36 protein-coding genes are annotated in these 46,370 nt (G+C 70.9%); 16 read left to right on the top strand and 20 right to left on the bottom strand.

Annotation, left to right across the window (positions count from 1 at the left end):
- Positions 1-315: 315 nt before the first annotated feature.
- A complete protein-coding gene (locus ABZ906_RS45655; protein ID WP_361393210.1) occupies positions 316-1,323 on the bottom strand; it encodes a stage II sporulation protein M in 1,008 nt (335 codons plus the stop codon).
- Positions 1,324-1,412: 89 nt separating this feature from the next.
- Here ABZ906_RS45655 and ABZ906_RS45650 point away from each other — a divergent pair, with 89 nt between their 5' ends.
- A complete protein-coding gene (locus tag ABZ906_RS45650; RefSeq protein ID WP_361393208.1) occupies positions 1,413-2,372 on the top strand; it encodes an RDD family protein in 960 nt (319 codons plus the stop codon).
- Between the two features lie 34 nt (positions 2,373-2,406).
- On the opposite strand, the gene ABZ906_RS45645 is transcribed toward ABZ906_RS45650, so the two are convergent.
- Both ABZ906_RS45645 and ahcY read right to left on the bottom strand, forming a co-directional pair.
- A complete protein-coding gene (locus tag ABZ906_RS45645) occupies positions 2,407-3,021 on the bottom strand; it encodes a hypothetical protein (protein ID WP_361393206.1) in 615 nt (204 codons plus the stop codon).
- 206 nt (positions 3,022-3,227) lie between these two features.
- On the bottom strand, positions 3,228-4,685 hold the full coding sequence (gene ahcY, locus ABZ906_RS45640) for an adenosylhomocysteinase (RefSeq protein ID WP_361199364.1): 1,458 nt from the start codon (positions 4,683-4,685) through the stop codon (positions 3,228-3,230).
- A gap of 484 nt (positions 4,686-5,169) precedes the next feature.
- Here ahcY and ABZ906_RS45635 point away from each other — a divergent pair, with 484 nt between their 5' ends.
- Entirely contained in the window at positions 5,170-7,251 is a 2,082-nt protein-coding gene (locus ABZ906_RS45635) for a fructose-specific PTS transporter subunit EIIC (RefSeq protein ID WP_361393204.1), read from the top strand.
- Positions 7,252-7,372: 121 nt separating this feature from the next.
- Here ABZ906_RS45635 and ABZ906_RS45630 read toward each other — a convergent pair whose 3' ends face one another.
- The 7 genes from ABZ906_RS45630 to ABZ906_RS45600 form a co-directional block, all read right to left on the bottom strand.
- Positions 7,373-8,332 carry a cation transporter gene (locus ABZ906_RS45630; RefSeq protein WP_361199359.1) on the bottom strand — a complete coding sequence of 320 codons (960 nt, stop codon included), beginning with the start codon at positions 8,330-8,332 and terminating at the stop codon, positions 7,373-7,375.
- A 116-nt stretch (positions 8,333-8,448) separates the two neighbouring features.
- Positions 8,449-9,606: a mannose-6-phosphate isomerase, class I gene (gene manA, locus ABZ906_RS45625; protein ID WP_361393203.1), complete on the bottom strand. Its 1,158-nt coding sequence runs from the start codon at positions 9,604-9,606 to the stop codon at positions 8,449-8,451.
- A 93-nt stretch (positions 9,607-9,699) separates the two neighbouring features.
- Positions 9,700-10,896, bottom strand: coding sequence for an SIS domain-containing protein (locus ABZ906_RS45620; protein WP_361393201.1), 1,197 nt, complete (start codon positions 10,894-10,896; stop codon positions 9,700-9,702).
- Between the two features lie 62 nt (positions 10,897-10,958).
- The gene (locus tag ABZ906_RS45615; RefSeq protein ID WP_190083431.1) at positions 10,959-11,135 is read right to left on the bottom strand and encodes a Trm112 family protein; all 177 of its coding nucleotides are present in this window, start codon (positions 11,133-11,135) and stop codon (positions 10,959-10,961) included.
- Positions 11,136-11,428: 293 nt separating this feature from the next.
- On the bottom strand, positions 11,429-12,793 hold the full coding sequence (locus ABZ906_RS45610) for a phosphomannomutase/phosphoglucomutase (RefSeq protein WP_361393200.1): 1,365 nt from the start codon (positions 12,791-12,793) through the stop codon (positions 11,429-11,431).
- A 156-nt stretch (positions 12,794-12,949) separates the two neighbouring features.
- On the bottom strand, positions 12,950-14,566 hold the full coding sequence (locus ABZ906_RS45605; RefSeq protein ID WP_361393198.1) for a lactate permease LctP family transporter: 1,617 nt from the start codon (positions 14,564-14,566) through the stop codon (positions 12,950-12,952).
- A 167-nt stretch (positions 14,567-14,733) separates the two neighbouring features.
- Positions 14,734-15,108 (bottom strand): DUF3499 domain-containing protein, encoded by a 375-nt coding sequence (locus ABZ906_RS45600; RefSeq protein WP_361393196.1) that lies wholly within the window; start codon positions 15,106-15,108, stop codon positions 14,734-14,736.
- Between the two features lie 354 nt (positions 15,109-15,462).
- Between ABZ906_RS45600 and ABZ906_RS45595 the strand changes: the two genes are divergently transcribed.
- Positions 15,463-15,936 (top strand): metallopeptidase family protein, encoded by a 474-nt coding sequence (locus tag ABZ906_RS45595; RefSeq protein WP_361393194.1) that lies wholly within the window; start codon positions 15,463-15,465, stop codon positions 15,934-15,936.
- Between the two features lie 32 nt (positions 15,937-15,968).
- On the opposite strand, the gene ABZ906_RS45590 is transcribed toward ABZ906_RS45595, so the two are convergent.
- The 3 genes from ABZ906_RS45590 to ABZ906_RS45580 all read right to left on the bottom strand — a co-directional run bounded on the left by ABZ906_RS45590 (position 15,969) and on the right by ABZ906_RS45580 (position 21,657).
- Positions 15,969-17,471 (bottom strand): DUF5719 family protein, encoded by a 1,503-nt coding sequence (locus ABZ906_RS45590; RefSeq protein WP_361393192.1) that lies wholly within the window; start codon positions 17,469-17,471, stop codon positions 15,969-15,971.
- Complete coding sequence (locus ABZ906_RS45585) at positions 17,468-21,166, bottom strand: glycosyltransferase family 2 protein (RefSeq protein WP_361393190.1); 3,699 nt, start codon at positions 21,164-21,166, stop codon at positions 17,468-17,470. The genes ABZ906_RS45590 and ABZ906_RS45585 overlap by 4 nt, the downstream gene beginning before the upstream one ends.
- A gap of 227 nt (positions 21,167-21,393) precedes the next feature.
- Positions 21,394-21,657, bottom strand: coding sequence for a WhiB family transcriptional regulator (locus ABZ906_RS45580; RefSeq protein WP_016642094.1), 264 nt, complete (start codon positions 21,655-21,657; stop codon positions 21,394-21,396).
- A gap of 776 nt (positions 21,658-22,433) precedes the next feature.
- Here ABZ906_RS45580 and ABZ906_RS45575 point away from each other — a divergent pair.
- From ABZ906_RS45575 to ABZ906_RS45565, 3 genes are read left to right on the top strand one after another with little or no spacing between them, the layout of a single operon-like run.
- A complete protein-coding gene (locus ABZ906_RS45575; protein ID WP_361393188.1) occupies positions 22,434-22,949 on the top strand; it encodes a cysteine dioxygenase family protein in 516 nt (171 codons plus the stop codon).
- A 34-nt stretch (positions 22,950-22,983) separates the two neighbouring features.
- Complete coding sequence (gene cofD, locus ABZ906_RS45570; protein ID WP_361199328.1) at positions 22,984-23,940, top strand: 2-phospho-L-lactate transferase; 957 nt, start codon at positions 22,984-22,986, stop codon at positions 23,938-23,940.
- Entirely contained in the window at positions 23,937-25,262 is a 1,326-nt protein-coding gene (locus ABZ906_RS45565; protein ID WP_361393186.1) for a coenzyme F420-0:L-glutamate ligase, read from the top strand. The genes cofD and ABZ906_RS45565 overlap by 4 nt, the downstream gene beginning before the upstream one ends.
- Before the next feature lie 164 nt (positions 25,263-25,426).
- Here ABZ906_RS45565 and ABZ906_RS45560 read toward each other — a convergent pair whose 3' ends face one another.
- From ABZ906_RS45560 to ABZ906_RS45550, 3 genes are all read right to left on the bottom strand, one after another.
- Positions 25,427-26,437 (bottom strand): DNA-3-methyladenine glycosylase 2 family protein, encoded by a 1,011-nt coding sequence (locus ABZ906_RS45560; protein WP_361393184.1) that lies wholly within the window; start codon positions 26,435-26,437, stop codon positions 25,427-25,429.
- A gap of 152 nt (positions 26,438-26,589) precedes the next feature.
- Positions 26,590-27,672 (bottom strand): NDP-sugar synthase, encoded by a 1,083-nt coding sequence (locus ABZ906_RS45555; RefSeq protein ID WP_361199319.1) that lies wholly within the window; start codon positions 27,670-27,672, stop codon positions 26,590-26,592.
- 117 nt (positions 27,673-27,789) lie between these two features.
- The gene (locus ABZ906_RS45550) at positions 27,790-29,142 is read right to left on the bottom strand and encodes a peptidoglycan recognition protein (RefSeq protein WP_361393182.1); all 1,353 of its coding nucleotides are present in this window, start codon (positions 29,140-29,142) and stop codon (positions 27,790-27,792) included.
- 161 nt (positions 29,143-29,303) lie between these two features.
- On the opposite strand from ABZ906_RS45550, the gene ABZ906_RS45545 reads away from it, so the two are divergent.
- From ABZ906_RS45545 to ABZ906_RS45530, 4 genes are all read left to right on the top strand, one after another.
- Positions 29,304-30,059, top strand: a complete 756-nt coding sequence (locus tag ABZ906_RS45545) for a TIGR03089 family protein (protein ID WP_361393180.1) — start codon at positions 29,304-29,306, stop codon at positions 30,057-30,059.
- Between the two features lie 217 nt (positions 30,060-30,276).
- Complete coding sequence (locus ABZ906_RS45540) at positions 30,277-31,551, top strand: LCP family protein (protein WP_361393212.1); 1,275 nt, start codon at positions 30,277-30,279, stop codon at positions 31,549-31,551.
- 226 nt (positions 31,552-31,777) lie between these two features.
- Complete coding sequence (locus ABZ906_RS45535) at positions 31,778-33,535, top strand: LCP family protein (RefSeq protein ID WP_361393178.1); 1,758 nt, start codon at positions 31,778-31,780, stop codon at positions 33,533-33,535.
- A 92-nt stretch (positions 33,536-33,627) separates the two neighbouring features.
- Entirely contained in the window at positions 33,628-35,268 is a 1,641-nt protein-coding gene (locus ABZ906_RS45530) for an LCP family protein (RefSeq protein ID WP_361199304.1), read from the top strand.
- 54 nt (positions 35,269-35,322) lie between these two features.
- Here the strand turns inward: ABZ906_RS45530 and ABZ906_RS45525 are convergent, their stop codons facing one another.
- Positions 35,323-36,363: a glycosyltransferase family 2 protein gene (locus ABZ906_RS45525; protein ID WP_361393176.1), complete on the bottom strand. Its 1,041-nt coding sequence runs from the start codon at positions 36,361-36,363 to the stop codon at positions 35,323-35,325.
- 153 nt (positions 36,364-36,516) lie between these two features.
- On the opposite strand from ABZ906_RS45525, the gene ABZ906_RS45520 reads away from it, so the two are divergent.
- Positions 36,517-37,998, top strand: coding sequence for an LCP family protein (locus ABZ906_RS45520; protein ID WP_361199298.1), 1,482 nt, complete (start codon positions 36,517-36,519; stop codon positions 37,996-37,998).
- Between the two features lie 13 nt (positions 37,999-38,011).
- Here ABZ906_RS45520 and ABZ906_RS45515 read toward each other — a convergent pair whose 3' ends face one another.
- The gene (locus ABZ906_RS45515; protein ID WP_361199295.1) at positions 38,012-38,560 is read right to left on the bottom strand and encodes an acyl-CoA thioesterase; all 549 of its coding nucleotides are present in this window, start codon (positions 38,558-38,560) and stop codon (positions 38,012-38,014) included.
- Between the two features lie 130 nt (positions 38,561-38,690).
- Here ABZ906_RS45515 and ABZ906_RS45510 point away from each other — a divergent pair, with 130 nt between their 5' ends.
- From ABZ906_RS45510 to ABZ906_RS45500, 3 genes are all read left to right on the top strand, one after another.
- Positions 38,691-40,028 carry an LCP family protein gene (locus tag ABZ906_RS45510; protein WP_361199292.1) on the top strand — a complete coding sequence of 446 codons (1,338 nt, stop codon included), beginning with the start codon at positions 38,691-38,693 and terminating at the stop codon, positions 40,026-40,028.
- 177 nt (positions 40,029-40,205) lie between these two features.
- On the top strand, positions 40,206-41,390 hold the full coding sequence (locus tag ABZ906_RS45505; protein WP_361393174.1) for a dipeptidase: 1,185 nt from the start codon (positions 40,206-40,208) through the stop codon (positions 41,388-41,390).
- A 101-nt stretch (positions 41,391-41,491) separates the two neighbouring features.
- Entirely contained in the window at positions 41,492-42,010 is a 519-nt protein-coding gene (locus tag ABZ906_RS45500; RefSeq protein WP_361393172.1) for a CGNR zinc finger domain-containing protein, read from the top strand.
- Positions 42,011-42,339: 329 nt separating this feature from the next.
- On the opposite strand, the gene ABZ906_RS45495 is transcribed toward ABZ906_RS45500, so the two are convergent.
- Positions 42,340-43,683 carry a UDP-glucose/GDP-mannose dehydrogenase family protein gene (locus ABZ906_RS45495; RefSeq protein ID WP_361393170.1) on the bottom strand — a complete coding sequence of 448 codons (1,344 nt, stop codon included), beginning with the start codon at positions 43,681-43,683 and terminating at the stop codon, positions 42,340-42,342.
- A 211-nt stretch (positions 43,684-43,894) separates the two neighbouring features.
- On the opposite strand from ABZ906_RS45495, the gene ABZ906_RS45490 reads away from it, so the two are divergent.
- Positions 43,895-45,052: an acyl-CoA dehydrogenase family protein gene (locus ABZ906_RS45490; protein WP_361199280.1), complete on the top strand. Its 1,158-nt coding sequence runs from the start codon at positions 43,895-43,897 to the stop codon at positions 45,050-45,052.
- A 77-nt stretch (positions 45,053-45,129) separates the two neighbouring features.
- On the opposite strand, the gene ABZ906_RS45485 is transcribed toward ABZ906_RS45490, so the two are convergent.
- Positions 45,130-45,579: a MarR family transcriptional regulator gene (locus ABZ906_RS45485; protein ID WP_361393168.1), complete on the bottom strand. Its 450-nt coding sequence runs from the start codon at positions 45,577-45,579 to the stop codon at positions 45,130-45,132.
- A gap of 100 nt (positions 45,580-45,679) precedes the next feature.
- On the opposite strand from ABZ906_RS45485, the gene ABZ906_RS45480 reads away from it, so the two are divergent.
- Positions 45,680-46,237 (top strand): quercetin 2,3-dioxygenase, encoded by a 558-nt coding sequence (locus ABZ906_RS45480; RefSeq protein ID WP_361393166.1) that lies wholly within the window; start codon positions 45,680-45,682, stop codon positions 46,235-46,237.
- Positions 46,238-46,370: the final 133 nt, after the last annotated feature.

Below are 46,370 nucleotides of genomic sequence, written 5' to 3'. Positions count from 1 at the left end.
CTATCAGACTCTTTCGTGTCCGATTTCCTCGGTGCCTTTCCGGTTCCCGCTCCGGCCTTTCGGCTTTCGCGTTTCCCTTTCCGGCGGTTCCGACTTTATCAGAAGTTTTCGGCCGGTCTTACCGGCCTGATGTTTCCGATTTATCGGGAGTGGCTTCTTGGCTTATGAGAATCAAGAAGCAGGCAGATGTTAACTGCCACCACTGGACTTGTCCAGCTCTAGGCAACTGTTCGAATCTACCTCCCCGGTCCTTCCGTGTCAACGGTTTTTCCGGGGCGTCGAGGACACTAGCAGGTCAGCGGGGGCCGACGCACATCACGCTGCGGTGGGGACCGTGGCGCTGCGCTCCGCGGGGTCCAGGTCGCCCGTGGCGCCGGCGCGTGCTGCCCTGCCGCCCAGGACGTAGACGTAGGCGAGGAAGGCCAGTTCAGCGGCGATTCCGATGGTGATGCGGGCCCAGGTCGGGAGGCCGGAGGGGGTGACGAAGCCTTCGATGGCGCCGGAGATGAACAGGACCAGGGCGAGGCCCACCGCCATTCCCAGAGCCGCTCTCCCCTCCTCCGCGAGGGCTGTCCGGCGTGAGCGCGGGCCCGGATCGATGAGGGTCCAGCCGAGGCGCAGGCCCGTACCGGCAGCCACGAAGACCGCGGTCAGTTCGAGGAGGCCGTGCGGGAGGATCAGGCCGAGGAACGTGTCGAGGCGGTCGGCGGACGACATCAGGCCGATGCCCACGCCCACGTTCAGCATGTTCTGGAAGAGGATCCAGATGACGGGGAAGCAGAGGAAGGCGCCCAGGACCAGGCACATCGCCGCTGCCTGAGCGTTGTTCGTCCACACCTGGGCGGCGAACGATGCCGCCGGGTGGCTTGAGTAGTACGTCTCGTACTCGCCGCCGGGGCGGGTGAGTTCGCGCAGTTCGCCGGGGGCCGCGATGGAGGACTGGACCTCGGGGTGCGTGGCGATCCACCAGCCGATGATGACCGCGAGGAGCGTCGAGAGCAGGGCGGTGGGGACCCACCAGTGGCGGGAGCGGTAGACCGCTGCCGGGAAACCGTGGGTCAGGAAGTGCGTGGCGTCGCGCCAGGAAGCTCGGCGGGTGCCTGTCACCGCACTACGCGCGCGTGCCACGAGTCGGGTGAGACGGCCGGTGAGCTGCGGGTCCGGGGCGCTGGACTGGATCAGCGAGAGGTGGGTGGCCGTGCGCTGGTAGAGGGCGACGAGTTCGTCGGTCTCGGCTCCGTTGAGGCGGCGCTGGCGGCGCAGCAGGGCGTCGAGTCGGTCCCACTCGGCTCGGTGGGCGGAGACGAAGACGTCGAGGTCCATCAGGTGGCTGCTCCTCGTACTGCGGCGCGATGCTGCCTCAGCTTGGCAGACTGGCGGTTCCGACGGCAGGGCAGGGAAGGGCGGCTGGCGTGAGTGAGCTTGTGACGGGCGAGGCGGTGGCGCTCGAGCTGCGTCCGGCGAAGCTGCCGAGCCGGGGGCTGGCCGTACTGATCGACCTGGCGGTGATCTGGGCGGTCTACCTGGGGGTGACCATCGGGATCGTGGCCTCCACGTCCTCCTTGGACGACGCCGCGGCCGCTGCGGTGGCCGTCGCCAGCTTCGTGCTGATCCTGGTCGGTGGGCCGATCGCGGTGGAGACGCTCAGCCACGGAAGGTCGCTGGGCAAAATGGCGTGCGGGCTGCGGGTGGTGCGGGACGACGGGGGGCCGATTCGTTTCCGGCACGCGTTGGTGCGGGGTGCGGTGGGGGTCGTCGAGATTCTGCTGACGTTCGGGGTCGTCGCGTGCATCGCCTCGCTGGTGTCCGCGCGGGGGCGGCGGCTCGGGGATGTGTTCGCGGGGACGCTCGTCGTGCGGGAGCGGGTGCCCACCGGGCAGACGGCTTTCATTCCCCCGCCGCCGCCCTGGCTCGCGGGGCGGTTCTCCGGGCTCGATCTGTCCGGGGTGCCTGAGGGGCTCTGGCTGGCCATCCGGCAGTACCTGACGCGGATGGGGCAGTTGGATCCGCAGGTCGGCTGGGCGATGGCGGAGCGGCTTGCCGGGGATCTCGCGGAGCGTACGGGGGCGCCGGCTCCGCAGGGTGTGCCGCCCGCCGCGTATCTGGCGGCGGTCGTGCAGGAGCGGCAGGCTCGGGACGCTCGGCGGGCGTTCGGTGGTGGGCACGCGACGCCGCCCGTGAGGTATCCGGGCGGGGGTGTGCCTGCGGGGCCTGTCTCTTACCCGGCTCATCCGGCTCATCCGGCTCATCCGGCGGGGCCGGTTGCGCCGGCGGTCGGGCAGGAGCCGCGTGATGTGGCTCCGGTCGCCGGGCGGGACGGGGCTGGGTCTGGGTCCGGGTCTCCCGGCACCGGGTTCGTGCCGCCCGCGTAGGCCTCTGCGCCCGCGTAAGTCTGTGGGCCTTGGGTCAGGTGAAGGTCGACGGCGGGGATTCGAGGTTCTCGAGCTCGATGCCGGGGGCCGAGAGTACGACGTCGCCGGTGATGTGGATGGCGTGCTGCTCGCCGGTGTCCAGGGCTGTGACCTGGTATTCGTCCACGATCAGCGGGCCGTTGTCAGTGGCGTGTGCTTCGCTTTTCAGCAGGGCCCAGGACTGGTCGAGGGTGCGGGGGGCGAGGACCGGGTCGGTGAAGGCGACGAGGCGGACGCGGGTCGCGGGGGAAGCGGGGGTGAGGCGCAGCAGGCGTGTGGTCGCGACGAGGAATGCGGGGGATGTGCCGGTGAAGGCGTGGGCGGGGGCGTTGTCTTCTGTGGCATGGGTGCCGGTGGGGTCGGTGCGGACCCAGGTGACGCCGTCGATCGCGGCGGCGCGGATCTGCCAGTCCCCCGCGTGGAGTTCGAGGCGGATGGGTCGGCCGAGTTCGTCGAGGGCGAGGTCGACGGAGCCGGTGGGCTCGCCCGAGGGTGCGTTCCGCTGGGAGACGTAGCGCCAGCCGGAGGGGCCGGGGGCGCAGTGGAAGTGTTCCTCACCGAGGGGGGTGTGGTCGTGCGGGTCGTGAAGCGAATAGTGGCCGCGGGGCATGGGGGCTCGGTCCTTGTCGGGGGGCGGTTCTAGGCCGGGGTAGCAGAGTCGGCCTGGGTGGCAGGGTCGGCTGGGTGGCGGCGTCGGCTGGGGGCGGGATCGGTCGGTGTGGGTCCGGCGTATGGGCGCAGGCCCCCGCCCGTGTGGGCGAGGGCCTGCGGATGAGCCAGGGGCCGGGGCTGTGAGGACCGGCACCGCGGGGTCGGTCAGTAGCGGTAGTGGTCGGGCTTGTACGGGCCCTCTACCTCTACGCCGATGTACGCGGCCTGCTCGGGGCGGAGCGTCGTGAGCTTCACGCCGAGCGAGTCCAGGTGGAGGCGGGCGACCTTCTCGTCCAGGTGCTTGGGCAGGACGTAGACGTCGGTCGGGTACTCCTCCTGCTTGGTGAACAGCTCGATCTGGGCCAGGGTCTGGTCCGCGAAGGAGTTGGACATCACGAAGGACGGGTGGCCCGTCGCGTTGCCCAGGTTCAGCAGGCGGCCCTCGGAGAGGACGATGAGGACCTTGCCGTCGGGGAACGTCCACGTGTGGACCTGCGGCTTGACCTCGTCCTTGACGATGCCGGGGATCTTCGCGAGGCCGGCCATGTCGATCTCGTTGTCGAAGTGGCCGATGTTGCCGACGATCGCCTGGTGCTTCATCTTGGCCATGTCCGAGGCCATGATGATGTCCTTGTTGCCGGTCGTGGTCACGAAGATGTCGACCTTGTCGACGACCTCGTCGAGCGTCGTGACCTGGAAGCCGTCCATCGCAGCCTGGAGGGCGCAGATCGGGTCGACCTCGGTGATGATCACGCGCGCGCCCTGGCCGCGGAGCGACTCGGCACAGCCCTTGCCGACATCGCCGTAACCGCAGACGAGAGCGGTCTTGCCGCCGATCAGGACGTCCGTGGCGCGGTTGATGCCGTCGACGAGGGAGTGGCGGCAGCCGTACTTGTTGTCGAACTTCGACTTCGTCACGGCGTCGTTCACGTTGATCGCCGGGAAGAGGAGGGTGCCGTCGCGGTGCATCTCGTACAGGCGGTGGACACCGGTCGTGGTCTCCTCGGTCACGCCGCGGATCTCCGAGGCGAGCTGGGTCCACTTCTGCGAGCCCTCGGTGATGGTGCGGTTGAGGAGCTGCAGGATGACGCGGTGCTCGTCGGACTCGGCGGTGTCCTCGGAGGGGACCTTGCCGTCCTTCTCGTACTCGACGCCCTTGTGGACGAGGAGGGTGGCGTCGCCACCGTCGTCCAGGATCATGTTCGGGCCGCCGGTGGGGGTGTTCGGCCAGGTCAGCGCCTGCTCCGTGCACCACCAGTACTCCTCCAGGGTCTCGCCCTTCCAGGCGAAGACCGGGATGCCCTGCGGGTCGTCCGGGGTGCCGTTCGGGCCGACGGCGATGGCCGCGGCCGCGTGGTCCTGGGTGGAGAAGATGTTGCAGGAGACCCAGCGGACCTCGGCGCCCAGGGCGACCAGGGTCTCGATGAGGACGGCGGTCTGCACGGTCATGTGCAGCGAGCCCATGATGCGGGCGCCGGCCAGCGGCTGGGTGGCCGAGAACTCCTTGCGGATCGCCATCAGGCCGGGCATCTCGTGCTCGGCGAGGGTGATCTCCTTGCGGCCGAAGTCGGCGAGGGAGAGATCCGCGACCTTGAAGTCCTGGCCGTTGATGAGAGTCGACATTGGTGAGCTGCTCCTCGTGGGATTGATCGAGGGTGGGTGGACATGGCTGACCTGCGACGACGGTACGGAGAAGCACCGGCGCGCAGCAGCGCAGTCCGTCGGAGGCCCTCTCTCCCTCGGCCGGTACCCGTACAGGCACCGCCCGACCGCCATCAGCAGCGACGTCTGGCTCGGTCACAAAGCTACACCGATTGGCCCAGCGAGCCCCAGCCCGCCTCCCCGGGGGTGTCAGGACGAGCGGGGCGCCTACGGGTGGGACGCCCGCGGCCGGGAGGCAGCCGGGGACAGGGGGCAAGGAGGGAGCGGCCGAGGGCAGTCGGGGGCTGTCGCAGGGCACAGGCAGGGCACGGGCAGGGCCACGTACCTGCACATTCGGGACCTTTGCGCTTTGGAACATGCGCGCGCGTGTTGCAGGATGCCTTGAGATCGGGAACATTTGCGCGATCTTGTTTGACGAAGGCGTTGAAGGCGTTAGGAGATCCACGTGACCCGTCCGGCCGATCCCCCCATAGGCGGTGACGGCGGCGAGCAGCAGAAGAAGCTCAAGCTGCTCGCTGTGACCGCCTGTCCGACCGGTATCGCTCACACGTACATGGCGGCGGAGAAGCTCTCGCAGGCCGCGGAGAGCCTCGGCATCGACATGAAGGTGGAGACGCAGGGCTCCATCGGAGCCGAGAATGTCTTGACTGACAACGATGTCAGGGAGGCTGACGGCATCATCATCGCGGCCGACAAGGACGTCGACCGCGCCCGGTTCGCGGGCAAGCGCGTGCTGTCCGTCGGGGTGTCCGAAGGCATCAGCCACCCCGAGCAGCTGATCGAGCAGGTGCGGAGCGCGCCCGTGCACGGCGGCGGCAGCGGCGTCGACGGCGGTTCCGCGGCGACGACCTCCGGTGGCGGAGGCGGCAAGGAGCGGAGCCTCGCGTACAAGGCGCTGATGAACGGCGTCTCGTACATGATTCCGTTCGTCGTGGTCGGCGGGCTGCTGATCGCGATCTCGCTGTCGCTCGGCGGACACACGGACCCCAAGGGCGGGCTCGTCATCCCCGACGACTCGTTCTGGATGCACGTCAACCAGATCGGTGTCATCGGCTTCACGCTGATGGTGCCGATCCTCTCCGGCTATATCGCCTACGCGATCGGCGACCGGCCCGCGCTCGTGCCGGGCATGATCGGCGGCTGGATCGCCAACACCGGAGAGCTGTACGACTCCAAGGCGGGCGCGGGCTTCATCGGGGCCATCGTGACCGGCTTCCTCGCCGGTTATCTGGTGCTGTGGATCAAGAAGGTCAAGGTCCCGAAGTTCGCCCAGCCGATCATGCCGATCATCGTGATCCCCATCGTCGCGACGACGGCACTCGGCCTCTTCTTCATCTACGTCATCGGCAAGCCGATCTCGTGGATCTTCGAGCATCTGACCGACTGGCTCAGCGGTATGACCGGGACCAGCGCGATCCTGCTCGGCGCGATTCTCGGTCTGATGATCGCGTTCGACATGGGCGGCCCCGTCAACAAGACGGCGTTCCTGTTCGGCGCGGGGCTCATCGCGACCGGCAACCAGACCGTCATGGGCATGTGCGCCGCCGCGATCCCGGTCATGCCGCTCGGCCAGGGCCTCGCGACGCTGATCCGCAAGCGGCTCTACAACGAGCAGGAACGGGAAACCGGTCTGGCCGCGTTGTTCATGGGCTTCTTCGGCATCTCGGAGGGTGCGATCCCCTTCGCCGCGGCCCGGCCCGCGCAGGTCATTCCCGCGAACATGCTCGGTGGCGCCGTGGCCGGTGCCATCGCCGGTCAAGCGGGCGTCGAGGACGCGGTGCCGCACGGCGGGCCGATCGTGGCGGTCCTGGGTGCCGTCGGGGGCGTACCGATGTTCTTCGTCGCCGTTGCCATCGGCGCCGTCGTCACCGCCCTCACCACGGTCACCCTCGTCGACCTCAGCGAGCGCAAGCGGCGCGGGGCGCCGGTCGTCGACGTACCGGGCGGGCCCGAGCCGGTACTCGCGGGCGTGGGAGCGGGAGCAGGAGCAGGAGCCGTCGCCTCCGGGTCGTCCGCGACCCCGCCGAAGGCCGCTGCCGCAGCCGCCCCCTCCCCCGCGCAGGAGGAAGACGAAGTCCTCTCCGGCTATCTCACCGAGCAGACCGTCAAGGTCCGGTTGGACTCCGCCGACAAGGACTCCGCGATCCGCGAGATGGCGGGCCTCCTCGCCGCCACCGGCAAGGTGAACGACGTCGACGAGCTCGTGGCGACCGCTCTGCGCCGCGAGGCCCAGGGCACCACGGGCCTCGGCGAGGAGATCGCCATCCCGCACGCCAAGACCGATGCGGTGTCCTCGCCGGTCGTCGGGTTCGCGCGGTCGTCCGAGGGCATCGAGTGGGGTGCCATCGACGGTACGAAGGCCAAGCTGATCTTCATGATCTCCGTGCCGGAGTCGGCCGCGGGCGACGAGCACCTGCGGATTCTCGCGCTGCTCTCGCGCAAGCTGATGGACACCGGTTTCCGGGAGCGTCTTGAGGCCGCGCCCGACGAGGCGGCGATCCTCGAAGTACTGCGCGAGGTTCAGTAGCTTCGGCGGTTCAGTAACTTCAGCGGTTCCGTATACGTCGATGGGCCCCGCACCTGCACGGTGCGGGGCCCATCGACGTACGTACTCAGAAGATCGGTCTCAGAGAACCGGTCCCGGAAGGTCAGTGGCCGCCGGGCGACTTCGCCGGGTTCTTGCCCTCGGCTGCCGCCGTCTCGCTGTAGATGTCCGGCTCCAGGTAGATCACGCGGGCGATCGGGACCGCCGTGCGGATGCGCTCCTCGGCGGCGTTTATGGCGGCGGCCACCTCGGCTGCCGTGTCGTCGTGCTGGACGGCGACCTTGGCGGCGACGAGGAGCTCCTCGGGGCCGAGGTGCAGCGTGCGCATGTGGATGACGCGGGTGACGGTGTCGCCGTCGACCAGCGCCTTCTCGATCTTCTCGACCTCTTCGATGCCCGCGGCCTCACCCAGGAGCAGCGACTTGGTCTCCAGGGCGAGGACGATCGCGATCAGGATGAGCAGGATGCCGATGCAGAGCGTGCCGATGCCGTCCCAGACGCCGTCGCCCGTGCCGAGCGCGAGGCCGACGCCGATCAGGGCCAGGACCAGACCGACCAGGGCGCCCAGGTCCTCCAGGAGCACGACCGGCAGCTCGGGGGCCTTCGCACGGCGGACGAACTGGGTCCAGGTGAGCTTGCCGCGCGTCTGGTTCGATTCCTTTATGGCCGTACGGAAGGAGAAGGCCTCGGCGATGATCGCGAACACCAGAACGCCGACCGGCCAGTACCAGTGCTCGATCTCGTGCGGGTGCTTGATCTTCTCGTAGCCCTCGTAGATCGCGAACATGCCGCCGACCGAGAAGAGCACGATGGAGACCAGGAAGGCGTAGATGTAGCGCTCGCGGCCGTACCCGAAGGGGTGTTGGGGAGTCGCCTCGCGCTGTGCCTTCTTGCCGCCGAGGAGCAGCAGCCCCTGGTTGCCCGAGTCCGCGAGCGAGTGCACGCTCTCGGCGAGCATCGACGACGAGCCACTGAAGATGAACGCGACGAACTTCGCCACCGCGATCGCGAGGTTCGCGGCGAGTGCCGCGACAATCGCCTTTGTTCCGCCTGACGCGCTCATGTGTGCCCGTTGTCCCTTCGACTGCGTACGTTCCTCGTCCACCGCCGGGCGGCGCGCGCTGCTTTGCCCGCCCTTTGCGGTGGGTCATTGTTGCAGCACGAGGCGCTGGTGGTGCGTCAGGCCACCACAGTTGCACGGAAGACCGTGCCCACTCCGGACACTTCGGTCTTTTCGTCGGCGGGGACGAACACGGACTGTCCGGGCGTCAGTTCCCCGGCGTCGCCGACGCGGACCGAGCCCGCGACGCAGAGCAGGATCTGCGGCGTCGCGGCCGTGAGGTCGTGCGGTGCCGTCGCGCCCTCGGGCAGGACGAAGCGGGAGAGGCGGAACTCGTCGATCGGGGTTTCGTAGACCTCTTCGCCGTCGGGCGATGCCTCCGGGCGCAGGACGCCGGGGTCGGTCGGCTCGAAGCGGACGATGCGCAGGAGTTCGGGTACGTCGACGTGCTTGGGGGTCAGGCCGCAGCGCAGGACGTTGTCGGAGTTGGCCATGATCTCGACGCCGAGGCCGTCGAGGTAGGCGTGCGGGACTCCGGCGCCCAGGAACAGGGCCTCGCCGGGCTGCAGCCGGACGTGGTTGAGGAGCATCGCCGCGATGACGCCGGGGTCGCCGGGGTAGTGGCGCGCGATGCCCGCGTACGGGGCGTAGGCGCCGCCGATGCGTTCGGCGGCCTCGGTGACCTCGGTGACGGTGGCCGCCATCTCCTCGGGGTCCGCGGTCAGGACGGCCGTCAGGACCTCGCGCAGGGCGCCGTCCCCGGGCTTGGCGTGCAGGAGGTCGACGTACGGCTTCACGGTGTCGACGCCGAGGCCGGCAAGGAGGTCCGCGGCCTCGACGGGGTCGCGGAAGCCGCACAGGCCGTCGAACTCCGTCAGGGCGCAGATCAGTTCGGGCTTGTGGTTGGCGTCCTTGTAGTTGCGGTGCGGGGCGTCGACCGGGACGCCCCGGCTCTCCTCGTCCTCGTAACCTTCCCGCGCCTGCTCCAAGTCGGGGTGGACCTGGAGGGAGAGCGGGGCGCCCGCGGCGAGGAGCTTGAGGAGGAAGGGCAGGCGCGGGCCGAACTTGGCGACCGCGGCCCTGCCGAGCTCGCGCCCCGGGTCTTCGTCGATCACCTCGTCGAGCGGACCGCGCTCGGTGCGCGAGGGTGCGCCGGGGTGGGCGCCCATCCACATCTCGGCCTGCGGCTCACCGGTCGGCTCGACGCCGATGAGCTCGGCGATGGCGGTGGTGGAACCCCAGGCGTAGGGGCGGATGGTGTTGGTGAGGCGGTCCACGGAGGGGTTCTCCCTTACGTACGTGCGCGGTGCGGGGCGTTCGGTGGCGCGTGCCGGGTCATGGAGCTCGTGCCGTTCATGAACGGGCTGCGGTCATGATCCGTCCCTCGGGGCGAGCGCCAGGTAAACGGCGGCGAAATCCGTGACGGCGATCAGCTCCGCGAGGGTTTCCAGGTCGTCGCCGTCCTCCGGTTCGAGCTCGCTGATCGCGACGTCGTGGCTGTGGGCCAGCTCGCGGGCCGCGGGGGCGGCGCTGAGGCCTCCCGCGTCCGCCGGGCGGTCGCGGAGCAGGACGACGCGGGCCCGCAGGCGCTGGGGTTCCTCGACGCGGTCGCGGAAGAAGTCGTCGCCGTCGGCGCCGGGGGCGAGGTGGCCGGCGAGCAGGGCGCCGTGCGCGGGCAGCGCCTCGGGGAGCTCGCCCGCGACCGCCGGGTGTCCGGCGAGTTCGGCGAGCGTGGCGGCGAAGCGCCGGCCCACGGGGCCCGCGAGGCGGTCCTCGGTCCAGATGACCGGCAGGGCCTCGGCGAGTTCGGCGGCGAGCGTCTTGGCGGGGTTGCTGTGCATCGGGACGACCGGACCGCAGCGTTCCGCGAGGGTGTCGAGGCGGTCGGCGATCTTCTCCAGGGTCTCGACCGGAGCGGTGATCAGGCCGGTGCGGTCCAGGAGGACGAGCAGCGGGACGAGCAGGGCCCAGAGGGTGGCGGGGGCGGCTGCGGCGGCCTCGTCATCCAGGCGGCGCGCTTCGTACGACTCGGAGGCGCGCTCTCCGTCGTGCGGGGCTTCGTACTCCCCGTACGGGGAGGTGGCCATCGGGACCGTGAGGCCGTGCGAGCCTTCGACGCCCTCGGCGAGCGGTGTACGGGCGGGTGCCACCGCGACGACGGTGCAGCCACGGCGGTACGCCTGCTCGGCGAGGAGTTCGAGGCCCGGCTCCGTGCCGTCCGGGGTGGCGACGAGCAGCAGGTCCAGGGGGCCCGCCCAGCCGGGGAGCGCCCAGCGCAGGGCGCCTGCCGCGGGGGCGACGCCGGTGGGGGCGAGGCGGAGGACGGGGCAGCCCGCTCCGGCGAGGGTGCCGAGCAGGTCGGCCACGCAGGTGGCGGCGGTGCCGGGGCCCGCGATCAGGATGGCGCGGGGGCGGCCGTCCGGCTTGAGCTGCGTGAGGCCGGCCTCCGTGGCGTGCCGGACCGCGGTGCGGACGCGTGCTCCGGCCTCCGCTGCGCCGCGGAGGAGGCCGCGGCGGTCCGCCACGGCGAGGGCCTCGGGGGCGTCGAGCAGCGATTCGTCGAGCATGGGGTCGGGCCTCCGATTCGCCGGGCGGCGGGCGGGGCGCCGCCGGTCTCGCTGTGCGGGCTTCAGGCGGGGCGGCGGGCCTCGTCGACGAGGAGTACGGGGATGCCGTCGCGGACGGGGTAGGCCAGGCCGCAGTCCTTGCCTTCCGCCGTGCAGACCAGCTCCGTGTCCGCCTCCTTGAGGGGGGCGTGGCAGGCCGGGCAGGCGAGGATCTCCAGGAGGCCGGCTTCGAGCGGCATGGGGTGGGTCCCTTCGAGCGGGTCGGGGTGCGGATGTCGCCTGCTCAGCGTACCTCTGGCCCCTGGGCCTGGGGTTGCGTACTGCCGGGGCTTCGCCCCAGGCCCCCCTTGGGGTCACCCGTCGTTGCCTGCCTGCGGGCCGGTGGTGCGTTTGTGCCCACCCGTTCCGCCCTGCGGAACGCCTGCCCACAAACGCGGGAGCAGGGTGGGGGAGCCTTGCGGAACGCCTGCCCACAAACGCGGGAGCAGGGTGGGGGGCCTTGCGGAACGCCTGCCCACAAACGGGGCGGCTGCTAGTTCCTGATGATCTTTAGGGCCTCGTCCCGCGTCTTGCTCATCGTCGTCTCGTCCTTTGCTTCTACGTTCAGGCGCAGCAGTGGTTCCGTGTTGGAGGCTCGGACGTTGAACCACCAGTCCGTTGCCGTGACCGTGAGGCCGTCGAGTTCGTCGATGGTGACGCCGTCCTGGCCCTCGTACCTGGCCTTGATCGCGGCGAGGCGGGCGGTCTGGTCGTCGACCGTGGAGTTGATCTCGCCGGAGGCGGCGTACCGGTCGTACTGGGCGACGAGGGCCGACAGCGGGCCGTCCTGGCCGCCGAGGGCCGCGAGGACGTGGAGGGCGGCCAGCATGCCCGTGTCCGCGTTCCAGAAGTCGCGGAAGTAGTAGTGCGCGGAGTGCTCGCCGCCGAAGATGGCGCCCGTCTTGGCCATCTCCTCCTTGATGAAGGAGTGGCCCACCCGGGTGCGCACCGGCGTGCCGCCGTTCTCCCGGACGACCTCGGGCACCGACCAGGAGGTGATGAGGTTGTGGATGACCGTGCCCTTGCCGCCGTTGCGGGCGAGCTCGCGCGAGGCGACCAGGGCGGTGATCGCCGACGGGGAGACCGGGGCACCGTCCTGGTCGACGACGAAGCAGCGGTCCGCGTCGCCGTCGAAGGCGACGCCGAGGTCGGCGCCTTCCTGGCGCACCCGCTCCTGGAGGTCGACGATGTTCTTCGGGTCGAGGGGGTTGGCCTCGTGGTTCGGGAACGTGCCGTCCAGCTCGAAGTACATCGGTACGAGCGTCAGGGGCAGGCCCTCGAAGACCGTCGGGACGGTGTGCCCGCCCATGCCGTTGCCCGCGTCGACGACGACCTTGAGCGGGCGGATGGCGGTCAGGTCCACCAGGCCGCGCAGATGCGCGGCGTAGTCCCCCAGGGTGTCCCGCTGGGTGAGCGTGCCGGGGGTGGCCGCCGGCTCCGGGGCACCCGACTCCGACCAGCCCTCCACCAGGGCGCGGATCTCGGCGAGGCCGGTGTCCTGGCCGACCGGGGCGGCGCCCGCGCGGCACATCTTGATGCCGTTGTACTGCGCGGGGTTGTGCGAGGCCGTGAACATCGCGCCCGGCAGGTTCAGCGCACCCGACGCGTAGTAGAGCTGGTCCGTCGAGCACAGGCCGATCTCGGTGACGTCCACGCCCAGTGCCGCGGCGCCGCGCGCGAAGGCGCGGGCCAGGCCGGGCGACGACGGCCGCATGTCGTGCCCGGTGACGATCGCGTCCGCGCCCGTCACCTTCGCGAAGGCCGCACCGAACAGCTCGGCCAAGGTCTCGTCCCACTGGTCCGGGACCACCCCGCGCACGTCGTACGCCTTCACGATCTGGGACAGATCAGCAGTCACGGCCAACCCTCTCTGCAGGTTCTGCGAGTTCAGCGATTCCGGCGAGTTCTCGTCGGCCACCCCAAACTACCCGCAACAACCGACAACCAGCCGTGAACGTCATGAAGCCATGATCATTGCTGGTCGTCGGCGCGTCCGCCCGTCGTCAGGCCCTCGTCACGGCAGCATCCAGCCGAGCACCGCCGTGCTCTGCCCCACCACGATCAGGCACATCACCAGGAGCAGGCCGAGGCTCCAGGGCAGCACCTTGCGCAGCAGGTCGCCCTCCTTGCCCGCGAGCCCGACCGCCGCGCACGCGATCGTCAGGTTCTGCGGGGAGATCATCTTGCCGAGCACGCCGCCCGAACTGTTGGCGGCCGCGAGCAGTTCGGGCGAGAGCCCGGACTGCTGGGCCGCCGTCACCTGGAGCGCCCCGAAGAGCGCGTTGGCGGAGGTGTCCGAGCCGGAGACCGCGACGCCGAACCAGCCGAGCACCGGCGACAGGAAGGCGAGCCCCGCGCCCGCGGCCGCCACGAAGTGGCCGATGGTGGCGGCCTGTCCGGACAGGTTCATCACGTAGGCGAGGGCGAGCACGGAGGTCACCGTGAGGATCGCGAACCGCAGTTCGTGCACGGTCGCCGCCCATTCCCGTACCGCCACGCGCGCGTGCACCCCGATGACGGCCGCCGTGGCCACCCCGGCGATCAGCACGAGCGTCCCGCCCGTCGCCACGAGCGGCAGCGAGAAGAGATTGCCGCCGACCGGGTCGCCTCCGGGGTCGGCGACGTTCAGGAAGGGCCAGTCGAAGGTCTGTGTCGCCTTGGCCAACAGGTCCTTCACGGGCGGGATCTGGGCGACCGAGAAGATGGCGACGATGAGCGCGTACGGGGCGTAGGCGCGCAGGATCTCGGGGCGCGGGTCGTCGTGGTCCAGGTCTTCGCTGCGTACGCCGGTGAGGACCGCGACGCGTACGGGTTCCGATGCGGGCCTGCGCGCGCTCGGCACCGCCACGAGGGCGCCCGCGCCGGCCAACGCCGCCCCGATGTCGGCGAGCTGGGCGGAGACGTAGTTGGACGCGGCGAACTGCGCGGCTGCGAAGGCGAATCCGCAGGCCAGCGCGGGCAGCCAGGTCTCGCGCAGGCCGCGCCGCCCGTCCACGAGGCCGACCAGGAGCAGCGGCACGACGAGGGCGAGCAGCGGGGTCTGGCGGCCGACGACCGTGGCGACGGTGTCCAGCGGAAGCCCGGTGACCTGGGCGAGCGTCACCACGGGGGTGCCCATGGCGCCGAAGGCGACGGGCGCGGTGTTGGCCACGAGGGCGACGACCGCGGCCTTGACCGGGTCGAAGCCGAGCGCCACCAGCATCACCGCGGAGATGGCGACGGGCGCCCCGAAGCCGGCGAGCGCTTCCAGGAGCGCCCCGAAGCAGAAGGCCACGACGAGGGCCTGGATGCGCGGATCGTCGGAGAGCCGTCCGAAGGAGCGGCGCAGGATGTCGAAGTGCCGGGTGCGGACCGTCATCCGGTACACCCACAGGGCGTTGACGACGATCCACAGGATGGGGAAGAGCCCGAAGAGGGCGCCTTGCGCGGCGCCCGACGCCGTCTGGCCGAGCGGCATCCCGTAGACGAGCCAGGCGACGAGGGCGGCGACGCCGAGGCCGATGAGGCCCGCGCGGTGGGCCTTCATGCGGACGACGCCGAGCAGGACGAGGACGGTGAGGAGGGGCAGGGTCGCGATGAGGGCGGACAGGCCGAGCGAGTCGGCCACGGGCTCCAGCTGCTGCACGTACACGGACGGCTCCCCGGTTTCCGTGATGCGGAAAGTGATCTCTCACGAGTGGGGGAATGGTCACGTCGGCGCCATGTGCACGTCAATGGGTCGTACGGGAGAAGTTGTTCAGCGCTAAACGACAGGGGTCTACGAAGCGGGGCGTACGGGAAGGAAGAGCGCGGGCCCGCTCACGAATCCGGCGAACGCAGCACCCGCAGATGGCCGCGGCGCGCGACCTCCGTCGGGTCCGCCCTGCGGGCGCCGCCACCCGCCTCCGCCGCGCGCTCCTGCGGGCGGGCCGCCTCGCGCACCGCGTTGGCGAGCGCTTCGAGATCGTCACCGCTGGGACGGGCGGGACCGGAGGCGTCGGCGAGGCGGACGACCTCCCAGCCGCGGGGCGCGGTGAGGCGCTCGGAGTGCTCGGCGCACAGGTCGTAGCAGTGGGGTTCGGCGTAGGTGGCGAGGGGGCCGAGGACCGCGGTCGAGTCGGCGTAGACGTACGTCAGCGTCGCGACGGCGGGACGGCCGCAAGCGGTGCGCGAACAGCGACGTACAGGGCTCACGATGTTGGACGGTACCGCACTCTTGAGCGGGCCGCGACGACGCCCCGCGAGGTCACCCCACCGTGTCGTGCCGTCAACCGTGCCATGGCCCGTTCGTATGGCGCCTCTCTGACCTGCGGTGACACAAGAGGCCTGGGTGGTCAGTGGTGTTGAATCCGGTCACCACTTGGCGCAAAACACGTCATTCATCGCGAGATCGACTGCCTCCGGGAGAGACGGAATCGGGCCCAAGCCTGACCGGAATGGTCATCCGGCGACATGCGGCGCCTCGTACGGACGCCCCGCGGAAGACGTACGGAAGCCCGGTGGAAGCTGTACGGAAACAGCGATCTCGAGGACTACTCTTCGTCAGTGATGGACGACCCCGTACAGCCCCCCACCTCAGACCCGAGGCCCCGCCGTCGCGACCGCCACGGCAGGGGCATGCGCGGCCCTGTCGCGCCTCCCCAGGTGCCGCTGTCCGCGAGCCGCGCCGAGGTCTTCACGGACCTGGTGCAGGACTCCGTGGAGCGGCTCGAGCGGCGATGGCCCCAGCTGACCGAGATCGAGTTCCTGGTGCTTGAGGTGCCCGCCCCGGGACGGGCCCCTGGTGCGGGCGCCGGCCCGGGCGATGACGACTGGAGCGACGACATCGTGCCGCTCGGGGGCACGATCGAGGCCACCGAGGGGCGGCCCGCCCGCGTCGTGATCTACCGGCGCCCGGTGGAGATCCGCACCAAGGGACGTGAGGAACGGGCCGCGCTCGTCCACGAAGTGGTGGTCGAGCAGGTCGCCGAGCTCCTGGGCCTCTCGCCCGAATCGGTGGACCCCCGCTACGGCGAGGACTGACCGCTCCCCCGCCGCCCCGATCCGCCCGCGGCCTACTTCTGCAGCACTGTCAGATCCTGTTCGGCCTCCGGCACCGACACCGTCCCCTTGTCGTCCGGCAGGGTCTGGACGGTGAACATGGGGACGCCGTCCTCCGGGGACTCCAGCATGCGGGAGCCGTAGACCTCGCCCCCCGAGACCGGCTCCACCGTCAGTGCGTACGTGCCCTTGAGGCCGCTCGGGACCGGGGCCTTGATCCCCAGCGTCGTGCCGCCCTTGACCGAGTACGTCTTGCTCGTCGCCGAGCCGCCCTCGGAGCCCTCCGAAGCGGTGACCTTCACCCTGCCCGTCTTGCCGGGAGCCACGAGGGACAGCGTGGAACCCTTGGCCCGGTTGTCGGCCACCGACGCGCGCGTGCCGATCGCGTTCGTGGCCGGGATGAACGCCGTCTCCTGGTCGGCGCCCTTGCCCCGGGTGACGCGCAGGGCCGCCACCACCGGTGCCGCGTCCTCGGTCGGCGTCAGGATCAGCGAGCCCGCCTCGCCCTTGGTGACGTCACCCAGATCGACGGCGGTCGTCATGCCCGACTTGACGTGCAGGTTCGCGTGCCCGGCCGGGCTGATCGAGCCGGTGGGCGAGGCCAGTTGGACCTTCAGGTCGGCGTCGTCGGCGCCGGGCGCGAAGGCCACCAGACGTACCGAAGTGGCGTCCTTGGGGATGCCGGGCAGGACCACGCGGCTCGCGGGGTCCGCGGACGCGGGCAGCCAGTCGCCGCCGAGCTTGTCGTCCGAGGACTGCACGGCGGCCGCGACCCGGCCGCTGCGCGCGGTCACGTGCATCGTGAGGTTGGTCTGCTCCTTGGGCGAGAGCGTGGAGAGCAGGACCGGGACGCTGGAGTGCGGCTGGACCTGGATCGCCTCGCCCACCTCGGTCTTGAGGGCGCCGCCCTTGCCGTACAGCTCGATGTCGACGACGGCCGCCGAATCGTCCGGGTTGGTCAGGTGGACGTAGTCGCTGCGGTCCTTGTCGGTGCTCGCGCCGGGGAACCAGAAGTCCGTGTCGGGGGCCGTGCAGTTGGTGCCCTGGACGCCGCGGCCGCTGCCCACCGCGTACTTGGTGGTCTGCTGGACCGTCCAGCCGGGGGCCAGCTTGCCGTCGGCGGTGCCGAGCAGCGCGGGTGCGCTGCCCCCGGACTCCTCGCCGGTGACGGGCTTGCCCGGTGTCTTCGGCGTCAGGAACGGCTTGGCGGCCTTCTTCGCCTCCTTGTTGTCCCCGCCCTTCGGAGCGTCCGTCAATTCCCTGGTCGCGGGCAGCAGTTCCGCCTTGCCCGCCTCGCCGTCGCCCTCGCCCTTGGGCGTGAACGCCGTGTACGAGGTCTCGGCGAGGTCGGACGAACTGGGCACCGGGCAGAGCAGGCTGGAGCGCTCCACGGGCAGCCGCGCGGCCGCCTTCGCGCCGTCGTCGCCGCTGCCGTCGGGCGCGTTGGCCACCGCGAATCCGGTGACGGCGGCGAGCGCGGCCACCGCGGCGATCAGGGACTGGGTCGTGCGGTTCACTGCTGGCTCCCGTCGGGGCGCTCACTGTCGGTGCCGTGCGGCGGCTGCGGGGGCTGCGGCGGCACCGGAGGCTGCTGGTGCCCGTACACGGGGTCGTACGGCTGCCCGTACTGCTCGCCGCCGCCCTGCGCGCCTCCGTAGGCGTACGGGTCGTACTGGCCGCCCTGGTAGGGGTCCTGGTACGCGCTCTGGTCGTAGCCGCCCGCCTGATACTGCGCGTCCTGGTACTGCTGCTCGCCCTGGTACGTGCCGTAGTCGACACCCGCGTGCGCGGGGGCCTCCCACTCCTCGTACGACTGCTGCTGGGGCACCGCGGCGAAGGCGTCCTCCTCCGGAGCGGCGGGAGGGGCCGCGGGAGCGGGAGGGGGCGGCGGCGCACCGGCGTCGTCCTGTCCGGCGCCCGCCTGTGCCTGCGCCGCTTCCTGCTCGGCCTGGGCGGCCCGCAGCCTGCGTGCCCTGCGTCCCTCGCCCTCGACCGGCTGGGCCGGGATGACGGGCTCGTCGGGGAGGTCGTCGTCCACGTGCCTGCGGCGGCCGGGAAGGGCCATGACCACCAGGACCACGGCGAGCGCTCCCTGCGCCCACAGCCAGCCCGTGTGGCCCACCGGCGCGTCATGGGTGACGTCCAGGCGGCCGCCCGTCGCGGGCAGTTCGAAGCCCTGCGCCCAGCCGTCCAGCGTCGTCGCGGTCAGCGGGCGGCCGTCCAGGGTCGCCGTCCAGCCCTCGTCGACCGCGTCGGCGAGCCGCAGCGTGCGGCCCTCGTCACCGGCCGGGATGTTCGTGTGCAGCTCCACGGGGCCCGCGGCGACCGGCTGCGGGTCGCCGGATCCGGGCACGATCGCGGCGCGCGAGACCTGGCGGTCCACGCGCCACAGGGCGCTGCCGTCCTCCTGGCTGAGCCGGGTGAGGCCGGGCGTGGAGTCCAGGGTGCGGCTCATCTGGCGGGGCGCGCCGTCGCGTACGAGGACGTAGCGCACGGCGAAACCGCCGAGCTGGTCGGCCTGGTCGGCGCCGGAGCCCGCGAGGAGCCGGGCGACGATCTTGTCGAGGTGCTGGTTCGAGCCGCCTGCCTCGGCGAGCTCGGCGTCCCCGAGCCGGGCGCCCGATCCGCGGACCAGCGTGTACGAGACCCGGGCGGCCGACTCGCTGTCCAGGACGAGCGTGCGGGCCTGGTCCTGCGTGCCGCTCTCCTCGGCGACGAACGCGGGCACCTGCACGGGATCGCGCCGCTCCAGGGGGCCGTCGGCGCCGCGGATCATCCATCCGGCGGCGACGAGCAGCGGTCCCGCGGCGGCCGCGAAGGCGATGAGGACGGCCACCGGCTGACGCCAGCCGAAGCTCTGCTCGGCGACACGCGTGCGTGCCCCGTCGGCACCGAGCGCGGCGGCGGCGAGGAGCGCGATGCCGTACCCCAGGGTGGCGGGTCCCGCCCACGCCGAGCCGTTCGAGAGCGCCGCGAAGACCAGCGAGACCAGCGCGGCGAGCCAGGCGGTGCGGACGGCGGACTGCCGCTCGGTGCGCAGGAGCGCGGCGAGGGCGGCGAGGACGATGCCGATGAGCAGAAGGCCGTCCACGGTGCCGGGGCCGCCGGGGCTGCTGCCGAGCAGGTCGAGCCCGGTCGCGGAACCCGTGCCGAACTCCAGGCCCGCCTCGCCGAAGAAGCCGAAGGGCAGCAGTGAGAGCGACCAGGGCGCGAGGATCAGGAGCGGGGTGCCCAGGGCGGCGAGGAAGCGCAGGCCGTACGCCGTGATGTCGCCCCTGCGCACCACGAGGAGCGCGAGACCGAGCACCAGGGCGATCGGCCACACGACCGGCGTGAACGCGGTGGTGATCGTCAGGAGCAGCGCGAACGCCCATGAGGCGCGCCAGCTCCCACGGTTGCCCTCCGCCGAGGTCAGTCCGCTCGCCGCGATGCCCGCGCGCGCCATGAGCGGCAGCAGGATCGCGAGGACGGCGGTGCCGATGTGCCCGCCCGCGAGCGCTCCCGTGGCGGCCGGCAGGAAGGCGTACGCGACCGAGGCCCAGGCGCGCAGCAGACGCGACTCGACGAGCGGCCGTGAGGCGAAGTAGGCGGCGAATCCGGCCAGCGGCACCGAGCCGACGAGGAGCACCGTGACCGCGAGTCCGGTGGACCCGAACATCAGGGTGCTGAGCCCCGCGACGAGCGCGATGTAGGGCGGCGCGGACTGTGTGCCGCCGGTCCCCACGGGGTGCCAGGCGTCCAGATAGCGGGCCCAGAGGCCGGAGGAGTCGCCGGGTGCGGGAAGCAGCGCGCCGCCCGCGAGCGCACCGCTGCCGAGGAGTTCGCGGCAGGCGATGAGCGAGGCGAACAGGAGCACCACGAAGAGCATCGGGCCCGGCTTGCGGGCCAGGCGCTTGAGCCGTGCGAACTGCTCGACCTGGAGGAAGTCCGCGTCGTCGCCGCCGGGTCCGGATTCGACGGTTCCGTGGCGTCCGGCGCCGGTGACGGCCTCGGGGTCGGAGCGGCCGATGAGATTGCCGGCGACCTGTTCGACGGTGGCGCGCACGGTGGCGCCCGGCGGCGGGAAGAGCGGCCGCATCTCGGCGGGTTCGAGCGCCGATCTGCCGCGCTTCTTGCGGGCGGCGGCGATGCGTCCCGGCCGCAGCAGCGTCCCGAGGAGACCGGCGACCTCGTCGAGGGCCTGGCCGGGCACCTTGCCGACCAGATACGCGACGGTGCGCAGCAGGGTGCCCACCACGAGCCGGACGAGCACCCAGGGCAGCACGGCCGCGCGGGCGTTGACGAGCAGGGTGTAGGCGGCGCCCGCCTTGTCCACGCGGTGCGGCGACGTGGACGTACGGCCGACGCAGTCGACGGTGCGGCGCTCGCGGGACGAGGCCTCGGCGTGCCGCACGACGGCTTCGGGGGCGATCAGGACGCGGTGGCCCGCGTTCTGGGCGCGCCAGCACAGGTCGACGTCGTCGCGCATGAGCGGAAGGCGCCGGTCGAACCCGCCCAGTTCCTCGAAGACCTCACGCCGGATCAGCATGCCCGCGGTGGACACGGAGAGGACAGGCCGTACGTGGTCGTGCTGGCCCTGGTCCTGTTCGCGCCGGTCGATGCCGGTCCAGCGGCGGCCGCTGTTGGCGATGGAGACGCCGACTTCCAGGAGCTGGCGGCGGTCGTACCAGCCGCGCAGCTTGGGGCCGACGATCGCGACGTCCTTGCCGACCTCGCGTTCGTTCTCCACGACGCGGAGCAGTTCGGCGAGGGCGCCGGGCTCGGGCGCGCAGTCGTCGTGCAGCAGCCACAGCCACTGCTCGGGCTCGCCGTGCGGCAGATCGGGGAGGTCGTAGGCCTCGTCGCGCCAGGTCCGGCTGACCGGGTCCCAGCCGCTGGGGCGCTTCAGATACGGCAGCTCTTCCGGTGTCAGCACGCCGGCGGTGCGGTTCGCCTCGTCGACGGCGGTGCCGAAGCCGGAGCGCCGGGCCAGGTGCAGGACGCGGTCGGGGCCGAGTGCCTCGGTGACCAGGCGGGCGGAGTCGTCCGCGCTGCCGGTGTCCGCGGCCACGGCGTTCTGCACCGGGCGCTCCTGGCCGAGCAGGCCGGCCAGGGCGTCGGGCAGCCAGCGGGCGCCGTCGTGGGAGACGATCACGGCGGTGACGACGTGCCGCGGGAACTCAGGAGCGGCAGCGTCGTGGTGAGCGGCTGCCGAATGGCTGTGCACGGACATCGAGGTGAGGGCCCCGGTTCGATGGACTGCGGTGGACGCCTGCGCTTCATGGGGGCGCCGGGGCGTCTCGGACGGGGCCCCACACTAACGGCTGGCATCACAACAGCCCGCCGCCTGTGGACGACCCACGGGCGGCGGGCTGTTCGTTACGTAGGGGTGTGTGCCGATTGTTCGGGCGGAACAGGCTCTTGCTCGCGGTCTCCTGCCCGTTCCGAACTGGCTGGTATTCAGACGGCCGCCTTCTTCAGCCGACGGCGCTCGCGCTCGGAAAGACCGCCCCAGATTCCGAACCGCTCGTCGTTCGCCAGTGCGTACTCAAGGCATTCCGAGCGAACCTCGCAGGCGAGGCAGACCTTTTTGGCCTCTCGCGTGGAGCCGCCCTTCTCGGGGAAGAAGGACTCGGGGTCGGTCTGGGCGCACAGCGCGCGCTCCTGCCAGCCGAGTTCCTCGTCCGCGTCCTCGACCAGCAGTTCCTGAACCAGCTCGGTCATGTGCGCCCCTCGTCTGTCTGTGCGTCCCCGCGGTGCTTGCCGTTACCGATTTCGGCTGAACGACACGAGTGAAATTACAAGTGTGCCGATCCGGGCCAGTCAAGCCGAGATCTGCTATTGGGCCCCTTATTCACCCTGCGGAACCAAGGTAATGCGGAAAGTGTTCAAATCGGCATAAACCCTGACAGCCGTCAGCGGTCCGTTCCGAGTGCCCTGCGACCGTCCTCACCGACCACCCTCACCAGGGAAGGACGCCACGGAGATCGATCCCGTTGCGAACCGTCCGCCGAAGCGAAGCGGATCACATTCGGGTCACGGGATCGCGACGGGGTTTACGTGCCGGTCGCGCCGGTTGAAGCGCAACGTGTCCCCTGGGTGTCCCGTGCACCCGGTGCACAAACCTTTCACCTCGAAGAACAACCGGAAGAGGTGAAACATGTCTCACATAACGGACATAGAGTTGACAGGGAAGGTGTGACCCGGTCTCCTAGTGGGCATGCTCGCGAACTTGGCTCTCTCGACGACCCGCACCAGCGGGCTCCTCGGTGCTGTCCACGCGCGCTGTCGCTGTTCCTGTTCCAGCTGTTGAGGCCACCCGCTTCCAGCTGTTGAGCCCGCTCCGGCGTTCCCTCGCTCGAGCCTCCCTGAAGTGAAGTCCGCCAAGCTCGTCGAGCCGAGCCTCTGAGCTTCTCCCGCTTCTCCTTCTTTGAGCCGCTTCTCCGCTCCACCTTCCGTCGCGACACCCCAGCACTCTCACGTTGAGGAACCACCGCACCATGAACAGCGACAGCGACCTCCAGATCGCCGGCGACATCCTCGAAGTCACGCACCTCCTGCAGCCCGCCCGCGAGCACCCCGCCACCGTGGCCGAGTTCGTCGGCATGGCCCGCGCCATCGCGGCCGACCGCGCACAGTGGGCCCACCTCGTCGAGTACGACGCGACGAGCCGCTGGTACCACCGCCTGCGCACCGGTCCCGGCTACGAGGTCTGGCTGCTCTCCTGGGTGCCCGGACAGGGCAGCGGCCCGCACGACCACGGCCTCTCCTCCGGCGTACTGACGGTCCTTGAGGGCGAACTGACGGAGCGTACGGAACGCGGGCAGCGCACGCTCGACGCCGGGTCCCAGCGCGTGTTCGCGCCCGGATACGTCCACGACGTCGTCAACGACTCCCTGGAACCCGCCGTCAGCCTGCACGTCTACTACCCCGGCCTGACCGACATGCCGATGCACGCGGCGCGGTGCGGCGTACGGGACACCGCTCACGCGGCCGGAGATGTCGTAACCGCCTGACGCGCTGTCGTACCTGCCTGACATGCTTGGGCCCATGCGCATTGTGGTCCTGGCCGGCGGTATCGGCGGCGCCCGTTTCCTCCGCGGGCTCAAGAAAGCCGCGCCTGACGCGGACATCACCGTCATCGGCAACACCGGTGACGACATCCACCTGTTCGGCCTCAAGGTCTGCCCCGACCTCGACACCGTGATGTACACCCTCGGCGGCGGCATCAACGAAGAGCAGGGCTGGGGGCGTACGGACGAGACGTTCAAGGTCAAGGAAGAACTCGCGGCCTATGGAGTGGGGCCCGAGTGGTTCGGGCTCGGCGACCGGGACTTCGCCACGCACATCGTGCGGACCCAGATGATGGCCGCCGGATTCCCGCTCAGCGCGGTGACGGAAGCGCTGTGCGAGCGCTGGCAGCCCGGCGTGCGGCTCATCCCGATGTCGGACGACCGCGTCGAGACGCATGTCGCCGTCACGGTCGACGGCGAGCAGAAGGCCGTGCACTTCCAGGAGTACTGGGTGCGCCTGCGGGCGTCCGTGGACGCGCACGCCGTCGTGCCGGTCGGCGCCGACCAGGCCAAGCCCGCGCCCGGCGTCCTGGAGGCGATCGCCGAGGCGGACATCGTGCTCTTCCCGCCGTCCAACCCCGTGGTGAGCGTCGGCACGATCCTCGCCGTGCCGGGGATCCGCGAGGCCATCGCCGACGCGGGCGTGCCCGTCGTCGGGCTCTCCCCCATCGTCGGGGACGCGCCCGTGCGGGGCATGGCCGACAAGGTGCTCGCCGCGGTGGGCGTGGAGTCCACGGCCGCCGCGGTCGCCGAGCACTACGGAAGCGGGCTGCTCGACGGGTGGCTCGTCGACACGGTGGACGCCGGGGTCGTGGAGCGCGTCGAGTCGGCGGGGATCCGGTGCCGGGCGATTCCGCTGATGATGAGCGACGTCGACGCGACCGCCGAGATGGCGCGCGCGGCGCTCGCCCTCGCAGAGGAGGTACGGGCGTGACGTCCTCGGCAGCGGGGGGCTCCCCGTCGTTTCGTGTGTGGGCCGTGCCCGGTCTTCCCGAGGTGCGGCAGGGGGACGATCTCGCCAAGCTGATCGCCGCCGCCGAGCCGACGCTCGCCGACGGTGACGTGCTCCTGGTCACCTCGAAGATCGTCAGCAAGGCCGAGGGGCGGATCGTCGAGGCGGGCGACCGCGAGGCGGCCATCGACGCGGAGACGGTACGGGTCGTGGCGCGGCGCGGGACCCTGCGCATCGTCGAGAACCGGCAGGGCCTGGTGATGGCCGCCGCCGGTGTCGACGCGTCGAACACGGCTTCCGGGACCGTCCTCTTGCTGCCCGAGGACCCCGACGCCTCGGCGCGCGCGGTGCGGGACGGGCTGCGGGACGCCCTTGGCGTGGACGTCGGCGTCGTCGTCACGGACACCTTCGGGCGGCCCTGGCGCAACGGCCTCACCGATGTCGCCATCGGCGCGGCGGGCGTGCGGGTCCTCGACGACCTGCGCGGCGGCGTGGACGCGTACGGCAATCCGCTGAGCGCGACGGTGGTCGCCACCGCGGACGAGCTCGCCGCCGCCGGGGATCTCGTCAAGGGGAAGGCCGAGGGGCTGCCGGTCGCGGTGGTCCGGGGTCTTTCGCACGTCGTGGGCGGGGCCGGGGCGTCCGACGAGGGGGCTCGCGTCATGGTGCGCGGCTCCCGCGACGACATGTTCCGGCTCGGCACGTCCGAGGCCGTACGTGAGGCCGTGACGCAGCGGCGGACCGTCCGGGAGTTCACGGACGAGCCGGTGGACCCCGGAGCCGTCAGGCGGGCCGTGGCGGCTGCGGTGACCGCGCCCGCCCCGCATCACACGACGCCGTGGCGGTTCGTCCTGCTCGAATCCGAGGACGCGCGGGTGCGGCTGCTCGACGCGATGCGGGACGCGTGGGTCGCGGACCTTCGGCGGGACGGGAAGTCTCCGGAGTCCATCGAGAAGCGGGTGCGGCGCGGGGACGTCCTGCGCAGGGCGCCCTACCTGGTGGTGCCCTGCCTCGTCATGGACGGCTCCCACACGTACGGGGACGAGCGGCGGGACGCGGCCGAGCGGGAGATGTTCGTGGTCGCCGCCGGGGCCGGGGTGCAGAACTTCCTCGTCGCGCTGGCCGGGGAGCGGCTCGGGTCCGCGTGGGTCTCGTCGACGATGTTCTGCCGGGACGTCGTACGGGACGTTCTCGGGCTTCCGGGCTCGTGGGATCCGATGGGGGCGGTGGCCGTGGGGCACCCCGCGGGTGAGCCTGCGGCTCGGGCCTCGCGGGATGCGGGGGACTTCGTACGGGTTCTGTAGCGGGGTCTGGCCGGCCTGCGGCCTCGGCTTGGCTGCGGCTTGGCTGGCTGCGCCTTTGCTGCGGGTTGTGGGGGCTTGTCGCGCCCACGCGGCGGAGCCGCAAATGTCACAGCCCCGCGCCCCTTACGGGGCTCGTGCTGGTCCCCGCGGCCCCTACGGGGCGCTCAGATCTTGGCTATGTCGAACTTCGGCATGCCCGGTTTTCTGCGGGCGGGGGTGCGGCCGCTCAGGAGGATGAGGCGGGCCGCCCGGTGGCGTTGGCCCTCGTAGGGGGCCAGGAGGCGGAGCATTTCCTCGTCGTCCGCCGTGCGGTTGTCCGCCAGGGCGTAGCCGATGATGCCCGGCAGGTGGAGGTCGCCCACCGTGACCGCGTCCGGTGCACCGTTGCTGCGCTGGATCGTCTCCGCCGATGTCCACGGGCCGATGCCCGGGATCAGCTCCAGGCGGGCCTGCGCCTGGAGCGGCTCCATCGTCGCCGCCTCCTCCATGCGCGCGGCGACGCGTGCCGCCCGCAGGATCGTCGACGCGCGCTTGTCGTCCACGCCCGCCTTGTGCCACTCCCAGGACGGGATCAGGGTCCAGGTCCTCGGGTCCGGCATGACGTGCATGCGCAGTTGGGCGGGGACCGGGCCGGGGGCCGGCTCGCCGAACTTGCGGACCAGGAGGCGCCACGCGCGGTACGCCTCGTCCGTCGTGACCTTCTGTTCCAGGATCGACGGGATCAGGGACTCCAGGACCAGGCCCGTGCGGAGCAGGCGGAGGCCGGGGCGGCGGTGTGCCGTTGCCGCGAGGAGGCGGTGGCGGGGGGTGAAATCCTCTGGGGTGTCTGATTCGCCCAGGAGGTGCGGGAGTTGGTCCAGGAGCCAGGTGGCTCCGGGGCCCCATGCCTCCGCCTCGACCGACTCCGCGCGGAGGGCGACCCTGAGTGTGCCGGGGCCCTCCGGGGTGCGGCTGGTCCGCCAGGCCGAGCCGTCGGGGGTCGCGCGGAACGTGGGGTCCGCGGGGCCCCTTCGCAGGGGGCCCAATGTCAGGCCCATGTTCAGGGGGTAGGGCGGGGTCCAGGTGCGGGTCCGGCCCGTTGTGGGGTGGTGGGGCGTGCCCCGGGGTACGACCGTTTCGCCGCCGCGCACCGTGGTGCGGGTGGGGGTGGTGCGGGGGGCGAAACGGGATGACATCTGTACGAGGGTAAGGGCTTCTCTTCCCCGACCCCGCCCCTTCCCGGCTGGATCTCATTGCGGCTGCGCCGCGGGCCGCTGGCGCGGGGGCCTTGGTGAACGTCATCACCGGCTCCGCCGAGTTCGTCCTCAAACGCCGGACGGGCTGAGGGTTACTGGTCCGACGAGAACCGCACCGCCCCCGCCGGCAGCTCCGCCCCGCACCACACCCGTACGCCGTCCCGTAGTTCGTTGTCGGGGCCGACGTTCGCGCCGTCGCCGATCACCGCGCCGGTGAGGATCGTGCGGGCACCCACCTTCGCGCTCTCGCCGATCAGGGAGTCCGTGATCACCGCGTTCGGTTCGACGACCGCGCCCGCGAGGATCGTGCTGCCGTCCACCCGGGCGCCCTCGCCGATCACCGCGTGCTCGCCGACGACCGTGCCGCCGGTGAGCTTCGCGTCCGGGGCGACCGTGGCGGTCGGCAGGACCAGGCGGTCGCCGCAGCGGCCGGGGATCGCGGGGGACGGGGCGCGGCCGAGGACCAGGTCGGCGGAGCCGCGTACGAAGGCCTGGGGCGTGCCCAGGTCAAGCCAGTACGTCGAGTCGACCATGCCCTGGAGATGGGCTCCGGAGGCGAGGAGGTCGGGGAACGTCTCGCGCTCGACGGAGACGGGCCGGCCCACGGGGATGGTGTCGATGACCGAGCGGCGGAACACGTACGCGCCCGCGTTGATCTGGTCGGTGACGATCTCCTCGGGGGTCTGCGGCTTCTCCAGGAAGGCCTGCACCCTGCCCGTGTCGTCGGTCGGCACGAGGCCGAAGGCGCGCGGGTCGGTGACCTTCGTGAGGTGCAGGGAGACGTCCGCTCCCGACTCCTCGTGCGTCGTGACCAGGGCCCGGATGTCCAGGCCGGTCAGGATGTCGCCGTTGAAGATCAGGACCGGCTCGTCGGGTCCCGAGTGGAGGCGCGACGCCACGTTGCGGATCGCGCCGCCCGTGCCCAGGGGCTCGGTCTCGGTGACGTACTCGATGTGGAGACCGAGGGCCGAGCCGTCGCCGAAGTACGGCTCGAAGACCTCGGCGAGGTACGAGGTCGCCAGGACGATGTGCTCCACGCCTGCCGCGCGGGCCCGCGCCAGCTGGTGGGTGAGGAACGGGACGCCTGCCGCCGGAACCATCGGTTTGGGGGTGTGCACCGTGAGCGGACGCAGCCGGGTGCCCTTGCCGCCGACCAGGAGGATCGCTTCTGTCACCTGTCGTCTCTGCTTCCTGCTGGGGCCGGCCGAACTTGAGTCGCGGCCGGCCAGTGTATGCAGATGGCTTTGCAGATCGTGCAGCGCGCTGTGCGGGTCGTGCGGTGTGCTGCTGCCTCAGCGTCCCTGGAGACGGGCCGAGGTCGAGCGGGCCTTGCTCAGCTTCTTGTACAGCCGGATACCGGGGCATTCCGTGGCGAAGCCGTCACGGTGCCCGGAGATCACATGGAGCCGGACGTTCCTGCCTTTCTTGTACAGATTGCCACCCCCGGACTTCAGATATGTCGATCCTCGCGGGTTCGCTCCGTACAGGCCGAGTTTCCACGCAGTCAGTCGGGCGATCGCGTTGACGGCGGCCGCGGGCGGATTGGAGGAGCCGTAGCTGCCGATGACGGCGATGCCCGTGCTGTTGGTGTTGAAACCGAGAGTGTGGGCCCCTAGGACGGGCTTGGCCACACCTCCGGCACGTCCTTCGTAGATGTTTCCGCACTTGTCGACCGCGAAGTTGTAGCCGAAGTCACGCCAGCCGCTGCTCTTGACGTGGTAGCGGTAGATGCTGCGCAGCACGGATCCCGCCTGTGAGCAGCTGTAGTTGTTCCCGGACGCGCTGTGGTGCACGAAGGCGGCCTTCACCGTCTTCGTGTACGCGAACTTCTTCTCGCGGAGCTTCTCGTTCGCGCCCCAGCCCTTGCGCGTGATGATGCGCGGCCGGGGTCCCACGTAGGGCTTGGCCTTCCCCGCGGACTCCGGGCCCCGGGCCGCGGCGAGGTCGGCCTCCGTCTCCTGCTTGCTGAGCGCGGGCAGGACGGCGGCGCTCTCGCTCGTCAGGGCGGCGGTCTGGGCGCCTTGGGGCCGGGCGGCCAGCGGGGCCGGCTCGGCGCCGGGGTCGACGAGTTCGACGCGCAGGCCTTCCGGCAGGGCCTGCCCGGCGGGAGCCCCCGCGATCGCGCGGTCCCGCGCCGCCCCGCCCCCGTGCCGCTTCTCCGCCTCACCCCGTACGCGGATCTCGACCCCGTCCGAGTCGCCGACCCACAGGGGTGCGGTGGAGCCGCGGACCCTGCCCGAGGCGCGCTCCTCGGCGTCCGGGTCGGCGGCGTGTTCGTGGTTGTGCGTCTCGACGGCCTGCCAGGCCGACCAGTTGTCGGTGCCGGTCGCGCGCGTGCGGACCTGGACGCTGCCGTTCAGTTCGTCGTCCGGGTCGTCCCAGACGACGCCGACGAGGGAGAAGGGCCGGACCTCGCGCTGGAGCAGGCCCTGTTCGCCGGAGGCGCCGCCGCCCGGCGAGCGGTCGGAGCCGAGCGGTGCGAGCGGAAGGGACTGGGTACTGCCCGCGACCGACTCCGCGGATCGTCCGGCCTGCGACTGGACGGCTGGAGTCTCGGCACGGGCGCCGGACGACGGCAGGGTGAGGGGAAGCGCCAGGGCGGCCGCACACGTGACGCCGATCGAGGAAGCTAGAAATCCACGCATACGACTGATAGTTGGCACAGTCGGGCATTTCTGTCCATTGCGGAATTGACGGTCCGTCTGTTCCTGTCCGCCGAATCCGTCCGTTCGTGTCCGCCGAACCGGTGGCCCGAACTCCCCCGCCACGCCCGGGGGCACAGGATCACGCGCGTACCCTTGCGCCCGTGAACGCCACCGACCGCACCCCTGCCGACCTGCTGCGATCCGCGCTCGCCGCGGACCCGGGCCGCCCGCTCATCACCTTCTACGACGACGCCACCGGCGAACGCGTGGAATTGTCCGTGGCCACCTTCGCCAATTGGGTGGCCAAGACCGCCAATCTCCTCCAGGGCGACCTCGCCGCCGAACCCGGCGACCGGCTCGCGCTGCTGCTGCCCGCGCACTGGCAGACGGCGGTGTGGCTGCTCGCCTGTTCCTCCGTCGGCGTCGTCGCGGATGTGGGCGGCGACCCGGCCGGTGCCGATCTCGTCGTCAGCGGCCCCGACGCGCTCGACGCGGCGCGCGCCTGCTCCGGGGAGCGGGTCGCGCTCGCGCTGCGGCCGCTCGGCGGGCGCTTCCCGCAGGCTCCCGCGGGCTTCGCCGACTACGCGGTCGAGGTGCCGAGCCAGGGCGACCGTTTCGCCCCGTACGCGCCCGTGGACCCGGACGAGACCGCTCTGGCCGTCGGCGGCGCAGGCGAGCTGACGGGTGCGGAGCTGGTGGAGCGGGCCCGCGCCGATGCCGGGACGCTGGGGCTCGCGCCCGGCTCCCGGCTGCTCTCAGGTCTGTCGTACGACACCTGGGAGGGCCTGAGCTCCGGTCTGTACGCCCCGTTGGCGTCCGGTGGCTCCGTGGTGCTCTGCCGCCATCTCGACCAGCTGTCCGGGGACGGCCTGGCGAAGCGGATCGAGGACGAGCGGGTCACCGCCACCGCCAAGTAACCGGCACGCCCGCGCACCCCTCCCCCGCTCCCCCGGCTACCCCCGCCGTCCCCCGTTCGGCCCAGCCCGCACCCCGGTCCGCAGGCCCCCGGCGTCACGCCGGTCCATGGTCGTAGAAGCGCACCTTGCACCGACGTCGCGATGAGGGGTGGACGTAGACGTGTCCGACACCGCAGGCATGCCCGCCGGACCGGATCGCCCGGACCCGGACGGCGCCATGCCTGAGACGCCGGGCACGCACGCACCCGGCGCGGGCTCCAGCCCCACCGGTGAGGGCATCGCCCGGCGCAGGCGGCGCTGGCTGCGCTGGACGGCGGTGGGGGCGGCCGGGGTCGTCCTGGTGGCCGGGGGCGCCGGGTGGGCGATCTACAAGAAGCTCGACGGCAACATCACCAAGGACACGGACGCCGCGGCCGAGCTCGCCCGCTACGAGAAGGAGCGCCCGACGGCGCTGGTGCACGGCGCGCAGAACATCCTGCTCATCGGCTCCGACACCCGGGCGGGCCGCGGCAACAAGAAGTACGGCCGCGATCCGGGCACCCAGCGCTCGGACACCACGATCCTGCTGCACCTCGCGGCCGACCGGAAGAGCGCGACCGCGGTGTCGATCCCGCGGGACGTGATGGTGAACCTGCCCAGCTGCCGCAAGCCCGACGGGACGCGGACGCGGGCCCAGTTCGCCCAGTTCAACTGGGCGTACGAGTTCGGCGGGACGGCCTGCACCATTCGTACGGTCGAGAAGATGACGAAGATCCGCGTCGACCACCACATGGTCGTGGACTTTGCCGGGTTCAAGGACATGGTCGACGCGGTCGACGGCGTACAGGTCTGCCTCAAGCGGCCGATCAACGACAAGGCCGCCCATCTGAAGATCGCCGCGGGCATGCAGACCCTCGACGGCGAACAGGCGCTCGGCTATGTGCGGGCCCGCAAGAGCATCGGCAACGGCAGTGACACCGACCGGATGGACCGCCAGCAGCAGTTCCTCGCGGCACTCGTCAACAAGGTGCAGAGCAATGACGTCCTGCTGAATCCGGCGAAGCTCTATCCCGTTCTGGACGCGGCGACTTCTTCGCTGACGACCGACCCGGCACTTGCGAGTTTGCGTGGTTTGTACGAACTGGTGCGCGGCATGCGCAACATCCCCACAGAACAGGTGCAGTTCCTCACGGTGCCGCGGCGGTCCTATGCCTACGACGCCAATCGGGATGAACTCGTCGAACCCGCGGCGGACGAGCTTTTCTCCCGGCTCCGAACGGACGAACCTCTTCAGGTGACACGCGAGGAGCCCGCCCCGACCCCCAGCAACGAACAGGCGGAGGGCCGCCAGGACGACTCTTCGGGGTCCGGCGAACACGATGAGTACGACGAGTACGAAGACTCCGGTGAGTACGACTACGAGAGCGACGAGAAGCCGGACGACCCCGCCGATACGCCGAGCCCCGCCCCCACATTCCGGGGCAACACGGCCGCCGGAACGACCTGCGAGTAAAGCCATGCTCAAGCGCAAGACCGCCCGCACAAAGAAATAGGGCGGATTGCCCAGTTGTAGGGGAGTGGAATTTGTCACCGGCGTCGTTCAGCGCTGAACTGGCCGGATAGTGTGAGCGATCCGGTGCGCAGGCCCTTCATGGCCGCGCACCGCTGGACGACTGACCGAGCGCCTTGTCTGAGGGGGGAAAGGCGCCGCGTGGCCCCGACGGAGGACGCAGACAACCGTGGACGCGCAAGGCCGTGGGCGGGCGGAGAACATCGACCCCGCAGACCAGTGGGTACTCAACCCGAACACCGGCGATTACGAACTGCGACTGAGCCCCTCCGGAGGGCAGTCGGCAGTGCCCGGACCCCGCAGATCGACGCGGTCCTCGTCACGCCAGGGAACGCGCGGCCGTGACGGCCGACGCGACGAGCGCCGTGACGGGCGTGACTCACGTGACTCACGTGACGAACAGCGGGACGTGCCGCCACAGCGCAGACGCCGGGCTCCGCAGCCGGAGCCCGCGAGCGGGCGGCGCAAGCAGAAGCCGAAGAAGTCCAAGGGCAAGAAGGCCCTGGTGTGGACGGGCGGCACGCTCGCCCTTGTCCTGGTCGCGACGGGTACCGCCGGGTACCTCTACTACCAGCACCTGAACGACAACATCACCTCCATCAACGACGACGGCGCGGGCACCGGCGGCTTCAGCAAGGACCGTGCCATCAACATCCTGGTGATGGGCACGGACAAGCGCAGCGGCAAGGGCAACGAGAAGTACGGCGACAAGGGCAGCCTCGGTCACGCCGACACGACGATCCTGCTGCACGTCTCCAAGGACCGTACGAACGCCACCGCGTTGAGCATCCCGCGTGACATGATCACGGACATTCCGGACTGCCCGACGACGATGGAGGACGGCACCGAGAAGACGATCCCCGGCTCGCAGGGCGTCCGCTTCAACGAGAGCCTGGGACAGAGCGACCGCACGCCCAGCTGCACCATGCGTACGGTCACCGAGATCACCGGCATAAAGATGGACCACTTCATGGTGGCCGACTTCAACGCGGTCAAGACGCTCTCCAGCGCCGTCGGCGGCGTGGACGTCTGCCTGGCCAAGGACATCGACGACCCGGACTCGCATCTGAATCTGCCCGCGGGCAAGCACACCATCGAGGGCGAGGACGCGCTGGCGTTCGTCCGCACGCGCCACTCCGTGGGCACCGGCGGCGACTTGAGCCGCATCGAGCTCCAGCAGCAGTTCCTCAGCTCGCTCATGCGCAAGCTCAAGTCGAACGACACGCTCACCAGCCCGTCGAAGATGATAAAGCTGGCCGAAGCGGGCACCGAGGCGCTCACCGTCGACTCCAAGATCGCGGACATCATGAAACTCCGTGACCTGGGCATGGAGCTCGGCAAGTTCGACATGAAGAACCTCAGCTTCGCGACCGTGCCCGTCGTCGACAACCCGGCGGAGAAGGTCCACACGACGGTCGTCCCGAACGAGGAGAAGGCCGAGCAGCTCTTCGCCATGATGCGCGCCGACGAGTCGCTGACCGCGGTGAAGAAGCAGGAGAAGAAGGAGAAGGCGGAGGTCGCCGCCCGCCTCAAGGGCAGCAAGTCCGCGGCCTCCGACGTGCGGGTCAACATCTACAACGGCAGCGGGAAGACCGGCGCCGCTCAGGCAACTCTCACGTACTTGCAGAACACTGAGGGCATGTCCAAGGCAAGCCAGCTCGGAAACGCGCCGTCCGACATCAAGAAGACGACGCTGGAGTACGCACCCGACCAGGCCGACCAGGCCCGGCGGCTCGCCGACGTCATGGGGCTCTCGGGCTCCGCGATGAAGCCGGGGAAGAGCGAGAAGAACTCGCAGGGGCTCCCCGCCATCAAGCTGACGCTCGGCAGCGACTTCAAGGGGGCCGGGGTTTCCATCAGCGCCCCGTCGAAGGCGCCGAAGGACATCCAGAAGGTCGAAGCTGACAAGACTGTGTGTGCCAAGTGACCTGAAGCGGCCATTCTGCGTCTAACAAGGCGCAGGATGGCCGTAATTCGGGCTGGCGCGGGGAGCGCCGGGGGCGCGGGGAGGGGCAGGGGATGGGGAAGAGCAGCGTGCGTGGGGAGGGGGCGCGAGAACGTGCCCCGCACGCAAGTGATCTTGGCTTGGAAGAAAGCCCGCAGCACGAAGGCGGGAAACCACCGGCGGACGGCGGCAAGCAGCGGCATCGCAGCGGAAGCGGGGGCCCGCGGGCGCCGCGTCCAAGACGCCGGATACTGCGCTGGTCGGCGACGGTCCTTTCGGTGCTGATCCTCGGCACGGCCGGCGTCGGATACCTCTGGTACCAGCACCTGAACAACAACCTGGAGACCGACGACCTGAACCTCGGCGAGCACCGGGCGCCCGAGCCCACGCCGAACGCGGCGGGCCAGACCCCGCTGAACATCCTGCTCATCGGTTCGGACGCGCGGGACTCCAAGGAGAACCAGAAGCTCGGCGGCGCCAAGGAGACCTTCGGCGGCACACCGCTCGCCGACGTCCAGATGCTCCTGCACCTGTCGGCCGACCGCACGAACATGTCGGTCATCAGCATGCCGCGCGACACCCTGCTCTCCATACCCAAGTGCACCGACCCGGACGACGGCAAGGTCTACGAGGCCACCACGCAGCGGACGATGACGAACCAGACGCTCGGCCGCGGCGGCCCCGGCTGTACGGTCGCCACCTGGGAGAAGCTCACCGACATCCACATCAACCACTTCATGGAAGTGGACTTCTCGGGTGTGGTCGACATGGCCGACGCCATCGGCGGCGTACCGGTCTGCGTGGACGCCAACATCCACTCGCGCGACAGCCAGGGCCACGGCTCGGGCCTGAAGCTCGAAGAGGGCACCACGTCCATCAAGGGCGAGCAGGCCCTGCAGTGGCTGCGCACCCGCTACGGCTTCGACGACGGCAGCGACATCAGCCGCGCCAAGGCCCAGCACATGTACATGAACTCGCTCGTGCGCGAGCTGCGCGAGAACGCCAATCTGAGCAGCCCCAACAAGCTGCGCAAACTCGCCGAGACGGCCACCAGCGCGCTCAAGGTCGACGAGGGCCTCGGCAGCGTCAAGAAGCTCTACGACCTGAGCAACGAGCTCAAGAAGGTCTCGCCGGAGCGGACCACGATGACGACCATGCCCTACGAGTACGTGGGCGCGCGCGTGATCCCCAAGCCGGACGACGCCGAGCAGCTCTTCCGCCTCGTGCGCGACGACATCTCGCTGGACGGCAAGGGCAAGAAGAAGCCCGCCAAGGAGAAGGTCTCGGACGACCCCGCGGCCGACGACGCCGAGATCGCCGTGCAGGTGCAGAACGGCACCCGCTCGGACACCCTGGCCCCGGTCGGCGGGCGCGCGAGCACCGTCACCCAGATCCTCGCCGGGAAGGGCTTCACCAAGGCAGCGGCCGACACGACGACGGTCCTCGCCGAGAAGAAGACCGTCATCAAGTTCCCCAGCGCGGACCTGGAGGGCGACGCCCAGCGGGTCGCCAAGTCCCTCGGCATGAAGCTGAGTTCGGTGAAGAAGTCGACGGACGTCTCCGGGGTGACCCTGGTCGTCGGCGCCGACTGGCGGGAGGGGAACACCTACCCCAAGTCGAAGCAGAGCGACAAGACGCCGGATTCGGCCGACGCGCTCAACGGCTCGGACAAGAAGGCCTGCATGCACGTGAACCCGAAGTTCACCTGGGAGTGACCCGCTGCGGCCGTGCTCGGCCCCGGTCCGGGGCCGAGCCGGGGAGCTCGTGCCTCAGGCCTCGCTGAGGACCGCCGGGCGCCGCGATGCGATGACCCTCTTGGCCAGCGAGCGCGGGCTGGTCAAAAAGCCCCAGCCCCACGACATGTGCATGGTCGCGAGCGCCACCGGGATCTGGAGGCGCGCCTTCAGCGGCAGCCCCTTGCCCGCGGGAAGCGAGCCCGCGGCGATCGCCGCGAGGTAGCCGGCGGGGACGACGAAGCCCCAGGGCGTGACCAGCGCGCCCACCACCACGCCTGCCGCGATCGCGCAGACCGCGGTCGGCGGCGCGAGGTAGCGCAGGTTGATGGAGCCCTCGTGGTACCGGGCGACGACGTGCCGCCAGCGGCCGTAGTCCTTGTACTGCTTGGCGAGGGCCTTCACGCTCGGCCGCGGGCGGTACTGCACCTTCAGCTCGGGCGAGAACCAGATGAGGCCGCCGGCCTCGCGGATGCGGAAGTTCAGCTCCCAGTCCTGGGCGCGGATGAACTCTTCGTTGTAGCCGCCCTGCTGTTCCAGGGCCTCGCGGCGGAAGACACCGAGGTAGACGGTCTCCGCCTGCTGGGCCTCGCCGCCGGTGTGGAAGGCGGCGTTGCCCACGCCGATCTTCGACGTCATGGCGGCGGCGACCGCGTGCTCCCAGTCGTTCTCGCCCTCGGCGTGCATGATGCCGCCGACGTTCTGCGCGCCGGTCTCCTCCAGGAGGCGTACGGCCGTGGCGATGTAGCCGGGCGAGAGGATGCCGTGGCCGTCCACGCGCACCACGATCGGGTGGCTCGAGGCCTTGATCGCGGCGTTCAGGGCCGCGGGCGTGCGGCCCGTGGGGTTCGGGACGGTCTGCACCCGCGCGCGGTGCCCCGCGGTCTCGGCGACCAGTTCGGCGGCGATCTCGTCCGTGCGGTCCGTGGAGGGACCGAGCGCGACGACGACCTCCATCTCACCGTCGTAATCCTGTTCGAGGATCGCGGATACGGCAGCACGCAGATGCCGTTCCTCGTTGAGCACCGGCATGATCACGGAAACGGCAGGAAGCTGCACGTGAGGCGTCGCGTTCATCGGCGCCACGTTACCGCGAATGGGGGACACCGGCGCGCGCCGCCCGGCCTGCTGCCCCGGGTCGCAGATCGTATGGGCCTACGGTTCTGATATTCCCCGGCCCATCGAGACTCTCCCCCACCCGTCCCGGCCACCGCGGAGGTGTCCCCTCACGTGCCCACACCGCCCCGCCGCTACCCGACCCCGCCACCGCGTGGCCAACGCCCGCCGCGCGCGCGGCAGCCTGTGCAGCAGCCCGCGGGTCGGCCGGTCAAGCGGCGCAGGCGGCCACGCTGGATCGCGCGGGCGGCGACGGTGTTCTCCCTGACGGTGCTCGCCGCGGCCGGGATCGGGCACGCCGTCGTCACGAGCCTCGACACCAAGATCGACCGGGTCGACGCCTTCAAGGACATGAAGAACCGCCCCAAGGCGGGCAACGGCATGAACGTCCTGCTGGTGGGCACCGACGGCCGCGACAAGGTCACCGACGCGGACAAGGAGAAGTACCGCCTGGGCGGAGCTCCCTGTCACTGCACGGACACGATCATGATCGTGCACATCTCGGAGGACCGGAACCGCGCCAGCGTCGTGAGCCTGCCCCGGGACAGTTACGCGGAGATGCCCGAGCACGTCGACCGGAACTCCGGCGAGAAGCACAAGCCGCATCCGGTCAAGATGAACGCGGCGTACGCGGAGGGCGGCGCGAACCTCACCGTACGGACCGTCGAGAACATGACGAAGGTCAAGATCGACCACTACCTGGAGGTCGACTTCACCAGCTTCATGAAGACCGTGGACGTGCTCGGCGGCGTCGAGATCTGCACGGCCCGCCCGCTCAAGGACTCGTACACCGGACTCGATCTGCCCGTCGGCACCCACACGCTGAACGGCGGCGCCGCGCTCCAGTACGTCCGCACCCGGCACGTCGACGGCTCATCGGACCTGGGCCGGATGCGCCGCCAGCAGCGGTTCCTCGCGGCGCTGATCTCCAAGGCCACCGGCAGCGGGGTGCTGCTCAACCCGCTCAAGTTCCGCGACGTGAGCCGGACGCTGCTGAGCTCGGTCCGGGCCGACGGCGGCTTCGGCACGAACGAGATGCTCTCGCTGGGGCGGGCGATGCGGGGCTTCTCGCCGCGCTCGTCGGAGTTCACCACGGTGCCGCTGCTCGACAAGGGCGTGAACGTGCCGGGCATCGGCTCGACGCTGAAGTGGGACCCGCGGAAGTCCGTGAAACTCTTCGACGCGATCCGCACGGACCGTCCCCTGGCCGCGCACCACGCCAGGCGGGCCATCGTCGACGTGTCCCCGCAGCAGATCCGGGTGCAGGTCGACAACGGCACGGGCAGGCCGGGCCTGGGCAAGCAGGTCGACACCGCGCTGCGGTCCACCGGCTTCCGGACGACGCGCGCTCCGGGCAACTGGCCGGGCGCCCCGCTCAAGCGCACGGTCGTCGCGTACGACCCGCGCTGGGACCGCTCGGCGAAATCCCTGGCGACCGCGCTGCCCGGCAGCGTCATGAAGCCGGTGAACGGCCTGGGCGCGACCCTGAAGGTCTTCGTGGCCCAGGACTTCAAGCGGATCAGGCCGGTGCAGGCGGAGGACGCCTACCAAGGCGAGTTCGGCGCCCTGACCGGCGACCAGGTGGTGTGCCGCTAGCGACTGCCGGGGCTCAGTCGTCGAGTCCCTCGGCGGCGCGTGCCTGACGCAGTTCCTTGATGGCCCGGCGCCGCGCGAGGCGGTGCGTGCGCCGGATCTGCGCCTCCTGATAGCGGCGCCGGTCCCGCTCGGTCTCCGGGAGCACCGGCGGCACGGTCCGCGGCTTGCCGTCCGCGTCGACGGCTGCGAAGACGAGGTAGGCCGATCCGACCTGCTGCGCGGGCGTCGACTCGTTCCAGCGCTCGGCGAGGACCCGCACGCCGACCTCCATGGAGCTGCGGCCCGTCCAGTTCACCTGCGCCTTCACATGGACGAGGTCGCCGACGCGCACCGGCTCCAGGAAGGCCATCTCGTCCATGGACGCGGTGACGGCGGGACCGCCCGAGTGGCGTCCCGCGACGGCTCCCGCGGCGTCGTCCACCAGTTTCATGATCACACCGCCGTGCACGGTCCCGAGGAGGTTGGTGTCGGCGTGGGTCATGATGTGGCTGAGCGTCGTACGGGACGCCGAAGTCGGCTTGCCCGGAATCTCCGATTCCGCGCCGGGGGCCAGGTCTGTCATGGGCTCCACCCTATGTCTGACGTATGTCCTGACCGCGCCCCGGCCGCTTTGCATCAGCTCTGCAACAGCCCTGACCCGAAATCCCACCTGCCCTGTATGGCACCCTGCCGGACGCGGCACACTGGTCCACATGAGCGATTGGCCTGACGACCAGGGCGGCCGAGGATACGGCCGCGGCAGCGGGAGCGCACAGCCCGAGGGCGCCCGCAGGATGCGGCATGTCCAGCGCGGCGGCCCGTCCGGCCGACCGGGCCAGCAGCAGGCGGGAGGCGTCCCGCAGCAGCACTCGTACGACGACGGCTCCGGCCAGCGGTACGGCGACGCTCGCGACGACATGTTCGAGCCCCGCGGCTCCCGCCAGGACGCGTACGACAACGGCTACGACAGCGGTTACAACACCGGCCAGGTCTACGGCTCCCCGAACGGCCAGGGCAACGGCGGCCAGGGCGGCGGCGACGGCTACGGCACCCGCGCCCCCCGCCCCGCCCCGAACTGGCGGCGCCGCATCAAGATCGGGTCGATCACCCTGGTCGTGGTCCTCGTCGCGGTCTCCGTCGGCACGTACTTCTGGGCCGACTCCAAGCTCAAGCGCGAGGTCGACCTCTCCAAGGTCATCGAGCGCCCCGACGGCGGCGACGGCACGAACTACCTGATCGTCGGCTCCGACAGCCGCGAGGGCATGTCCGACCAGGACAAGAAGGACCTCCACACGGGCTCCGCCGAGGGCAAGCGCACGGACTCGATGATGATCCTGCACGTCGCGGACGACGGCGGGAACACGATGATCTCGCTGCCCCGCGACTCGAACGTGACGATCCCCTCCTTCAAGGGCGCCGAGTCGGGCAAGCTCTACCCGAACCAGGGCCGCCAGACGAAGCTCAACGCGGCATACGCCGAGGACGGCCCCGAGCTGCTCGTGCGGACCGTCGAGTACAACACCGGCCTGCGCATCGACCACTACGCCGAGATCGGCTTCGGCGGCTTCGCCAAGATCGTGGACGCGGTCGGCGGCGTCGAGATGGACATCCCCAAGGGCTTCAAGGACGAGAAGTCCGGCGCCGACTTCGAGGCGGGCAAGCAGACCCTCGACGGCAAGCAGGCCCTGGCCTTCGTCCGCACCCGTTACGCCCTGCCGGGCAGCGACCTGGACCGCACGAAGAACCAGCAGAAGTTCCTCGCGGCCCTGGCCAACCAGGCGGCGACGCCGGGCACGGTCATGAACCCCTTCAAGCTCTACCCCACGATGGGCGCGGGCCTGGACACGCTGATCGTCGACAAGGACATGGGCCTGTTCGACGTGGCGTCCATGTTCTGGGCGATGAAGGGCGTCACGGGCGGCGACGGCAAGTCCATGAACATGCCGCTCGCGGGCTCGACCGGCGGCAACCTCCTGTGGGACAAGGCCAAGGTCAAGCAGATGGTGGAGCAGCTGAACAACGACGAGAAGGTGACGGTCTCGGGCGGCTGAGTCCGAGGCGTTCCGCTCGTACGCGAAGAGGGCCCCGCCGGGATCGGCGGGGCCCTTCCGCATGCCGTGCGCAAGGCTGCGTACCAGGGGGGTACCCCGAACGCTCCGCCCGCCGCGAAGGCGCGGCTCCCGCGTGTCACGGTGGACCGGACCCCACCTGACGCCCGGAGCACGCCAATGGCAGATCTGCAGGTCGACCTCGACACCACCACCGAAGCCGGAGACCTCGACCGGCCCGCCGCGCCGACCCCCGAAACCCCGCCCATATCCGACGTCTTCGAGCCCGCACCGGCGCGCGAGACGGCCACGGCGCCCGGCTCGCGGTCCGAATCGGCGGCCGAAGAGCTGCTGCCCCGGCCCGAGCCTTCCGTGCCGGACCCCCTCAGGCGGGCCCGCGCGCTGCTCGCCGCGCACCCCGTCGCCGACGGCTACAGCGGACTGCCGTGGGCGCTGCGCGGGCTTCCCTGGTACGACCTGGAGCTAGGCGACAACGCCGTGGACGCCGATGTACCGCGCCTCAGGTCGGGCGGCGTGGGGGCGCAGTTCTGGTCCGTGCACGTCCCGGACTCCGTCACCGGTGACCGCGTGCTCGGCGCGACCCTCGAACAGCTCGACCGCGCCAAGCACGCCGTCCGCAGCCACTCCGAGGGGCTGCGCCTCGCCGCGTCGGCGTCCGAGGTGGCCGACGCCCGCCACTGCGGCCGCATCGCCGCCCTGCTCGGCCCGGCGCGCGCCGAGGCGATCGGCGACTCGCTCGCCGCCCTGCGCGCCCTGCACGCCCTCGGCCTGTGCTCGCTGACGCTCTCCGGCACGTCATGGGCGGGCCCCGAGGGACTGAGTCCGTTCGGCGAGGAAGTGGTGCGCGAGCTGAACCGGCTCGGGGTGCTCGCCGAGCTGTCCGGGGCATCCGACGCCACGGCCCGCCGTGCGCTCGCCGTCTCCAGGGCGCCGGTGCTCTTCGCCCGCTCGGGGGCCCGCGCGCTGCGGGACACCCCGGCGAACCTCCCGGACGATCTGCTCACCGCGCTCGGCGCCGCCAAGGGCCTGTGCCTGGTGCCCCTGGCGGCCGGGCAGACGGGTTCCTCGATACGTGAGGTCGCGGACCACCTCGATCACGTACGCCGGCTCGCGGGGCCGGAGTCCGTGGGCCTCTCGGGGATGTACGACACCCCGGACGCGCACCCCGACGGGCTTGGCGACGTCTCGCACTACCCGTACCTCATCGCCGAGCTCATCGAGCGCGGCTGGCCCGACGCGGATCTCGCCCGCCTGACGTGGGGCAATGTCCAACGGGTGCTGCGCGGCGCGGACTTCGCGGCACGGGCCGCGCGGGAGAGACGGCGTCAGCAGGCGGCTCTCTAGCAGGCGCCGAGGCAGGCCGGGTCGGCGTACACCCGGAAGGAGCGGTCACGGCCCTCCCCGCGGTTACCGCATGCCGCCGCACTGGGGGTAACGTCGCAACCATGAATGACAGAGCACCTGCTCCGGGAGGCCTCGCGCTGATCCAGGCGCTGGTGAACACGCTGGACCTGGAGTCGGGCACGGACGCCCTCGACACGGCGGAGGGCCGAGCACCGTTCGCTCTCGCACCGGGCACGGAGGTGACGTCCGCCCGCGAACTGCGGGAGTCACTACGAGCGGCATGCCTGGCCCATGCGGGCCACGCCCCGAACACGGACGCGCCGCCACTGGGCCAACTCCTCGCGCAGGCCCCGCTGTTGGTGCGGATCTCCCCCACCGACGGCTCGGCGTCCCTTACGCCGGCCGATCCCGCACCGCTGCTGTCACGGGTGGCGGCGGCCATCGCGGAGGGGGCAGCCGCCGGCACATGGAGCCGCCTCAAGGCGTGCGAGGCCCCCGACTGTCACTGGGCGTACTACGACCGCAGCCCGGCCGGACGGAGCCGGTGGTGCGACATGGGCGTCTGCGGCTCCCGCGCCAAAATGCGGGCGTACCGAGCGAGAAAGTCCCCTCGCCCCTAACTCCGCACCCCGCGCCATACCCGCACCGAACAGGCCTTCCCGCCCACCCGCCCGATTACCCCGCGTCCGGTCCTGGACGAACAGGCCTTTCCCGCCCACCCGCCCGTCTCGCCGCGTCACGGCCTGGCGTAGGAACGGCCCAGTTGGTGACGGCTCGCAGTCGGCATCGAGACGGGAGGGGGTGTGCCGGTATTCCCGCCCGGAGCACGGCTCGCGGCACTCCCCGGCCGAAGAGAACAGGCGACCACAGGCGGATGGCGAGGACGGGTATACCGGCGCGCCCCCGCACCCACACACGGAGGGACCCCGCACCCCCGCCCCCAAGAGCCTCAGGCAGAAGGCCGCCCCATGGCCCGGTAAGTCCACCCCGCCGCCCGCCAGACCTCCGGATCAAGCGCGTTGCGCCCGTCCAGGATCAGCCGGTTCGACGCCACCTCGCCAAGCGCCTCCGCATCCAGCTCACGGAACTCCCGCCACTCCGTGAGGTGCAGCACCGCATCGGCCCCCCGCACCGCGTCCAGCGCGGTCTCCGCGTACGCCAGCGTCGGGAAGAGCCGCCCCGCGTTCACCATCCCCTTGGGGTCGTACACGGTGACCTGACCGCCCTGGAGATGGATCTGCCCGGCGACGTTCAGCGCGGGCGAGTCACGTACGTCGTCGGAGTCCGGCTTGAACGTGGCGCCGAGGACCGCGACCCGCTTGCCGAGGAAGGACCCGCCGCCCAGCGCCTCGCGCGCCATCTCCACCATCTGCCCGCGCCGCCGCATGTTGATGGAGTCGATCTCACGGAGGAACGTCAGCGCCTGGTCGGCCCCCAGCTCCCCCGCCCGCGCCATGAACGCCCGGATGTCCTTGGGCAGACACCCGCCCCCGAAGCCGATCCCGGCCCGCAGGAACTTCTTGCCGATCCGGTCGTCGTAGCCGAGCGCCTCCGCCAGCTTCACGACGTCACCGCCCGCGGCCTCGCACACCTCCGCCATCGCGTTGATGAAGGAGATCTTCGTGGCGAGGAAGGAGTTGGCCGAGGTCTTCACGAGCTCGGCGGTCGGGAAGTCCGTCACGACGAAGGGGGAACCCTCGCCCACCGGGCCCGCGTACACCTCGCGAAGAAGCTTCTCGGCGTGCTCGCTGCGGACGCCGACGACGATGCGGTCGGGGTGCAGGGTGTCCTTCACCGCGAAGCCCTCGCGCAGGAACTCCGGGTTCCAGGCAAGCTCGGCCTCGGCCCCCGCCGGCGCCGCCGCGGCCAGCTCGCGCGCGAGGCGGTCCGCCGAGCCGACCGGCACGGTGGACTTGCCGACGACGAGCGCGGGCCGCGTCAGATGGGGGGCGAGCTGCGCGAAGGCGCTGTCGACGTAGCTCATGTCGCAGGCGTACTCGCCATGCTTCTGCGGGGTGTTCACGCAGACGAAGTGGACGTCACCGAAGGCGGCGACCTCCGCGAAGTCCATGGTGAAGCGCAGCCGCCCGCTCGAACCCTCGATCCCGGCGACGTGCTTGCGCAGCAGCTCCTCCAGACCGGGCTCGTACATCGGGACCTCGCCCCGCTGCAGCATCTCGATCTTCTCGGGCACGACGTCGAGGCCGAGCACCTCGAAACCGAGCTCGGCCATGGCCGCTGCGTGCGTCGCACCGAGGTAGCCGGTGCCGATCACGGTGATCTTGAGGGCCATGCGGTGCTCCAGGGGTATACGGCCGTCAGTGCGGTGCCCGAGCATAGTCGGGCCCTTGACCGGGCACGTTCCCGCTAGTGCCGACAGCTCGCCACCCGCCTGCCACCCGCCTGCCGTCCGCTGTCGGCAAGCTCACGTATCCCTCACGTGAGCCGCCCTCTAAAATTTGGGTTACTTAACGGTAATTAGCGTCCTTGGAGCGTGAGAAACCTTGGCCGGATCGGCTGATTTCGACCTGTACCGCCCGTCCGAGGAGCACGACATGCTCCGGGACGCGATCCGTTCGCTCTCCGAGGCGAAGATCGCACCGTTCGCCGCCGCGGTGGACGAGGAGGCCCGCTTCCCGCAGGAGGCGCTCGACGCCCTCGTGGCCTCCGACCTGCACGCCGTGCACGTACCCGAGAGCTTCGGCGGCACCGGCGCCGACGCGCTCGCCACGGTCATCGTGATCGAGGAGGTGGCCCGCGTCTGTGCCTCGTCCTCCCTGATCCCGGCCGTGAACAAGCTGGGCTCGCTCCCCGTGATCCTCTCCGGGTCCGAGGAGCTGAAGAAGAAGTACATGACGCCGCTCGCCAAGGGCGAGGGCATGTTCTCGTACTGCCTCTCCGAGCCGGACGCGGGCTCGGACGCGGCGGGCATGAAGACGCGGGCCGTCCGTGACGGCGACTCCTGGGTCCTGAACGGCGTGAAGCGCTGGATCACGAACGCGGGCGTCTCCGAGTACTACACGGTGATGGCCGTGACCGACCCGACCAAGCGCTCGAAGGGCATCTCCGCCTTCGTCGTCGAGAAGTCGGACGAGGGTGTCTCCTTCGGCGCCCCGGAGAAGAAGCTCGGCATCAAGGGTTCGCCGACGCGCGAGGTCTACTTCGACAACGTTCGCATCCCCGCCGACCGCATGATCGGCGCGGAGGGCACGGGCTTCGCCACGGCGATGAAGACCCTGGACCACACCCGCATCACGATCGCGGCCCAGGCGCTCGGCATCGCGCAGGGCGCCCTGGACTACGCGAAGGGCTACGTCCAGGAGCGCAAGCAGTTCGGGAAGCCGATCGGCGACTTCCAGGGCGTGCAGTTCATGCTCGCGGACATGGCGATGAAGATCGAGGCCGCGCGTCAGCTGACGTATGCCGCCGCGGCCAAGTCGGAGCGCGGTGACGCGGACCTCACCTTCCAGGGTGCGGCCGCCAAGTGCTTCGCCTCGGACGTCGCGATGGAGGTCACCACGGACGCCGTCCAGCTCCTCGGCGGCTACGGCTACACCCGTGACTACCCCGTCGAGCGCATGATGCGCGACGCGAAGATCACGCAGATCTACGAGGGCACGAACCAGGTCCAGCGGATCGTCATGGCCCGCAACCTGCCGTAACCCGCCGCATCCCGAGAACGACGCAGCTGCCCTCCCCCTGCCGCAGGGGGAGGGCAGCTGTGTTTTTTCGTTGCCGGTCAGCCCTCGCCCTGCACCAGAACCGGCGGATCGCCCCACGGCAGTTCGAGCGCCGCCCGCAGCGCCCGTACCTGCTGCTCGCCGATCCGGTCGGCCAGCTCCCGCTCGACGCGGCGCAGGACCAGCTCGGCCCTGCGGTGCGTGCGGGCGCCCTCCTCGGTGCGGCGGATGAGCCGCTGGCGGCCCGACGAGGGGTCGGGGACCTGTTCGAGGAGGCCCGCGGCGACCAGGCCGTGCACCGCCTGATGAGCGGTCTGCCGGGTGACGCCCATCCGGCGGGCCAGCTCGGAGACCGTCGTGCCCTCCTCGTCCAGGACGGCGAAGAGGCCCGCTTGGGTCGGCGACACCCGCACCTCCCCCGCCTCCTCCAGGGTCGCGAGGAGCGCGTCCTCGAACCAGCGGCGGGCGTCGCCGAGGAGTTGCGGGAGGTTGCGGCCGGTGGCGTGCATGCCGAGAGCCTATGGGTACGCGAGGCCGTTCCTTGCCCGCCACGGACTCACTATGTCAGGCTGCCTGACATTCACCGCCGCCCAGCCTCCGGGAGAGCCCATGACCATCGAGTACGCCACCCGCCACCGGAGCGCCTCCCGCATCCCCGCCGAGCCGGGCAAGCCCTACGTCATCGAGAAGGGCGAGGGCGACCGCGCCCATCTCTTCGGCGACCTGATCACCATCTACGCGGGCGGCGAGCAGACCGAGAACGGCTTCAACTTCTTCACCGTCGAGGGCCCCAAGGGCAACGTCATCCCGGCCCATCTGCACCCCGACACGTACGAGGTCTTCTACGTCACCCACGGCGCCGTCCGCCTCTTCGTCGAGGATCTGGACGGCGAGCAGCAGGAGAAGCTCCTCACCCCCGGCGACTTCGGCTTCGTGCCCAAGAACTGCCCGCACGCCTACCGCATGGAGCGCCACCACAGCCAGGTCGTCGGCGTCGCTGCGGGGCCCATCGGCACCTTCGAGCGGTTCTTCGAGACCCTCGGGGCGCCCGCCGAAGGGCTCGGTCTGCCGCGCGAACCCGTCGTGCCCACACCTGACAAGTTCGCCGCCGTCGCCGGGCAGTACGACGTGCGCTTCCTGCCCGAGCACCAGTGGCGCACCCGGTGAGCGACACCCGGGAAGCAGGGCGGGGCGCAGCCGGTCGGCTGCTCAACATGGACCCGCCCGATCACACCCGCATCCGGCGCCTGGTCGTCAAGGCGTTCACGTCACGCCGGGTGGAGAGCCTGCGCGCCCCGAT

The sequence above is a fragment of the Streptomyces sp. NPDC046925 genome (assembly GCF_040644915.1).
Classification (GTDB): Bacteria; Actinomycetota; Actinomycetes; order Streptomycetales; family Streptomycetaceae; genus Streptomyces.
The sequence above is the reverse complement of the archived record's forward strand: the minus strand, read 5'-3'. Positions and strand labels throughout refer to the sequence as shown.

Bases quoted from the DNA above. Each gene is read 5' to 3' on its own strand.
- ABZ906_RS45580 (WP_016642094.1), bottom strand. From the start codon at position 21,657: ATGACCGAGCTGGTTCAGGAACTGCTGGTCGAGGACGCGGACGAGGAA.
- ABZ906_RS45645 (WP_361393206.1), bottom strand. From the start codon at position 3,021: ATGCCCCGCGGCCACTATTCGCTTCACGACCCGCACGACCACACCCCC.
- ahcY (WP_361199364.1), bottom strand. From the start codon at position 4,685: ATGTCGACTCTCATCAACGGCCAGGACTTCAAGGTCGCGGATCTCTCC.
- ABZ906_RS45575 (WP_361393188.1), top strand. From the start codon at position 22,434: ATGAACAGCGACAGCGACCTCCAGATCGCCGGCGACATCCTCGAAGTC.
- ABZ906_RS45495 (WP_361393170.1), bottom strand. From the start codon at position 43,683: ATGGCCCTCAAGATCACCGTGATCGGCACCGGCTACCTCGGTGCGACG.
- ABZ906_RS45540 (WP_361393212.1), top strand. From the start codon at position 30,277: ATGCCTGAGACGCCGGGCACGCACGCACCCGGCGCGGGCTCCAGCCCC.
- ABZ906_RS45505 (WP_361393174.1), top strand. From the start codon at position 40,206: ATGGCAGATCTGCAGGTCGACCTCGACACCACCACCGAAGCCGGAGAC.
- ABZ906_RS45530 (WP_361199304.1), top strand. From the start codon at position 33,628: ATGGGGAAGAGCAGCGTGCGTGGGGAGGGGGCGCGAGAACGTGCCCCG.
- ABZ906_RS45560 (WP_361393184.1), bottom strand. From the start codon at position 26,437: ATGTCATCCCGTTTCGCCCCCCGCACCACCCCCACCCGCACCACGGTG.
- ABZ906_RS45620 (WP_361393201.1), bottom strand. From the start codon at position 10,896: ATGCTCGACGAATCGCTGCTCGACGCCCCCGAGGCCCTCGCCGTGGCG.
- cofD (WP_361199328.1), top strand. From the start codon at position 22,984: ATGCGCATTGTGGTCCTGGCCGGCGGTATCGGCGGCGCCCGTTTCCTC.
- ABZ906_RS45550 (WP_361393182.1), bottom strand. From the start codon at position 29,142: ATGCGTGGATTTCTAGCTTCCTCGATCGGCGTCACGTGTGCGGCCGCC.
- ABZ906_RS45585 (WP_361393190.1), bottom strand. From the start codon at position 21,166: ATGTCCGTGCACAGCCATTCGGCAGCCGCTCACCACGACGCTGCCGCT.
- ABZ906_RS45515 (WP_361199295.1), bottom strand. From the start codon at position 38,560: ATGACAGACCTGGCCCCCGGCGCGGAATCGGAGATTCCGGGCAAGCCG.
- ABZ906_RS45510 (WP_361199292.1), top strand. From the start codon at position 38,691: ATGAGCGATTGGCCTGACGACCAGGGCGGCCGAGGATACGGCCGCGGC.
- ABZ906_RS45485 (WP_361393168.1), bottom strand. From the start codon at position 45,579: ATGCACGCCACCGGCCGCAACCTCCCGCAACTCCTCGGCGACGCCCGC.
- ABZ906_RS45480 (WP_361393166.1), top strand. From the start codon at position 45,680: ATGACCATCGAGTACGCCACCCGCCACCGGAGCGCCTCCCGCATCCCC.
- ABZ906_RS45655 (WP_361393210.1), bottom strand. From the start codon at position 1,323: ATGGACCTCGACGTCTTCGTCTCCGCCCACCGAGCCGAGTGGGACCGA.
- ABZ906_RS45595 (WP_361393194.1), top strand. From the start codon at position 15,463: ATGGACGACCCCGTACAGCCCCCCACCTCAGACCCGAGGCCCCGCCGT.
- ABZ906_RS45630 (WP_361199359.1), bottom strand. From the start codon at position 8,332: ATGAGCGCGTCAGGCGGAACAAAGGCGATTGTCGCGGCACTCGCCGCG.
- ABZ906_RS45615 (WP_190083431.1), bottom strand. From the start codon at position 11,135: ATGCCGCTCGAAGCCGGCCTCCTGGAGATCCTCGCCTGCCCGGCCTGC.
- ABZ906_RS45525 (WP_361393176.1), bottom strand. From the start codon at position 36,363: ATGAACGCGACGCCTCACGTGCAGCTTCCTGCCGTTTCCGTGATCATG.
- ABZ906_RS45500 (WP_361393172.1), top strand. From the start codon at position 41,492: ATGAATGACAGAGCACCTGCTCCGGGAGGCCTCGCGCTGATCCAGGCG.